Annotated in this window: 52 protein-coding genes and 1 riboswitch (2 of these 53 only partly in view); of the genes, 19 read left to right on the top strand and 33 right to left on the bottom strand. The window is 63.2% G+C overall.

What is annotated here, in order from left to right; translation table 11 throughout:
* The 7 genes in view from mltB to EA798_RS02275 are tightly spaced (at most 47 nt apart) and all read right to left on the bottom strand, a layout consistent with a single transcriptional unit that may run on beyond the window.
* A protein-coding gene (mltB, locus tag EA798_RS02305) for a lytic murein transglycosylase B (RefSeq protein ID WP_122097914.1) crosses the window boundary here: on the bottom strand, window positions 1-923 show its 5' portion. 55 nt of this gene lie to the left of the window's left edge; 923 of the gene's 978 nt are visible here — the first part of the coding sequence; its start codon is at window positions 921-923; its stop codon lies beyond the left edge, outside the window.
* A 47-nt stretch (window positions 924-970) separates the two neighbouring features.
* Window positions 971-2074 carry a rod shape-determining protein RodA gene (gene rodA, locus EA798_RS02300; protein WP_204156853.1) on the bottom strand — a complete coding sequence of 368 codons (1104 nt, stop codon included), beginning with the start codon at window positions 2072-2074 and terminating at the stop codon, window positions 971-973.
* 38 nt (window positions 2075-2112) lie between these two features.
* Complete coding sequence (mrdA, locus tag EA798_RS02295; protein WP_106157466.1) at window positions 2113-4002, bottom strand: penicillin-binding protein 2; 1890 nt, start codon at window positions 4000-4002, stop codon at window positions 2113-2115.
* Window positions 4003-4011: 9 nt separating this feature from the next.
* On the bottom strand, window positions 4012-4479 hold the full coding sequence (gene rlmH / locus EA798_RS02290; RefSeq protein WP_122097913.1) for a 23S rRNA (pseudouridine(1915)-N(3))-methyltransferase RlmH: 468 nt from the start codon (window positions 4477-4479) through the stop codon (window positions 4012-4014).
* Between the two features lie 3 nt (window positions 4480-4482).
* Window positions 4483-4842, bottom strand: a complete 360-nt coding sequence (gene rsfS / locus EA798_RS02285; protein ID WP_106157464.1) for a ribosome silencing factor — start codon at window positions 4840-4842, stop codon at window positions 4483-4485.
* A 15-nt stretch (window positions 4843-4857) separates the two neighbouring features.
* Window positions 4858-5517 carry a nicotinate-nucleotide adenylyltransferase gene (gene nadD / locus EA798_RS02280; RefSeq protein ID WP_106157463.1) on the bottom strand — a complete coding sequence of 220 codons (660 nt, stop codon included), beginning with the start codon at window positions 5515-5517 and terminating at the stop codon, window positions 4858-4860.
* Window positions 5517-6782: a glutamate-5-semialdehyde dehydrogenase gene (locus EA798_RS02275; protein WP_122097912.1), complete on the bottom strand. Its 1266-nt coding sequence runs from the start codon at window positions 6780-6782 to the stop codon at window positions 5517-5519. The genes nadD and EA798_RS02275 overlap by 1 nt, the downstream gene beginning before the upstream one ends.
* Before the next feature lie 217 nt (window positions 6783-6999).
* On the opposite strand from EA798_RS02275, the gene EA798_RS02270 reads away from it, so the two are divergent.
* On the top strand, window positions 7000-8319 hold the full coding sequence (locus EA798_RS02270) for a bifunctional DedA family/phosphatase PAP2 family protein (protein WP_122097911.1): 1320 nt from the start codon (window positions 7000-7002) through the stop codon (window positions 8317-8319).
* A 33-nt stretch (window positions 8320-8352) separates the two neighbouring features.
* Here the strand turns inward: EA798_RS02270 and EA798_RS02265 are convergent, their stop codons facing one another.
* The 3 genes from EA798_RS02265 to EA798_RS02255 are packed head-to-tail and all read right to left on the bottom strand — an operon-like array spanning window position 8353 to window position 10026.
* On the bottom strand, window positions 8353-8937 hold the full coding sequence (locus EA798_RS02265) for an LON peptidase substrate-binding domain-containing protein (protein ID WP_122097910.1): 585 nt from the start codon (window positions 8935-8937) through the stop codon (window positions 8353-8355).
* Window positions 8938-8947: 10 nt separating this feature from the next.
* Window positions 8948-9658, bottom strand: a complete 711-nt coding sequence (locus EA798_RS02260) for an LrgB family protein (protein ID WP_165362463.1) — start codon at window positions 9656-9658, stop codon at window positions 8948-8950.
* Between the two features lie 5 nt (window positions 9659-9663).
* Window positions 9664-10026 carry a CidA/LrgA family protein gene (locus tag EA798_RS02255; protein WP_106157458.1) on the bottom strand — a complete coding sequence of 121 codons (363 nt, stop codon included), beginning with the start codon at window positions 10024-10026 and terminating at the stop codon, window positions 9664-9666.
* A 225-nt stretch (window positions 10027-10251) separates the two neighbouring features.
* On the opposite strand from EA798_RS02255, the gene EA798_RS02250 reads away from it, so the two are divergent.
* The 3 genes from EA798_RS02250 to EA798_RS02240 all read left to right on the top strand — a co-directional run bounded on the left by EA798_RS02250 (window position 10252) and on the right by EA798_RS02240 (window position 13119).
* Window positions 10252-10707 carry a MaoC family dehydratase gene (locus tag EA798_RS02250; RefSeq protein ID WP_106157457.1) on the top strand — a complete coding sequence of 152 codons (456 nt, stop codon included), beginning with the start codon at window positions 10252-10254 and terminating at the stop codon, window positions 10705-10707.
* 77 nt (window positions 10708-10784) lie between these two features.
* Window positions 10785-12458: a C13 family peptidase gene (locus tag EA798_RS02245; protein ID WP_122097909.1), complete on the top strand. Its 1674-nt coding sequence runs from the start codon at window positions 10785-10787 to the stop codon at window positions 12456-12458.
* A 19-nt stretch (window positions 12459-12477) separates the two neighbouring features.
* Window positions 12478-13119, top strand: a complete 642-nt coding sequence (locus EA798_RS02240; RefSeq protein WP_106157455.1) for an oxidoreductase — start codon at window positions 12478-12480, stop codon at window positions 13117-13119.
* Window positions 13120-13249: 130 nt separating this feature from the next.
* Here EA798_RS02240 and orn read toward each other — a convergent pair whose 3' ends face one another.
* Window positions 13250-13792: an oligoribonuclease gene (gene orn / locus EA798_RS02235; RefSeq protein WP_122097908.1), complete on the bottom strand. Its 543-nt coding sequence runs from the start codon at window positions 13790-13792 to the stop codon at window positions 13250-13252.
* Window positions 13793-13820: 28 nt separating this feature from the next.
* Window positions 13821-14627, bottom strand: coding sequence for a class I SAM-dependent methyltransferase (locus EA798_RS02230; protein WP_106157453.1), 807 nt, complete (start codon window positions 14625-14627; stop codon window positions 13821-13823).
* A gap of 123 nt (window positions 14628-14750) precedes the next feature.
* Between EA798_RS02230 and rsgA the strand changes: the two genes are divergently transcribed.
* The gene (gene rsgA / locus EA798_RS02225; RefSeq protein ID WP_122097907.1) at window positions 14751-15782 is read left to right on the top strand and encodes a small ribosomal subunit biogenesis GTPase RsgA; all 1032 of its coding nucleotides are present in this window, start codon (window positions 14751-14753) and stop codon (window positions 15780-15782) included.
* An 8-nt stretch (window positions 15783-15790) separates the two neighbouring features.
* On the opposite strand, the gene motB is transcribed toward rsgA, so the two are convergent.
* Both motB and motA read right to left on the bottom strand, forming a co-directional pair.
* The gene (motB, locus tag EA798_RS02220) at window positions 15791-16771 is read right to left on the bottom strand and encodes a flagellar motor protein MotB (RefSeq protein WP_122097906.1); all 981 of its coding nucleotides are present in this window, start codon (window positions 16769-16771) and stop codon (window positions 15791-15793) included.
* A gap of 9 nt (window positions 16772-16780) precedes the next feature.
* Window positions 16781-17632 carry a flagellar motor stator protein MotA gene (motA, locus tag EA798_RS02215; RefSeq protein ID WP_106157450.1) on the bottom strand — a complete coding sequence of 284 codons (852 nt, stop codon included), beginning with the start codon at window positions 17630-17632 and terminating at the stop codon, window positions 16781-16783.
* A gap of 165 nt (window positions 17633-17797) precedes the next feature.
* On the opposite strand from motA, the gene EA798_RS02210 reads away from it, so the two are divergent.
* The 6 genes from EA798_RS02210 to EA798_RS02185 all read left to right on the top strand — a co-directional run bounded on the left by EA798_RS02210 (window position 17798) and on the right by EA798_RS02185 (window position 26430).
* Window positions 17798-19312, top strand: coding sequence for an HDOD domain-containing protein (locus EA798_RS02210; RefSeq protein WP_122097905.1), 1515 nt, complete (start codon window positions 17798-17800; stop codon window positions 19310-19312).
* Window positions 19313-19359: 47 nt separating this feature from the next.
* Window positions 19360-20175, top strand: coding sequence for a rhodanese-like domain-containing protein (locus tag EA798_RS02205; RefSeq protein WP_122097904.1), 816 nt, complete (start codon window positions 19360-19362; stop codon window positions 20173-20175).
* Between the two features lie 11 nt (window positions 20176-20186).
* The gene (gene asd, locus EA798_RS02200) at window positions 20187-21086 is read left to right on the top strand and encodes an archaetidylserine decarboxylase (protein ID WP_122097903.1); all 900 of its coding nucleotides are present in this window, start codon (window positions 20187-20189) and stop codon (window positions 21084-21086) included.
* A gap of 162 nt (window positions 21087-21248) precedes the next feature.
* Complete coding sequence (locus EA798_RS02195) at window positions 21249-23090, top strand: molecular chaperone (protein WP_122097902.1); 1842 nt, start codon at window positions 21249-21251, stop codon at window positions 23088-23090.
* 61 nt (window positions 23091-23151) lie between these two features.
* Window positions 23152-25218 (top strand): GGDEF/EAL domain-containing response regulator, encoded by a 2067-nt coding sequence (locus EA798_RS02190; protein ID WP_122097901.1) that lies wholly within the window; start codon window positions 23152-23154, stop codon window positions 25216-25218.
* A 138-nt stretch (window positions 25219-25356) separates the two neighbouring features.
* Entirely contained in the window at window positions 25357-26430 is a 1074-nt protein-coding gene (locus tag EA798_RS02185; protein WP_122097900.1) for an NAD(P)-dependent alcohol dehydrogenase, read from the top strand.
* A 97-nt stretch (window positions 26431-26527) separates the two neighbouring features.
* Here the strand turns inward: EA798_RS02185 and serB are convergent, their stop codons facing one another.
* Window positions 26528-27742 carry a phosphoserine phosphatase SerB gene (gene serB / locus EA798_RS02180; RefSeq protein ID WP_015275480.1) on the bottom strand — a complete coding sequence of 405 codons (1215 nt, stop codon included), beginning with the start codon at window positions 27740-27742 and terminating at the stop codon, window positions 26528-26530.
* 201 nt (window positions 27743-27943) lie between these two features.
* Between serB and EA798_RS02170 the strand changes: the two genes are divergently transcribed.
* Entirely contained in the window at window positions 27944-29476 is a 1533-nt protein-coding gene (locus EA798_RS02170; protein ID WP_122097899.1) for an AhpA/YtjB family protein, read from the top strand.
* A gap of 109 nt (window positions 29477-29585) precedes the next feature.
* On the opposite strand, the gene EA798_RS02165 is transcribed toward EA798_RS02170, so the two are convergent.
* From EA798_RS02165 to EA798_RS02125, 9 genes are all read right to left on the bottom strand, one after another.
* On the bottom strand, window positions 29586-30293 hold the full coding sequence (locus EA798_RS02165) for a PqiC family protein (protein WP_106157441.1): 708 nt from the start codon (window positions 30291-30293) through the stop codon (window positions 29586-29588).
* A gap of 183 nt (window positions 30294-30476) precedes the next feature.
* A complete protein-coding gene (gene parC / locus EA798_RS02160) occupies window positions 30477-32729 on the bottom strand; it encodes a DNA topoisomerase IV subunit A (protein WP_106157440.1) in 2253 nt (750 codons plus the stop codon).
* The gene (locus EA798_RS02155; RefSeq protein WP_106157439.1) at window positions 32726-33253 is read right to left on the bottom strand and encodes a retropepsin-like aspartic protease family protein; all 528 of its coding nucleotides are present in this window, start codon (window positions 33251-33253) and stop codon (window positions 32726-32728) included. Before EA798_RS02155 ends, parC begins: the two co-directional genes overlap by 4 nt.
* Window positions 33250-34233, bottom strand: a complete 984-nt coding sequence (locus tag EA798_RS02150) for an esterase-like activity of phytase family protein (RefSeq protein ID WP_106157438.1) — start codon at window positions 34231-34233, stop codon at window positions 33250-33252. Before EA798_RS02150 ends, EA798_RS02155 begins: the two co-directional genes overlap by 4 nt.
* Window positions 34230-36116, bottom strand: coding sequence for a DNA topoisomerase IV subunit B (parE, locus tag EA798_RS02145; protein WP_106157437.1), 1887 nt, complete (start codon window positions 36114-36116; stop codon window positions 34230-34232). Before parE ends, EA798_RS02150 begins: the two co-directional genes overlap by 4 nt.
* Before the next feature lie 161 nt (window positions 36117-36277).
* The gene (locus EA798_RS02140) at window positions 36278-36883 is read right to left on the bottom strand and encodes a YqiA/YcfP family alpha/beta fold hydrolase (protein ID WP_122097898.1); all 606 of its coding nucleotides are present in this window, start codon (window positions 36881-36883) and stop codon (window positions 36278-36280) included.
* 167 nt (window positions 36884-37050) lie between these two features.
* Entirely contained in the window at window positions 37051-37866 is an 816-nt protein-coding gene (cpdA, locus tag EA798_RS02135) for a 3',5'-cyclic-AMP phosphodiesterase (protein ID WP_106157435.1), read from the bottom strand.
* A 153-nt stretch (window positions 37867-38019) separates the two neighbouring features.
* Window positions 38020-38466, bottom strand: a complete 447-nt coding sequence (locus EA798_RS02130; RefSeq protein ID WP_122097897.1) for a DUF1249 domain-containing protein — start codon at window positions 38464-38466, stop codon at window positions 38020-38022.
* On the bottom strand, window positions 38463-39080 hold the full coding sequence (locus EA798_RS02125; RefSeq protein ID WP_122097896.1) for an NUDIX domain-containing protein: 618 nt from the start codon (window positions 39078-39080) through the stop codon (window positions 38463-38465). Before EA798_RS02125 ends, EA798_RS02130 begins: the two co-directional genes overlap by 4 nt.
* 215 nt (window positions 39081-39295) lie before the next feature.
* On the opposite strand from EA798_RS02125, the gene EA798_RS02120 reads away from it, so the two are divergent.
* Window positions 39296-40033 (top strand): RsiV family protein, encoded by a 738-nt coding sequence (locus EA798_RS02120; protein WP_122097895.1) that lies wholly within the window; start codon window positions 39296-39298, stop codon window positions 40031-40033.
* Between the two features lie 65 nt (window positions 40034-40098).
* Here EA798_RS02120 and thiC read toward each other — a convergent pair whose 3' ends face one another.
* Window positions 40099-41979, bottom strand: a complete 1881-nt coding sequence (thiC, locus tag EA798_RS02115) for a phosphomethylpyrimidine synthase ThiC (protein ID WP_003285206.1) — start codon at window positions 41977-41979, stop codon at window positions 40099-40101.
* 100 nt (window positions 41980-42079) lie between these two features.
* Window positions 42080-42186, bottom strand: a riboswitch (TPP riboswitch).
* 175 nt (window positions 42187-42361) lie between these two features.
* Between thiC and EA798_RS02110 the strand changes: the two genes are divergently transcribed.
* Complete coding sequence (locus tag EA798_RS02110; protein ID WP_122097894.1) at window positions 42362-43816, top strand: TolC family outer membrane protein; 1455 nt, start codon at window positions 42362-42364, stop codon at window positions 43814-43816.
* A gap of 117 nt (window positions 43817-43933) precedes the next feature.
* On the opposite strand, the gene waaA is transcribed toward EA798_RS02110, so the two are convergent.
* Window positions 43934-45202 (bottom strand): lipid IV(A) 3-deoxy-D-manno-octulosonic acid transferase, encoded by a 1269-nt coding sequence (gene waaA, locus EA798_RS02105; protein ID WP_122097893.1) that lies wholly within the window; start codon window positions 45200-45202, stop codon window positions 43934-43936.
* A gap of 111 nt (window positions 45203-45313) precedes the next feature.
* On the opposite strand from waaA, the gene EA798_RS02100 reads away from it, so the two are divergent.
* The 4 genes from EA798_RS02100 to EA798_RS02085 all read left to right on the top strand — a co-directional run bounded on the left by EA798_RS02100 (window position 45314) and on the right by EA798_RS02085 (window position 48656).
* On the top strand, window positions 45314-45646 hold the full coding sequence (locus EA798_RS02100; RefSeq protein ID WP_122097892.1) for a DMT family transporter: 333 nt from the start codon (window positions 45314-45316) through the stop codon (window positions 45644-45646).
* A 55-nt stretch (window positions 45647-45701) separates the two neighbouring features.
* Window positions 45702-46877 carry an NAD(P)/FAD-dependent oxidoreductase gene (locus tag EA798_RS02095; RefSeq protein ID WP_122097891.1) on the top strand — a complete coding sequence of 392 codons (1176 nt, stop codon included), beginning with the start codon at window positions 45702-45704 and terminating at the stop codon, window positions 46875-46877.
* A complete protein-coding gene (locus tag EA798_RS02090) occupies window positions 46874-47683 on the top strand; it encodes an aldo/keto reductase (protein ID WP_122097890.1) in 810 nt (269 codons plus the stop codon). The genes EA798_RS02095 and EA798_RS02090 overlap by 4 nt, the downstream gene beginning before the upstream one ends.
* Before the next feature lie 85 nt (window positions 47684-47768).
* On the top strand, window positions 47769-48656 hold the full coding sequence (locus EA798_RS02085) for a metal ABC transporter ATPase (RefSeq protein ID WP_122097889.1): 888 nt from the start codon (window positions 47769-47771) through the stop codon (window positions 48654-48656).
* Between the two features lie 34 nt (window positions 48657-48690).
* Here EA798_RS02085 and hldE read toward each other — a convergent pair whose 3' ends face one another.
* From hldE to msbA, 4 genes are all read right to left on the bottom strand, one after another.
* The gene (gene hldE / locus EA798_RS02080; RefSeq protein ID WP_122097888.1) at window positions 48691-50112 is read right to left on the bottom strand and encodes a bifunctional D-glycero-beta-D-manno-heptose-7-phosphate kinase/D-glycero-beta-D-manno-heptose 1-phosphate adenylyltransferase HldE; all 1422 of its coding nucleotides are present in this window, start codon (window positions 50110-50112) and stop codon (window positions 48691-48693) included.
* A gap of 79 nt (window positions 50113-50191) precedes the next feature.
* Window positions 50192-51586: a PIG-L deacetylase family protein gene (locus EA798_RS02075; protein WP_122097887.1), complete on the bottom strand. Its 1395-nt coding sequence runs from the start codon at window positions 51584-51586 to the stop codon at window positions 50192-50194.
* A 3-nt stretch (window positions 51587-51589) separates the two neighbouring features.
* Window positions 51590-52486, bottom strand: coding sequence for a GNAT family N-acetyltransferase (locus EA798_RS02070; RefSeq protein ID WP_122097886.1), 897 nt, complete (start codon window positions 52484-52486; stop codon window positions 51590-51592).
* On the bottom strand, window positions 52486-54309 hold the full coding sequence (gene msbA, locus EA798_RS02065) for a lipid A export permease/ATP-binding protein MsbA (RefSeq protein ID WP_122097885.1): 1824 nt from the start codon (window positions 54307-54309) through the stop codon (window positions 52486-52488). Before msbA ends, EA798_RS02070 begins: the two co-directional genes overlap by 1 nt.
* A gap of 171 nt (window positions 54310-54480) precedes the next feature.
* Between msbA and EA798_RS02060 the strand changes: the two genes are divergently transcribed.
* Entirely contained in the window at window positions 54481-55098 is a 618-nt protein-coding gene (locus EA798_RS02060) for a toluene tolerance protein (protein ID WP_122097884.1), read from the top strand.
* A gap of 1 nt (window position 55099) precedes the next feature.
* Here the strand turns inward: EA798_RS02060 and EA798_RS20515 are convergent, their stop codons facing one another.
* The 3 genes in view from EA798_RS20515 to EA798_RS02050 are tightly spaced (each overlapping or abutting the next) and all read right to left on the bottom strand, a layout consistent with a single transcriptional unit that may run on beyond the window.
* A complete protein-coding gene (locus EA798_RS20515) occupies window positions 55100-55966 on the bottom strand; it encodes a lipopolysaccharide core biosynthesis protein (protein ID WP_147456775.1) in 867 nt (288 codons plus the stop codon).
* Complete coding sequence (locus tag EA798_RS02055; protein WP_147456774.1) at window positions 55959-57155, bottom strand: O-antigen ligase family protein; 1197 nt, start codon at window positions 57153-57155, stop codon at window positions 55959-55961. The genes EA798_RS20515 and EA798_RS02055 overlap by 8 nt, the downstream gene beginning before the upstream one ends.
* A protein-coding gene (locus EA798_RS02050) for a DUF6625 family protein (RefSeq protein ID WP_122097882.1) crosses the window boundary here: on the bottom strand, window positions 57152-57431 show its final stretch. The gene runs 629 nt beyond the window's last position; 280 of the gene's 909 nt are visible here — the last part of the coding sequence; the start codon falls outside the window, past its right edge; the stop codon is at window positions 57152-57154. The genes EA798_RS02055 and EA798_RS02050 overlap by 4 nt, the downstream gene beginning before the upstream one ends.

Genomic DNA, 57431 nt, shown 5'->3' with positions numbered 1-57431 from the left:
GCATACATGACGCTGCGGTTATAGCGGGTGATGACGTAGAAATTCGGCAGGCCCAGCCAGTACTCGTCACCCTCTGCACCTTCCAGGCGGAACGCGGTTACTGCGGTGTCATCGGCTACGGACTTGTCGAACTGCCAACCCAGGCTGCGCATCTCGCCGGCGTTCTTCTGCGACTCCAGGCCGACGGTGAGACCTTCCTCGAAGCGCTTGCCGGACACTTTTGCACGAGCCACGACGGGCCCGCCGGCAGTCCAGCCGTGCTGCTTGAAGTAGCTTGCCGCACTACCGATGGCATCGGTGGGGTTGTTCCAGATATCAATGCGGCCGTCGGCATCGAAGTCGACGGCATAGGCGCGGAAGCTGCTCGGCATGAATTGCGGCAGTCCCATGGCCCCGGCGTAGGAGCCCTTGAGGGTCAGCGGGTCGACCTGCTCTTCACGGGTCAACAGCAGGAACTCCTTGAGCTGCTGACGGAAGAAAGGCTGCCGCGGCGGATAGTCAAAGCCCAAGGTGGACAGCGCATCGATCACTCGATGGCTACCCGTGTTGCGACCATAAAAGGTTTCGACACCGATGATCGCCACGATGATCTCGGCCGGCACCCCGTACTCGGTTTCCGCACGAGCCAGCGCCGCTTCGTTCTCGCGCCAGAAATCCACCCCTTGGGCGATGCGCGAATCGGTAAGGAAGATCGGCCGGTATTCCTTCCACGGCTTGACCCGCTCCGCCGGCCGCGAGATGGCGTCGAGAATGGCCTGCTTGCGTTCGGCCTGTTTGAACAGGTCACGCAGCTGCTCGCCGGCGAACCCGTAATCGCGGGTCATTTCCGCGATGAACTCGTCCACGTTGGGGCCGGTGTAGTCCGCGGCCTGCAGCGGAAGACTTCCCAGCACAGCGCCGGCCAAGCCCACGCCCCCCAGCATCCGTGCCACCCAGCCACGCCGTAATGAAGTCAACAAATTCACTCTCATCAAACCTGTGCGATCCACTTGCGATGGGTGTGGATCGACATCAAAACCCCGAACCCTGACAACAGGGTCACCAATGAAGTTCCACCGTAGCTTATGAAGGGCAGAGGCACCCCCACAACCGGCAGCAGCCCACTGACCATACCGATATTGACGAAAACGTAAACAAAGAAGGTCATCGTCAACGCACCGGCCAGCAGTTTTCCGAACAATGTCTGCGCCTGCACGGTGATCACCAGCCCGCGGGTGATCAGCAGGATATACACCAGCAGGAGCAGGCAGACCCCAACCAGACCGAACTCTTCGGCGAGCACGGCGATGATAAAGTCAGTGTGGCTTTCCGGCAAAAAATCCAGATGCGACTGCGTGCCAGCCAACCAGCCTTTGCCAAACACCCCACCCGAACCGATCGCCGCCTTCGACTGGATGATGTTCCAGCCGGTACCGAGCGGATCGCTCTCTGGATCGAGGAAAGTCAGCACGCGCTGTTTCTGGTAATCGCGCAACACGAAGTACCACATCGCCACGGCGATGGGCACCACGGCCGCCACCGCACTGATGATCCAGCGCCAGCGCAGCCCGCCAATGAACAGCACGAACGCGCCGGAGGCGAGAATCAACAGCGCGGTGCCAAGATCCGGCTGCTTGAGGATCAGCACGAAGGGAATCAGGATCATCGCCAGGCTGATCGCGGTGTGCTTGATGCTCGGCGGCAGGCTGCGTGAAGACAGATACCAGGCGATGGTCATCGGCATGATGATCTTCATGAACTCCGACGGCTGGAAGCGGATCACCCCGGGAATGTTGATCCATCGCGTGGCCCCCATCGCCGTGTGACCCACCACTTCCACCGCCACCAGCAACGCAACCACGCCGAGGTAACCCAGCGGCACCCAGCGCGCCATGAAACGTGGCTCGAGCTGCGCGATCACCAGCATGGCACCGAGGCCGAGGCCGAAGGAGGTGGCCTGCTTGATGACCAGGTCCCAGTTCTTGCCGCTGGCCGAATAGAGAATGAACAGGCTGCCGGCCGCCAGCACCAGCAGCAGCACCAGCAGAAGCCCATCGATATGCAGGCGCTGCAGCAGACTGGCGCGCCGGCGCAGGACGTCGTCACGCGACAGGGTGCGGTCGAAGTTGCCGCTCATGGCTTTTTCCCTTCGGCAGTCAGCGGCGGGGCGAATTCGGGCTTGAGCTTGCCCTCGTCGTCCAGCAGCCAGGCATCCATGACCTGCTTGGCCACTGGCGCAGCGACGCCGGAACCGGACTCACCGTTCTCGACCATCACCGCCACCGCAATCTTGGGGTCATGTACCGGGGCAAAGGCGACAAACAGGGCGTGGTCGCGATGGCGCTCAGCCAGCTTGGCACTGTCGTATTTCTCACCCTGGCGGATGGCGACGACCTGCGCGGTACCGCTCTTGCCGGCGATGCGATAGACCGAGGTGTCACCGACCTTGCGCGCCGTGCCGCGGGCGCCATGCAGCACCTGCTCCATGCCGTGGATGGCATGCTCCCAGTGACGCGGATCGCGCAGCTGGATGTCCGGCAGCGGATCGGGATCCACCGGCGGCTCGCCACCGATGCTGCGCGCAAGGTGCGGGCGGATCCATTTGCCGCGGGTCGCCATAAGCGCAGTGGCCTGGGCCAGCTGCAAAGGCGTGGCCTGCATGTAGCCCTGGCCGATACCGAGGATGACGGTTTCGCCGGGGTACCACGGCTGGCGGTAGCGCGCCCGCTTCCAGTCCCGCGACGGCATCAGCCCGGCGGTCTCCTCGTGCATGTCCAGCGAGACGCGCTGACCCAGGCCAAAACGGGTCATGTAGTCATGCATGCGATCGACGCCCAGCTTGTGGGCCATGTCATAGAAGTACGTGTCATTGGAACGGGCGATGGCGAGGTCCAGATCCACCCAGCCGTCGCCACTGCGGTTCCAGTTGCGATACTTGTGCTGCACGTTGGGCAGCTGGAAGAAGCCCGGATCGAAAACCCGGGTGGTCGGCGTGACTACCCCGGCGTCGAGTCCGGCGACGGCCATCATCGGCTTGATCGTCGAACCCGGCGGGTACAGTCCACGCAGCACGCGGTTGTAGAGCGGCCGATCGATGGAGTCACGCAGCTCGCCGTAGTCCTTGAAGCTGATACCGGTGACGAACAGGTTGGGGTTGAAGCTCGGCTGGCTGACCATTGCCACCACTTCACCGGTATCCGGCAGCAGCGCGACGATCGCGCCGCGGCGGCCGCCCAGCGCCTCCTCGGCGGCTTCCTGCAGATCAAGATCCAGCGACAGGGTGATGTCCTTGCCCGGGATCGGATCGGTTCGCTTGAGCACACGCAGCACGCGGCCGCGCGCGTTGGTCTCGACTTCCTCGTAGCCGACCTGGCCGTGCAGTTCATCCTCGTAGAACTTCTCGATGCCGGTCTTGCCGATGTGGTGCGTACCGGCGTAGTTGACCGGATCGAGCTGCTTGACCTCCTGCTCGTTGATTCGCCCGACGTAGCCCACCGAGTGGGCGAAGTGCGCGCCCTGCGGGTAATGCCGGACCAACTGCGCCGCCACCTCGACGCCGGGCAGGCGGAACTGGTTAACCGCGATGCGCGCGATCTGCTCTTCCGACAGCTCGTACATGATCGGCACCGGTTCGAATGGCCGGCGTCCCTGGAGCACGCGCTTCTCGAACAGGCCTCGCTCTTCCTCGCCGAGCTCGAGCACCTCGACCACCGCATCGAGCACGGTCTTCCAGTCCCCGGCACGCTCGCGGGTAACCGTCAGGCTGAAGCTAGGCCGGTTGTCGGCGATCACGCGCCCCTGCCGGTCGAAGATCAATCCGCGGTTGGGTGGAATCGGCTGCACGTGGACGCGATTGTTCTCCGATAGCGTCGAATGATGTTCGAACTGCACCACCTGCAAGTAGTACATCCGCGCCACCAGCACGCCGATCAGCAGCAGCACGACTGCAAGGCCCACGATGACGCGACGGCGCACCAGTACGGCGTCCTTCTCGTGATCCTTGAGCTGAATCGGTTGCGGCATCTTCGCGAACTACTTGTGGTAAGGATGACCGGACAGCAGCGTCCAGGCGCGGTAGATCTGTTCGCCGATCAGGATTCGCACCAGCGGATGCGGCAGGGTCAGCGGTGACAGCGACCAGCGCTGTTCGCTGCGCGCGCAGACCTCGGGCGCGAGCCCTTCCGGACCGCCAACCATGAGATTGACGTTGCGCGCATCGAGTCGCCAGCGCTCGATCTCGGCAGCCAGCTGCTCGGTGCTCCACGGCTTGCCGTGCACCTCGAGCGTGACAATGCGCTCGCCCGGCTGGACCTTGCCCAGCATGGCCTCGCCTTCCTGGCGAATCAACCGCGCCACATCCGCGTTCTTGCCGCGGGTGTTGAGCGGGATTTCGTGCAGCTCAAGCGGCAGTTCGGACGGCAGACGCTTGGCATACTCCTGCCAACCGTCCTCGACCCAACGCGGCATCTTGGAGCCGACCGCAATCAGCTTGATACGCACGGATCATTCCGAGTCGTGAGTATGCTGCGCGCGGCTCTGTTCGGCGCCCTGCCACAGACGTTCCAGGTCGTAGAACTGGCGGGTCGGCACCTGCATCACATGGACGACCACATCGTCCAGGTCGAGCAGTGCCCACTCGCCGCCCTCGAGCCCTTCGCTGCCTAGAGGGCGAACGCCCTGCTCCTTGACCTTCTCCAGCACGTTCTCGACGAGCGACTTGACGTGGCGGCTGGAGCTGCCGCTGGCGATGATCATGTAATCGGTGACGCTGGTCTTGCCGCGCACATCGATGGTGGTGATGTCCTGGCCTTTCAGATCTTCCAGGGCGGCAATCGCCAGCTGGACCAACTCTTCAGTTTGCATAACGTGAAAACAACCTCAGTTCGACGCCCGGTACAGTCCGTGCGCGTTGATATAAGCCAGTACGGCATCGGGAACCAGGAATCGGACCGACTTGCCACTGGCCAGCAATTGGCGAATCTGTGTGGCGGACACCTCCAACGGTGTCTGCCAGACGAAAGCAATCTGTCCACTACCCCCACAAAGCGCCTGGGGGTCGGACACGCTGCGCGCTGCAAGCAGATCGCGCAGTTCCTGCGGCGCCTCGCTGCCGGCATCCGGCCGCTGCAGGACAAGGATATGGCAGTAGTCGAGCAGTTCCTCCCAGCGATGCCAGGTAGGCAGCCCGCAGAAGGCATCCCAGCCCACCACCAGCAACAGCTGGTCCTGCTCGTCCAGTTCGGCGCGCAGCGATATCAGCGTGTCGATGGTGTAGGACGGTTTCTCCCGCTCCAGCTCGCGCGCGTCCACGCACAGCGGCGGCAGATCCTGCACCGCCAGGCGGACCATCGCCAGGCGATCCTGCGCCGAGCAATTGGGGGTATCACGGTGCGGCGGCCGCGCATTGGGTATCAGCCGCAGCTCGTCGAGACCGAACATCTCGGCCACTTCCAGCGCACCGCGCAAGTGACCGATGTGTACCGGATCGAAGGTGCCGCCGAGGATACCGATGCGCCGGGCGCTGCTGCCTTGGCTCATCAGGTACGAACGTGGCCGTCGCCGAAGACCACGTACTTCTCGCTGGTCAGCCCCTCGAGGCCGACCGGACCGCGAGCGTGCAGCTTGTCGGTGGAGATGCCGATCTCGGCGCCCAGGCCGTACTCGAAGCCGTCGGCGAACCGCGTCGAGGCATTGATCATCACCGACGCCGAATCTACCTCGGTGAGGAAGCGCCGGGCGTCGGTGAAGTTCTCGGTGACGATCGCATCGGTATGCTGCGAACCGTAGCGATTGATGTGCTCGATAGCCGCATCCAGCGAGTCGACGATGCGGATCGACAGGATTGGCGCGTTGTACTCGGTGGACCAGTCCTCTTCGCTGGCCTCAAGCACATCGCCACCAAGCAGGGTGCGCGTGCGCGGGCAGCCGCGCAGCTCGACGCCCTTGTCGCGGTAGATCGCGGCAAGCGGCGGCAGCACCTGCTCGGCGATGCCCGGATGCACCAGCAGCGTCTCCATGGTGTTGCACGGTGCAAAGCGCTGGGTCTTGGCGTTGTCGGCGATGCGGATGGCCTTGCCGACGTCTGCTGCCACGTCGATATAGACATGACAGATGCCGTCCAGATGCTTGATCACCGGCACCCGGGCGTCGCGGCTGATACGCTCGATCAGGCCCTTGCCGCCGCGCGGCACGATCACATCGACGAACTCCGGCATGCCGATCAGCGCGCCCACCGCCGCACGGTCGGTGGTGTCCACGACCTGCACGGCAGCAGCCGGCAAGCCGGCTTCGGCGAGGCCGAGCTGGATGCAGCGGGCGATCGCCTGGTTCGAATGGATCGCCTCGGAGCCACCACGCAGGATGGTCGCGTTGCCGGACTTCAGGCACAGGCTGGCGGCGTCGATGGTCACGTTGGGCCGCGATTCGTAGATGATTCCGACCACGCCCAGCGGCACACGCATCTTGCCGACCTGGATGCCGGAGGGCATGTAACGCATGTCGCGGATCGCGCCGATCGGATCCGGCAAGGTGGCGACCTGACGCAACCCTTCGATCATGCCGTCGATCACCTTGGGCGTCAGCGCCAGACGATCGAGCATGGCGGCGTCCAGACCATTGGCACGCCCACCCGCCAGGTCCAGCTCATTGGCGGCCACCAGCTCGTCGCGAGCCGCATCGAGTGCGGCGGCGGCAGCCTGCAGGGCGCGGTTCTTCTGCGCCGTGCTGGCGCGCGCGAGCACCCGCGAGGCCTCGCGCGCGGCGCGGCCCAGGCGGGTCATGTAATCGAGTACGGACTCGGTCATGGATCTAGCTGGCCTGACTGAAGGGAAAGCGGCTGATTATAGCTACCCCGGAGGCCTACGCACAGCAGCGCCGGGCGAAAGGCGCTCGAATGCCATACAGCCCCTGTCCGCGCGGGGCAACACTGCTCGGCCGCCAGCATGGCGCAGTATCCTCGCGGGAGGAAACCCACCGCCCTATCATCGGGTCGAAAGGCGTTCACGACGCAAGGAATTACCCATGGGCCAATGGCTCGACACCCTCACCCAATGGCTGGCGGCCAATCCGCAATGGCTGGGACTGGCACTGGTCATCGTCGCCTGCATGGAATGCCTGGCAGTGGTCGGGCTGATCATTCCAGGCACGGTCATGGTCTTCGCCATCGCCGTGCTGGCCGGCAGCGGCGTACTGACCCTGGGGCAGACGCTGCTGCTCGGATTTATCGGCGGGCTCATCGGTGACCTGCTGTCCTATGCACTCGGGCGGCGCTATCACCAGGGCATTCGCAGCTTGCGCGGTCTGCGCGATCATCCGGAATGGCTGTTGCGCGCGGAGCATTATTTTCAGCGATACGGCGTCGCCAGCCTGCTGGTGGGCCGCTTCATCGGCCCGCTGCGGCCTATGCTGCCGATGACGGCCGGCATGCTCGACATGCCATTCGGGCGCTTCCTGCTGGTCAGCCTGTGCGCTGCCGCCGGCTGGTCGATGGCATACCTGCTGCCTGGCTGGAGCGCCGGAGCAGCGATGCGCCTGCCACTGCAAGACGGTTTCTGGAGCGAGGCGGCTGTAGTCGTCGGCGCCCTGCTGATCCTGATTGGCGCGACAGCCTTCGGCAGCCTGCGGCAGTTGCGCTGGGTCAGTGCGGTGTCGGCCGGGCTGAGCGTCGCCATCCTTCTCGGGCTGTTTTTCGGCTGGCCGTACCTGAAGGAGCTCGACGAGGGCCTGCTGGCGGTAATCCAGGGTGAACGCAGCGCCACCTTCGACCGCATCATGGTGGTGATCACCCGCGCCGGAGACTTCCACACCCAGTTGTGGGCCGCGGTATTGCTCTGCGTGCTGCTGCTGACCGCACGCCAGTGGCGCGCTGCGCTGTTCGCCATTTGCACATTGCTCGGAACGGCAGTCGCCAACGGCGCACTGAAGGCCAGCTTTGCCCGGGTCCGCCCCGAAGTGCTGATGGAGCCGCTGAGCAGCTACAGCTTTCCCAGCGGACACAGCTCAGCGGCGTTCGCCTTCTTTCTGACCCTCGGAGTGCTCGCTGGCCGTGGCCAGCCACCGCGCCTGCGACTCGCCTGGCTGGTGCTGGCTAGCCTGCCCGCAACGGCGATCGCACTCTCGAGGGTCTATCTGGGCGTGCACTGGACCACGGATGTCACCGCTGGCGCGCTGCTCGCCGCGAGCATCTGCGCAGCCAGCTTGACGCTGCTGCAGTGGCGCAGCCCGCTAAGCGCGATGGCACCCAAGGTCTGGTGGCTGATCCTGCCGGCGTGCCTGGGGCTGCTCGGCGCATTCAGCGTCTGGGCGCTGCCGACGGCGATGCAGATGTACCGGTATCAGTAGAGCCCCGAACTCGCGAGTTCCGGGTGCGCCGAACTAGGCCCCATCCTGCAGCAGCTCCAGCAGACTCTGAATCTGCTCGAGCTGCTGCTCGGGCTCGTCGAGCCCGAGCAGCTCGATCTTCTGTCGAGCCTCGAACGGCAGCAGATAGGCCAGCTGACTGGCCAGGGCGGCCTGATCGCTCACCGCGCCACCCAGACCAAGGGTTTTCACCATCGGATGTTGGCCGAGCGCCGCGAGCAGCACGATCAGGTCGGCGTGGTGCTCGGCCAGCGGCTGCGGATCGGGGGCACTGCGCCAGGCCACCTCGGCAACCGTCAGCTGGTCGCGCAGCACCTCGGATGACTGGACGTCGAATCGCCTTCCACCCTCCACGCGAATGCCCAGCAGGCCGTTGGGCAGCTGCTGCCAGTCACGAATCAGCGCCTCGCAACCCACCCGGGCAAAGGATGTCGGCGCGGCGCCCACCTCGCCGCCGGCGAGGATATGCACTACACCAAAGCCATGCCCGGCCTTGAGGCACCGACTCACCATGTCGAGATAGCGCGCCTCGAAAATCTGCAGGTCGAGAACGCAACCGGGAAACAGCACGGTATCCAGCGGAAACAACGGCAATCTCATGCGGACTCCATCACAGCAACAGGGCTACCACCAGCGGCAGCAGCACCGCGGTCATCACCCCCATCAGGCTCATGGCCAGCGCCGCGAAGGCACCGCATTCGTCGCCTTCCTGCAGCGCCTGCGCGGTGCCCACGGCGTGGGCAGTCAGCCCGAGCGCAATGCCACGGGCTGCAGGATGCTGAACGCCAAAGCGGCGCAACAGTTCCGGACCGAGAATCGCACCGAGCACGCCAGTGATCATCACGAATACCGCAGCCAGCGCCACCACGCCGCCGATCTGCTCGGCCACCAGCATGGCAATCGGCGAAGTGACGGACTTGGGCGCCAGGGTCATCAGGATCATCCGATCGGCACCAAACGCCCAGGCCAGCGCCATGCCGAGCGCAGTGGCGAACACACCAGCAACCAGCAGGGTGATCACGATCGGCCCGAACAGCTCGCGAATCCGCCGCAGGTTCAGGTACAGCGGCACGGCCAGCGCAACGGTGGCCGGGCCCAGCAGCAGCGTCAGCCACTGCGCACTGATGCGGTATTCGTCATAGTCGATACCACATAGCAGGAGGATGCCGACGATCAGCGTCATCGACACTAGAACCGGCTGCAGGAATACCCAGCGGGTCTTCTCATACGCCGCATACGCCAGCTGGAAGACAGCCAGGGTAATAGCCACACCGAACAGCGGATGATGGATCAGCGCCTGCCAGGCGGCATACCAGTTCAACTCCATCATGCGGCCTCCTTGCGGCGCTGCTTGCGACGAATCAACGCCTGCATCAACCAGCCAGTGAAGACCAGCGAAACCAGCAGCGAAATCACCAGCACGCCGACGATGGCCCAGAAATCCTCGAGAATCGCCTCGGTATAAGCCATCACCCCCACCGCTGGCGGCACCAGCAAGAGCGGCAGATAGCGCAACAAGCTACTGGCCGCCAGCTGCAGCGACTCGCTCGCGCGCCCACGCGCCAGCAGACCGGCGAACAGCAATACCAGGCCGATGATCGGCCCCGGCAGCATGGGCAGGAACAGCACGTTGAGCACGGTGCCGAGCAACTGGAACGCGACCAGCCAGGTCAGACCTCTGAGCAGCATGGGAGCCTCCCGCAAAATTGCGACAGTATAAGGGCCAACGGCAACAGGTGCCCGCGCTGCGCTATGACGGGCCATTCGCAGGGCCGATGCTGGTTTGCCGGCAACCGATCGCGTGCTGATCTAGGCCGGCAATGCCGCCCGCGCCCATCGATCGCTTCGGGCGCGGCACATCCCTCTACTCAAGCTGCATTCCCTGCAGCCATACAAGAACAACCAGGAGGACACATGCCACAGGTACCCGTCGCACAGCTCAAGGATTACATCGGCAAGGAACTGGGCCACTCCGAGTGGCTGACCGTCGATCAGGAGCGCGTCAACCAGTTCGCTGACTGCACCGGCGACCACCAGTTCATCCACATCGACACCGAGAAAGCCGCGCAAACGCCGTTCGGCGGCACAATCGCCCACGGCTTCCTGTCGCTGTCGTTGCTGCCGATGCTATCTGGCGACCTTATGGTCGTGCCGGAAGGCACAAAAATGGGCGTCAACTACGGCCTGGACAGCCTGCGTTTCATCCAGCCGGTGCGCGTCGGCTCGCGGGTACGCCTGGGGCTGACACTGATCGACGCTCACGAAAAGAACCCGGGGCAGTGGCTGTTAAAGGCACGCGCCGTGATGGAGATCGAAGGCTCGGAAAAACCGGCCTATATCGCCGAAACCCTTGCCCTGTGCATCCTCTGACCATCGCGCCTGCGCAGTTGTCGCAGCCTGCCAGGTTTGCGGCATACTGCGGCCGTCTCGCCTGAGCGGATGTCCGCATGCTGCGCTTTCTCCCCTTCGTTCTGATCGCCCTACTCACCGCCTGCGGTGAAGGTGAACCTCTCACGCCGGCCAATGCGGTACTGCCGGACGGCGGCCGCTATCGCGGCGACATCGTCGACGGGCTGTTGCAAGGCGGTGGCCGCATCGACTACCCGAACGGCAGCTATTACCTCGGGCAATTCGAGGACGGTCAGTGGCACGGCCTCGGAACCTGGCACGGTGCGACCGGCGACCGCTACGAGGGCGAGTTCAAGCACGGCCTGTTCGACGGCCTCGGCCGCTTCAGCTATGCGGAGGGTGGCGTCTACGAGGGCGAATTCCAAGATGGCCGCATGCATGGCCATGGACGTTTCAGCCAGGACGGCACCGTCTACGAAGGCGAGTTCCGCGACAACCTCTACCACGGCCAGGGCAGTCTGGAATACGCCGACGGCTTCAGTCATCACGGCCAGTTCCGCAAAGGCCAGCCGGATGGCCCCGGCACACGCAGCGACGCCGATGGCCAGCTCAGCGGCCACTTCAGTGCCGGCAGCCTGAACGGCGAAGGCAGCTTCGTGACGACGCAGGGCCAGCGCTACAGTGGCCAGTTCGAAAACGACCAGTTTCACGGCCAGGGGCACTACGAAGACACCGCAGGTAACGTCTGGAGCGGCACCTTCGTGCAGGGCGAACTGACTGGCACCGGCACGCATGTCACTGACGACGGCAGCCGCTACAGCGGCCAGTTCCGCGGCTGGCGCTACCACGGTCAGGGTCGCCTCGATCGCCCCGGCGGCAGTTTCTATACCGGCAGCTTCCGTCTCGGCCACTTCCACGGCGATGGCGTGCTGACCGAGGCCGATGGCACTGAGCTTCGCGGCATTTGGCGCAACGACAGGCGTATTCGCGACGAAAAGGGGCGTGCGCTGCCAGACCCGCTCGAACTTGCCTTGCTGAATCAGGGCACGCTGCTGGAACAGGCCATCGAAGCGCTACCGCCGTCCAGCCCGGCGCAGGAGCTTTACACGCTCACCGTTGCCGGCGACGGTCGCCAGAGCGTATTCATGCGCGAAGCCGACTACGTGCAGCAGCTACTCGCCGAGCGCTTCGCCGCTCACGGCCAGCTCAGCCTGGTCAACCATCGTGACCATCTGGCCGACCGCCCGCTGGCGACCCGGGAAAACCTGGCCCGGGCCATCCGCGCACTGGTCGAGCGCAGCGGCGAGGAAGACCTGATCTTCCTCTACCTCACCAGCCATGGCTCGGCCGATCACGAACTGGTGCTGAACCAGCCGCGCCTTTCCCTGGACGACCTGCCCGCAGCCGACCTGGCGCAGACGCTCGCGCCGCTCGCCGGACGGAACACCGTGCTGGTGATCTCGGCCTGCTACTCCGGTGGTTTCATCGAGCCACTGAAGAACGAGCACATGCTGATCATGACTGCCGCACGCGCCGACCGGGTGTCCTTCGGCTGCTCCGAGCAGAGCGACTTCACCTACTTCGGTCGCGCGCTGTTCGCCGAAGCGCTGCAGGAAACCGACGATATCGTGCAAGCCTTCACGCTGGCGGCGGCAAAGGTTGCCGAACGCGAGCAGGCCGACGACTATCAGGCATCGGAACCGCAAATCTGGGCGCCGGAAACGGTCGTCCAACGCTGGCAGGAACTGCGGCAGCGGCATGCCACCCAATGATCGCCACAGGAGCAAGACCATGTATTTGACGCCCCAGCGCATTTTGCTTGCCGGCGCCACCGGACTCACTGGCGAGCATCTGCTCGATCGACTGCTCAACGAACCCACCGTCGAACGCGTGCTGGCGCCCACACGCAGACCGCTGGCGGCCCATCAGCGCCTGGACAACCCGGTTGGTGAGCTGCTGGCGCTGCTGCCAACGCTGAGCGGCGAGATCGACACGGCCTTCTGCTGCCTGGGTAGCACACTCAAGCAGGCAGGCACACAGGAAGCGTTCCGCGCCATCGATCACGACCTGGTATTGGCATTCGCCCGCCGGGCGAAGGAGATGGGCGCGCGTCACCTGCTGGTGATCAGCTCGCTGGGGGCCAATCCGGACAGCTCGATCTTCTACCTGAAGGTCAAAGGCGAAATGGAAGCGGCGCTGCAACAGCAGGACTGGCCACAGCTGACCATCGCCCGCCCCTCCCAGCTGATCGGACCGCGCCTGGAGCCGCGGCTGAGCGAACGCATCGCGGCGCCCCTGTCGCAGCTGCTACCGGGCAAGTACCACGGTATCGAGACCTGCACCCTGGCCCGTGCGCTGTGGCGGCTGGCGCTGGAAGAAGGCGACGGGCTGCGCATCGTCGAATCGGACGAGTTGCGCAAGCTGGGGAAATGACTGTCGGCGCCTCGCCAAGAGACGCCCTGTTGATCGCGGTACCACAGGGTGGGAGTCGCTTCCCACCAGGCGCCCGCCCGGTGGATCCGCACTCCGATCCCCGAGCCCTCAGGCGCCCATGCCGCCTTTTTCAGACCTTGATGAAATGCTCGCGGTAATGGCGCAGCTCGGCGATGGAGTCACGGATGTCGTCGAGCGCCAGGTGTGTGCCGCTTTTCTTGAAGCCTTCCATGATCTGCGGGGCCCAGCGCGCGGCCAGCTCCTTGAGCGTCGAGACGTCCAGGTTACGGTAGTGGAAATAGGCTTCCAGCGTCGGCATCTGCCGATAGAGGAAGCGCCGGTCCTGGCAGATGCTGTTGCCGCAGATCGGCGACTTGCCCTTGGGCACCCACTGCTCGAGGAAGGCAAGCGTCAACTGCTCGGCCTCCGCCGTGGAAATCTTGCTCTCGCGCACGCGCTGGGTCAGGCCCGAACCGCCATGCTGGCGGGTGTTCCACTCATCCATGCGCGCCAGCGTTTCATCGCTCTGGTGCACCGCGATCACCGGCCCTTCGGCCAGCACGTTGAGCTGACTGTCGGTGACGATGGTCGCCATCTCGATGATGACGTCGTTATCCGGATCCAGACCGGTCATTTCCAGGTCGATCCAGATCAGGTTCTGCGGGTTCTGCATGGCGGGCTCCTTGGCTGTGCGGCGCAGTTTAGCCGCTCGTATCGGCGCCGTCAGGTGTCGCGCTGCCTGGGTACCAGATCAGCAAGCGCGAACCGCGCCAGTCGTTCAGCTCGTGCACCTCGACCGGCTCGACCCCCGGCACCGCGAAGCTGTTGCTGATCAGCAATGCACCGGGACGCATCTCGGCGCGTGCCTTTTTCCACAAGGCAGGCATGGGCGCCGGCGAGAGGAAGCAATAGACCACGTCGTACTCGGCGAGATCGACCCGCCACAGGCTGAGCAGGCGGATATGGCAATTGCGTCGCGGCAGGCAGCGCAGCCAGGACAGCGCAAAGGTCAGCGGCGCGGTTTCCACGCCAACGAACTGCGCAGCCGGAAAGTCCTGCGCAAGACGCGACAAGCTGCCGGCCAGGCCGCTGCCCAAATCGATATAGCGAAAGTCCGCCGGCAGCTCGGTCAGCCGGTTGCGCAACTGGCGCTCGGCTTCGCGGCCAGTCAGATAGAGCGGTACGCGCTCGGTGAAGGCATTCCAGTTCAACAGCAGCAACAACGTAAACGCCCCCAGCGGCAACCAGCCCGGCACGTCGAAATCCCGCAGCAACACCAGACCCGGAACGAACATCAGGTTGATCGCCAGCCACCAGGCCGACAACCCGAGCCGGGCCCCGATCAGCGCCGCCAGACAACCCTGCGCCAGCGCGACGACGACGAGATTCGGGCGTATGCCGAGCACGCCGGCCAGCCCGAGCAACAGCAGCCAGACCGCCACCAGCGCCAGCAGTTGGGCCAGCAACGCACGCAGGACAGGCAGGCGAGTAACGACAGAAGCAGGCATGACCGACAATCGAACGGGTAATGGAACGCCAGTCTAACCCCCCGGCTTCGACGCCATACAGGCCGAAGTGGGCGCGTTGCAGCATGCTAGACTCGCTCACCAACCTCAGAGACAACCGAATTCATGGCCAAACGCCAACTCAACCGCCGACAGAACTGGCGCATCGAGAAGATTCAGGAAGAGCGCGCCGCCCGTGCTGCCCGCCGTGAAAGCCGCGCGCTCGAAGAGCTCGAAGGCGGCGATCTCGGCCCGGAACAGACCGGGCTCGTCATTGCGCATTTCGGCGTGCAGGTCGAGGTCGAGGCGCTGGAAGGTGAGCAGAGCGGCCAGGTGTTCCGCTGCCACCTGCGCGCCAACCTGCCGGCCCTGGTCACTGGCGATCGCGTGGTCTGGCGCCCCGGCAACCAGGGCATCGGCGTCATCGTCGCGCAGCTGCCGCGCCATTCGGAACTCTGCCGCCCGGACACCCGCGGCCAGCTCAAGCCGGTCGCGGCGAACGTCGACCTGATCGTCATCGTCTTCGCGCCGCTGCCCGAGCCCCACGCCAACCTGATCGATCGCTATCTGGTTGCCGCGGAGCACGCCGGCATCACACCCTTGCTGCTGCTGAACAAGGTCGACCTGATCGACGATCAGAACGAGGCCGCGCTGAATCGCCTGCTGGAGGTCTATCGGCAGCTGAACTATCCGCTGCTGGAGGTCTCGGCCCACGGCGGTGGCGGCATGGATGCGCTCAAGGAGCGACTCGACGGGCATGTCAGCGTTTTCGTTGGACAATCCGGTGTCGGCAAGTCCTCGCTGGTCAACAGCCTGTTGCCGGGGGTCGACACCCGAGTGGGAGCGCTGTCGGAAATGACCGGCAAAGGCACCCATACCACGACCACGGCACGGCTGTTCCATTTTCCCGGTGGCGGCGAGCTGATCGACTCCCCCGGCATCCGCGAATTCGGTCTGGGCCATGTCAGCCGGGCCGACGTCGAAGCGGGCTTCATCGAATTCCAGGAGCTGCTCGGGCACTGCCGCTTCCGCGACTGCAAGCATGACCGCGAACCCGGTTGCGCGCTGCTCCAGGCGCTGGAAGACGGCCGCATCCAGCCGCAACGCATGGCCAGCTACCGACACATTCTCAGCAGCCTGCCCGAGCCAGATTACTGAGGCGCCGCTTAGCGTCCGCCGGGCTGGCTGAACTGCAACACGCCGTCTTCGAAGATGTTCAGCCGCTCGCGCAGCTGGGGCGCCTGTAGCGGTTCCTGCACCACCGGTGCGGCGCCTTCCGCCGGCACCGCACCTTCGACCGCGTCAGATTGCTCACCCTCGATCGAACGCTGCGCCTTCTTGGTCAGCACCAGGATGTCGATACGGCGGTTGACCGGATTGAAGGGATCCTTGCGATCGAACAACGCCGACGACGCATAGCCCACCACCCTTGCGATCTGTTCTTCGGGATAGCCGCCGATTACCAGCGTGCGGCGCGCGGCATTGGCGCGGCCCGATGAAAGCTCCCAGTTGCCGAAATCACCGCGCCCAGAATACGGCTTGGCATCGGTATGGCCGCTGATACTGATCTTGTTCGGCACAGCCGCAATGGTGTCGACCAGCGCCAGCAGAATGTCTTCGAAATACGGCTGCAGCTGCGCACTGCCAAGGGCGAACATCGGCCGGTTCTCGGCATCCATGATCTGAATGCGCAGGCCGTCCTGGGTGATTTCGAAGAGGATCTGGTCCTTGAACTTCTGCAGCTCGGGATTCTCATCAACCTTGTTCTGCAGCTCCTGGAGCAGCAGCTCGAGGCGTTCGCGCTCGATCTGCTCGGCGAAGGTCTCGGCCTGCTGGGCGTCGATCTGCGCCTCGCTCTGGGCTGGTTCCAGCTCCGGGTTGAGGGTGCGATCCGGCGATGGCGTCGGCGTGCCGCCCAGATCGATCACATGCGGGCTGGCGCTCTCGGTGAAGCCAATCGGATCCTGAAAGTAGCCTGAGATAAGTTTCTTCTGCTCCGGCGTGGCCGAGCTCATCAGCCACATCACCAGAAAGAACGCCATCATCGCCGTTGCGAAGTCGGCAAACGCGATCTTCCAGGCGCCGCCGTGATGACCGCCAGCGACCTTCTTGACCCGCTTGACGATGATCGGTTGGGTGTTGTCCATGGTGAACCTTTAGGCGCCACGCATGGCTTGTTCGAGCTCGGCGAAGCTCGGGCGGTGGGCGGGATAAAGAACCTTGCGCCCGAACTCGACGGCCAGCGTCGGCGGCATGCCGGAGGCCGAGGCAACCAGCGTCGCCTTGATCGCCTCGTAAACGTTCAGCTCTTCCTTGGCATCGTGTTCCAACGCCGCGGCCAGCGGGCCGAAGAAGCCGTAGGAAGCGAGGATTCCGAGAAAAGTCCCTACCAGCGCCGAGCCCACCTTGTAACCGATCATCGCGTTATCGGCTTCGGCCAGGATGGACATGGTGATCACGATACCCAGCACCGCCGCGACGATACCCATCGCGGGCAGGCCGTCCGCGACCTTGCTGACGGCATGGGAGGGATGATCGAGCTCTTCCTTCAGGCTGTTCAGCTCCATGTCGAACAGGCCTTCGAGCTCATGGGGCGCCATGTTGCCCGACGACATGATGCGCAGGTAATCACAGGTGAAGGCGGTCATCCGCTCGTCCTGCAGGAAACCAGGGTACTTACTGAACAGCGGGCTCGCGGCCGGATCTTCCAGGTCGGCCTCGATCGCCATCATGCCTTCACGGCGACTCTTGTTGAGAATCGAGTAGAGCAGGCTGAGCACTTCCAGGTAGTACGCATGGGTGAAGCGTGTGCTGAACATCTTCAGCGACTTCTTGAACACCAGCATGGTGGTGCTGGCGGGATTGGCCTGCAGAAAGCCACCCAGCGCCGCACCGCCGATGATCATCACTTCGAATGGATGGATGAGCGCGCCGATCTTGCCGCCGGATAGAACAAACCCGCCCAGCACGCTGGCGAACACGACGATGATGCCGATGATTTTGACCATAGAGGTACGTCTGAAACCTGGTTACGAGCTGTCCGGGACCGCAGGCAGAAACCGCCCTGAATTGCCGCCAGACGGCCTTGCAGAAGGAATGTTGGAAGAATTGTTCTGGTTATCGGAACTTTTGCGCCAGACTAAAGGCCATCCCGATGAAAAGCCAGTTCGGTCATGACCACCACACCACCGTTGCCCCGCACCATACCCGCCTGGATCAAGCTGCTCGATGATGCTCCGCTGCCAGCATTCGCCGATGTTCATGCCCGCGTGCGTCTGGCGTTGCGCGATAGCAGCAAGTCGATGCGGCAGATCGCCGAGCTGATCCAGAGCAGCCCGGTGCTGGCACTGCGCTTCATACAGGAAGCCAACCGCGGCATTGGTGACGGGCAGCCTGCCGAAAGCCTGGAGGTGGCGCTCAGCCGCATCGGCCTGCAACGCGCGGAAGTCCTGCTGACGCGCATTCCCGCGATGGAAGCCGATGCGATGCCGCTGCCTCTGCGCCAACTGGTGCTGATCAGCCGCCACGCCAGCCAGCAGGCCAACGGTCTGTTTGCCGCGCGACTGGCAAGGCTGTGGCAGGACATCCACTGGGGTAGCCTGCTGTTCCTCGCGCCCGCCTGGGCGCTGGTCGGGGCCTTTCCGCAGCTGCTGGATAGCTGGGAGCAGCGGGTACTGGTCAAGGGTGAGCCGGCCAGCCGTGTCGAGCGCGAACTGCTCGGAGTGCCGCTGCTGGAGTTGTGCCTCAAGCTCGCCGAACACTGGCGCCTGCCGGATTGGGTCATCCAGGGCTACCGCCTGCTCGGTGGTGACCGACGCATGCTGATCAAGGCGCTGCATATCGCCCGCGACAATGAACACCCGTTGCATCAGCAGCAGATGCTCGATGCCGACCCGGATCTGCGCCGCTGGGTGACCCTGCCGAGCAACACCATCGTCCTGGCCAATGGCCTGGCGCTGTCTTCGCACCACAGCTGGGGAGGCGTGCACAGCTTGCGCTGGCAGCGTCTGGCCGGATTGTATCTGCAGGTCCCGCTGGGCGAATTGCAACAGATGGTGCATCAGCAGGCCGTGATCAGCGCACGTGAGTTTGGCCGAACCGATCTCTGGCATCCGGCCCAGGGGCTGCTGTGGCCTACCGGAAGCCGTTTCCAGACGCTGCGAGCGGCTCCGGCGTCCAACGAAGCCGAACTCGCCGAATGGCGTGAGCAGTGCCGTCGCCTGCTCAGCGAGCCAACGCCATTCAGCAACGTGCTGCAACTGACGGCCTGTGCCAGTCAGGCGATGACCTGCGCCGGCCTGCAGCGCTCGCTGATCATGCTGGTCGATCGCAAGCAGAACCGTCTCGTCGCCCAGCAATGCGTCGGCCTGCCGGGCGATGCCGCGCGCCTGACCCTGACGGCGGAACAGAGCCAGATCCTGCGCCGATTGCTGGAAAAGCCTGCGCAACTGCGCCTGCAACCGACCAATATGGCGCAGTTTTCCGCATTGCTGCCGGGCACGCTGAAGGCCCTGTTTGCCGGAGAACACCTGCTGTTGCGCTCGCTGGGTATCGATGGCCGCGTGCTGATGCTGATCGTTGCCGACCAGAACGGCGCGGCCATTTCCGATGCAACGCTGCAAACATTCACTAAAACATCCCAGTGCATCGAGCGCGCATTGAGTCTTTTCAGCAGGCGCGGGGCCTGAGCTTTTTCGCTAGACTTCGCCACTTCTACGACTAGTCGAGGCCTGCCGTGTCCGCCTTTTCCAACCTGCCGCTGGTGATCGAGCCCGCCGACCTGGCCCCGCGTCTTGATGCGCCCGAGCTGATCCTGGTCGACCTGACCAGTGCTTCGCGTTACGCCGAAGGCCATCTGCCTGGCGCTCGCTTCGTCGATCCCAAACAGACGCAACTCGGCCAGCCACCGGCGCCCGGTCTGCTTCCGCCACAGGCTCAGCTGGAGCGGCTGTTCGGCGAACTGGGCCATCGGGCCGATGCCGTCTATGTGGTCTACGACGACGAAGGCGGCGGCTGGGCCGGACGCTTCATCTGGCTACTCGACGTGATTGGCCATCACCGCTATCACTACCTCAACGGCGGGCTGCGCGCCTGGCTGGAGGAAGCGCGTCCGCTGACGCAGGAAGTGCCCGCAGCGGCATCCGGCTCACCAAGCCTGACGCTGGACGACGCCCCCACCGCAACCCGCGCCTACATCGAAAGCCGTCTCGGTGCCGAGGACCTGCTGATCTGGGATGCGCGCTCGCCGGCTGAATACCGCGGCGAGAAGCTCTTCGCCGCCCGGGGAGGTCATATTCCCGGCGCAATCAACTTCGAGTGGACGGCCGCCATGGACCCCGCCCGCGCGTTGCGCATCCGCGAGGACATCGCCGAGCGCCTGCTGGCACTGGGCATCGCTCCGGAGAAGGAAATCGTCACCCACTGCCAGACTCACCACCGCTCAGGCTTCACCTACCTGCTGGCCAAGGCCCTGGGCTATCCCCGCGTCAAGGGCTATGCCGGTTCCTGGGCCGAATGGGGCAACCTGCCCGACACCCCGGTGCAGCAATGAAAAGGACACACATGAAAGACCGCCTGTTCGTCATCAGCCAATACGTGCTGCCGCATCACCTCATCTCGCGCCTGGCCGGTTGCCTGGCCGAATGCCGCTTGCCCTGGGTGAAGAACACGTTCATCAAGTGGTTCGTCCGTCATTTCCAGGTCGACATGCGCGAAGCGCAAACCGAAGAGCCCACTGCATACGAACACTTCAACGCCTTCTTCACCCGCGCCCTGAAGGATGGCGCGCGCCCGCTGGACACCACCCCCGGTGCGATTCTCAACCCCTGTGACGGCGCCATCAGTCAGCTCGGCCGGATCGAGCAGGGCCGCATCTTCCAGGCCAAGGGTCACAGCTTCAGCGCCATGGAGCTGCTCGGCGGTGATCACGAGCGCGCCGCGCCTTTCATGGGCGGAGCTTTCGCCACCGTCTATCTATCGCCCAAGGATTACCACCGCGTCCATATGCCGGTCAGCGGAACGCTGCGCGAAATGGTCTACGTGCCAGGACGGATCTTCTCGGTCAACACCGTCACCGCCCAGGGCGTACCGGAACTCTTCGCCCGCAACGAACGGGTGGTCTGCCTGTTCGACACCGAGCACGGCCCCATGGCCATGGTGCTGGTCGGCGCCATGATCGTCGCCAGCATTGAAACCGTCTGGGCAGGGCTGGTCACACCACCCAAGCGCACCTTGAAGACCTTCCGCTACGACGAAGCGGCGCGCGCGCCCATTCACCTGGAGAAGGGTGCGGAGATGGGCCGCTTCAAGCTGGGGTCTACCGTCATTCTGCTTTTCGGACCGGACCAGGTGCGCTGGGCCGAACAACTGGGTCCGCTGAGCCCGGTTTGCATGGGCGAAGCGCTGGGACAGGCCGCGGCCACCTCGACCATCGAGTTGATCGAGCCGACGGAGCTGAGCTAACCAAGCCAATCGAGCCAACGGGCTGGCGCGACAATTCGGTAGTCAACGGGTGCCGAATGTCGGGTAATATCACCGAGCCATCATTTAGTCCTGCCCTGCGCGGCAGATATTGATAGAGTTCACATTTACCTATGCCCTGAGCCGCCGCGGAGCCCTCCCGTTTTGGATAGACAGAGCCACCATCTGCTGTTGCGCGCACCCGCACCGACTCGGCAGAGCCTGTCCTTCTGCGACGCCAGCGTTCGCGGGGTAACAGGCTGGCTTGCCGGGTTGCCCAAGGCCAACATCGGCGAAACCGCGCGACAGCTCTATCAGGCGCTGATCGAGCTCAACCAGCTGCGCATCGCCTCGGAAACGCGCCTGCAGTTGCTCGAGCTGCTGCGACCGGACGTTCAGTTCGTCTGCACACAGCTGGAAAAGCACTACGTCAACCAGCCTATCGTCCTCAGTGAGCGCCCCCGCAAGGTTGCGGGGCTCTGCCAGGCGCTGCAGAACCACCTTGCGGTCGGTTACAAGCTGATCGTCGTGCGCGTGGTCGCGCAGCCCGAGCGGGACCGCCAGCAGCTGCTCTCGGTCGCCCTGCAACGCGCCATACACAGCCTGGGCGCTCTACTGATCCGCTCCACTCAACTCTATGGTCCGGCCGCTCCCGGCCTGTGGCTTGAACTGCATCAGCTCTACCAACTGGCAGTCGAGCAGGGGACCGAGCGCCTCCTCATCCGCGACCCGCTGGCGCGCCATGCCCAGGGACTGAGCGCGGAACAGAGCTACCTGGCGTCTCTGTTGCTCGGCTGTGCCCGCTGCAACCAGATGCGCCAGCAGAGCATCGTCAGGCTTGCTGCTGCGCTAGAGGCTTGGAGCGCGATGGCCAGCGTCCAGGCTGCCAACGTGCCGAGCAGCCTGTTCCTGTTCTCGCCGGTGGTCGACGGGCCGCCGCGCTACCGATCGCTGTTTCCGGGCCGCGAGCAGCAGAACCTGCTCGGCATCGACACCTCGACGCTGGTCGAGGTCATCGACGAACATCTGCGACTGGCTGCCGACAACCGTCAGCTGACGCGCCTTCCCGCAGCAATGGGGCTGGATGATGACCTGCTGCGCCATCTGAGCTCGGCCTGGGGTGCCATTTCCGAGCGCACTTTCCAGCGCATTCCGGCCCAAGGCACGATGACCCTGTGTATCGGCATGACTGCACTGCATTACGAGCTTGCCGGCCAACGGCCGTTCAACGAGGTGCTCGAGTTGCCGCGCAGCTCCAATTGCGCTGTGTTCAAGTTGCACAATGGCGCGGCGGACGTCTGGGCCAACGCTTTCGATGCGCAAAGCAGCAGCGCCGAGCTGCTGCCGATGCACGACCACATCGAATTCGTCAGGCCCGACCTTCCCCGCCCAGCGCCTGCAGCCCGCGCGCAAACTGCCGCCAGCGCATCGCCTCAGCGCTCGGCCACAACGGAAAGCTATCCCATCTACCAGATCCAGCTCGTGGACCACAGCCCCGGCGGCTACTGCCTGGCATGGGAGGGGGAAGTGCCGAGCCAGCTACAGACCGGTGAGCTACTGGGGCTGCGCGAAGGCGCCGCGCAGAGCTGGAGCATTGCCGTAGTGCGCTGGATTCGCCAGGTCCGTGGCGGAAGCACCCAGATGGGGGTCGAGCTGATCGCTCCGCAGGCGCTTCCATGTGGGCTGCGCCTGCTGCGCAAGGTGGATCAGGGTAGCGAATATCTCAGGGCGCTACTGCTGCCAGAAATCACGGCAATTTCTCAGCCGGCGATGCTGATCGCTCCACGCCTGCCCTTCCAGGAAGGCCACAAGGTGCAGATCAACCGTAACGGTGAGGAACAGCGCGCCGTACTTGACCGCCGCCGGGCTAGCATGGGCAACTACAACCAGTTCGAGTACCGCACCATCGGACAGGTTTCAACGGGGCGAGAGACCCCCGTCACAGGCTGGAAAGGCCACACGACAAGCGGGGATGAAGATTTTGACTCACTCTGGAAGTCGCTGTAGATTGCCGACTCTCGCATTCTTGCCTGCCCGCGCCCTCTCGGCGCGCACTTAAGCTGTTGCCATGGCCCTGCAAAAGAAAACCATCCGCCTGCTGATCCTCGAAGACTCGCAGAATGAAGCCGAGCGTCTGGTCAGTCTCTTCCGTAATGCCGGACAGGCGACCCGAGTGCATCGCCTCACCTCCAGCGACGATCTGGCTGAAGCCCTGAAACAGACCTGGGATCTGCTGATCAACGCACCGCAGAGCGAAAATCTCGACCCCAGCGAAGCGATAGCCGCCATTCGCCGACAGGCCAAAGACATTCCGATCATCCAGCTGACTGCTGGCAACGATGCCGAAGCGATCACCGAAGCACTCATGCTCGGCGCACAGGATGCGCTGCCGCAGGGTGAGGATGAATGGCTGCTGCTGGTGGCCAATCGCGAGCTGGCCAATCTCGAGGAGCGCCGCGCGCGCCGCTCGGCCGAGGTCGCCCTGCGCGAAGCGGAAAAACGCTGCCAGTTGCTGCTCGACAGCTCTGTGGATGCCATCGCCTACGTTCACGACGGCATGCATATCTACGCCAACCGCGCCTATCTGGAGCTGTTCGGCTACGCGGATGTGGAAGACCTCGAAGGCATGCCGATGATCGACCTGATCAGTGGCAGCGATCAGAGCGCCTTCAAGGTATTCCTGAAGAATTACCAGACCCTTGAAGGCAGTGCCGAACTTGCCTGTGGCGGCGTTCGTGCCGATGGTGAAACGCTCAAGACGCGCATGCATTTCTCGCCAGCGGCATATGACGGCGAACCCTGCATTCAGGTGGTCATCCGCGCCGAGAACGACAGCGCCGAACTGCAGAAACTGCGCGAGATCAGCAGCCAGGACCCGGTCACCGGCCTGCTCAACCGCAACAGTTTCCTCGAGGTGATGGATGCCGCCGTCGAGCGCGCCGTCAATGCCGGCCAGACAGCCAGCCTCGCCTATATCCGCGTCGATCGCTTCGCTGCGTTGCAGGCCGAGATAGGCCTGACCGATTCCGACCAGCTGCTCAACCAACTGGCCATCCTGCTGCGCGGCCACTTCCCCGCCGAAACCCAGCTGGCTCGCTTCGCCGACGACGTCTTCACCGTGCTGCAGCCGGGCATCATTCCCCAGCAGGCCGAGCCGGAGCTGCGCAAGTTGCTGAGCAAGGTCGAAGGCCATCTGCTCGACGTCGGCGGCCGCACAGTGCAGACCACCCTGAGCATCGGCGTCGCCGGCCTCGACGAAAAGACTGCCAAGGCGCAGGACGCCATCGAGCGCGCGCACCGCTGCGCCGATGAACTGAGCGACGGCAACGCACTGAAGATCTACGATCCGGCCGACGAGCTGGCCGCTGCAGCCAACCGCGGCGACATCGCGGCGATGCTCAAGCAGGCCCTGGAAAACAACAGTTTCCGTTTGCTGTTCCAGCCGATCATCAGCCTGCGTGGCGACAGCTTCGAGCACTACGAGGTGCTCCTGCGCCTGCTCGACCCGCAGGGGGCAGAGGTTCCACCGAACGAGTTTCTCAGCACCGCTGCCGATGTCGGGCTGTCCGCCAAGATCGATCGCTGGGTGATCCTCAATTCCATCAAGCTGCTGGCCGAGCATCGCGCCAAAGGGCATCGCACGCGGCTGTTCCTGCACCTTTGCGCCGCCAGCCTGCAGGACCCCAGCCTGCTGCCATGGCTTGGCGTGGTATTGAAAGCATCGCGTCTCCCAGGCGACTCACTGGTATTCGAGTTCGGCGAAGCCGACGCCGTGGCTTATCTGAAGCCTGCCAAGGCGCTGGCCCAGGGGCTGGCAGGTCTCGGCTGCCATATCGGTCTGGCCCAGTTTGGCTGCGTGCTCAACCCGTTCAACACGCTCAAGCACCTCGATGCCGGTTTCATCAAGGTCGACGGTTCCTACACCCAGGACCTAACCCGCCAGGAAAACCAGGAAGCGCTGAAGACGCTGCTCGCCGACCTGCACGAGCAGCAGAAGCAAAGCATCGTACCCTTCGTCGAAAGCGCCACCGTGCTCGCCACGCTTTGGCAAGCAGGCGTCAGCTACATCCAGGGCCACTACCTGCAAGGCCCCAGCCAGTCGATGGACTACGACTTCTCCTCCGACGAGGAGTAAGCCTGATGCCGGGCTGACATGGTTCAGCCTCGGCCTGTGCATCCTGCTCCAATCGAACGCGGCTTGACCGCGGTCATCCGCCGGTCGTGCCGCTGGGCTAGAGTGGTTGGACGCCTTGAATCCAAAAGGAGTCCCACCATGGCCATGATGAAAGCCGCCGTGTTCGTAGAACCGGGCCGTATCGAGTTGCAGGACAAGCCCATCCCCGAAATCGGCCCCAACGACGCCCTGCTGCGCATCACCACGACCACCATCTGTGGCACCGATGTGCATATCCTCAAAGGGGAATATCCAGTCGCCGCCGGGCTGACCATCGGCCATGAACCGGTGGGTGTCATCGAAAAACTGGGCAGCAACGTCAAGGGCTACCAGGAAGGCCAGCGGGTGATCGCCGGCGCCATCTGTCCGAGCTTCACCTCCTACGCCTGTCAGGACGGCCTGCCCTCGCAGGATGGTGGCTGCTCATGCCACGGCTACAAGCCCATGGGCGGCTGGCGCTTCGGCAACACCATCGATGGTACTCAGGCCGAGTACGTGCTGGTACCCGATGCGCAGGCCAACCTGGCGCCAGTGCCGGACGGCCTGACCGACGAACAGGTCCTGATGTGCCCTGACATCATGTCCACCGGTTTCGCCGGTGCGGAGGCTGCCAACATCAAGATCGGCGACATCGTGGTGATCTTCGCCCAAGGGCCCATCGGTCTGTGCGCCACCGCCGGGGCCAAGCTGCGCGGCGCCAGTACCATCATTGCCGTCGACGGTGTCGATGCACGCCTGGATATCGCGCGCAAGATGGGCGCCGATGTGACGCTCAACTTCCGCAACGTCGATGTAGTGGAAGAGGTGCTCAAGCTGACCGGCGGGCGTGGTGCCGACGCCTCGATCGAAGCGCTGGGCCTGCAATCCACCTTCGAAAGCGCCCTGCGCGTCCTCAAGCCAGGCGGTACCCTGTCCAGCCTGGGCGTCTACTCCAGCGACCTGACCATTCCGCTAGGCGCCTTCCATGCAGGCCTGGGTGACAACAAGATCGTCACCTCGCTGTGTCCGGGCGGCAAGGAGCGCATGCGACGGCTGCTCAATGTGGTCGCTTCCGGACGCGTCGATCTCGGCCTGCTGGTGACTCACCAATATGCGCTGGACAACATCACCGACGCCTACGACCTGTTTGCCAATCAGCGCGATGGCGTGCTGAAAGTGGCGATCAAACCCTGATACCAGGAAATCCAACACACGCCACCCGGCCAATGAAAAGCCCTGAGTCGGCATCGACCCAGGGCTTCGTTGTTCTTGACGCGTTGCCTGCGTGTTCTTACTCCGAGCCTTCGCGATCCCGAAAGCCCAGCAGATAGAGGATGCCATCCAGGCCCAAGGTGGAAATCGCCTGTTTGGCCGACTGTTTGACCAGCGGCTTGGCGCGGAAGGCGACGCCCAGCCCGGCCAGGCCGAGCATCGGCAGATCGTTAGCACCATCCCCTACGGCAATGGTCTGCTCCAGGCACAGACCTTCCTGCTCGGCCAGCTGGCGCAGCAGGTCAGCCTTGCGCTGCGCATCCACGATTGGCTCCACCGCCACGCCGGTGACCTTGCCGTTCTCGATCTGCAGCTCGTTGGCGAATACGTAGTCGATGCCGAGCTTGGCCTGCAGCTGCTTGGCGAAATAGCTGAAGCCGCCGGACAGAATCGCCGTCTTGTAACCCAGGCGCTTGAGCTCGGCGAACAGCACTTCGGCACCCTCGGTCAGGCGCAGGCTGGCACCGATATCGGCGAGCACGTCTTCCGACAGGCCCTCCAAGAGCGCGAGGCGCTCCTTGAAGCTGGCACGGAAATCCAGTTCGCCGCGCATCGCACGCTCGGTGATCTCGGAAACCTGCTCGCCAACCCCGGCCGCCTTGGCCAGCTCGTCGATGACCTCGGCCTCGATCAGGGTCGAGTCCATGTCGAATACCGCCAGACGACGGTTGCGCCGGTAGACCGAATCGCGCTGGAAGGCGATATCGACGTTGAGCTCCTGCGCCACACTGAGGAACTCGGCGCGCAGCGCCGCGGTATCGGCCGGCTCGCCGCGCACCGAGAATTCGATGCAGCCCTTGCCCAGCTCTTCCGGCATGTCCAGTGGCATGCGCCCGGACAGCCGATCGATATGGTCGATATTGAGGCCGTACTTGGCGGTGATCGAGCTGACCCGCTGCAACTGCTCGGCAGTGACCTTGCGCGTCAGCAGCGTGACGATGTGCCGAGGCTTGCCCTGCCCGGCCACCCAGTGCTGGTAGTCAGCCTCTGCGACAGGGGTGAAACGCACCTGCTGATCGTGCTTGTAGCCCATGAACAGCACGTCCTTGAGCACCGACGAGGCGCGCTCGTTATCCGGAATCTCGATGAGGATGCCGAACGACAGGGTGTCATGGATCACTGCCTGGCCGATGTCGAGGATGTTCACGCCACCCTGGGCGAGCACGCCGGTAATGGCCGCGGTCAGGCCCGGGCGGTCTTCACCGGTGATATTGATCAGGACGATTTCGCGCAAGGCGCAGCTCCCATGACAGGCAATGAAGGCCGGCATTCTACATCAGCTGACCCGAACACTGGGCAGGCGGCGCGCCAGCGCAGTCAGGCTGATTGGTGCCGGTTTCAACGCAATTCGTCAGCTTGCAGCCGCAGACCTTCAGCGCCTCCTGCGCTTTACGTATACTGCTCGGCAATTTCCCGACGAGAAGAGCCGCGCTCTGTGAACCGGCCCGCATCCGTAAAGCCAGACAACTTCTTTCTCATGCTCTATCGCGCCGTGCGCCTGCACCGTGTGCCGCTGGTGTTGCGCATCGCCGCCCATACGCTGCTGCTCGTGGCGCTGGCGCTGATCATCTACGCGTGGGTGATCGGCATGCAGTTCAAGCATGCCATGGAGCAACAGGCCGACGCCCTCGGCCAGAGCCTGACCACCCAGACGGCCGCCTCAGCCACCGACCTGCTGGTGGCCAACGACATTCTCAGCCTCAACGTACTGCTCAGTAATCTGGTAAAGAACCCGCTGGTCGCCCATGCGGCGATCTACAGCGTCGATAACCGTGTGCTTGCCGAATCCGGCACGCGTCCTCAACAGGGCCTGCTCGGCGACGACAACGGCCTGTATTCGACTCCGATCAGCTTCCAGGAGGTGATCGCCGGACACCTGCGCGTCAGCCTCGACATGCAGCAGTTCCAGCAACCGATGACCATCAGCCTGCAAAGCATGGGGCTGCTCAGCCTGATTCTGCTGGCCCTGACGCTGATCCTCAGCCTGCGACTGGGCCGGCAACTGGCGACGCCGCTGATGCAGTTGCGGCTGTGGCTCCGCGACCCGGACGACCCTGCCCCGGGTGCCGGTCGCCAGGACGAGATTGGTGATCTTGCGCGTCAACTGCAGGCTCGCCTGGTGCCGGAGAAGCCTGAACCAGAGCTGGATATGAGTGACGCACTCGAAGACGACTATTTCGAGCAGGATGACGATCGCGGCAGCAGCGAGCCGTCCTTCGCGAAACAGCCGGATCGCTTCGCTATCGAACTGGACGAGCAGCCGCAGCGCCCGCCCCGCTTTTCGGCGAATCTGGATGATGACGATCTGGAGATGCTCGACGACGAGACTCCATTCGACGCCTCGCCACTATCGGCCAGTGCTGCACCGCCCGCACCAAAACCGCAACCGACTCGCAGCGCGGTGCTGGCCATCCAGCTCGGCGGTCAGGAGCAACTGCGTCGCCTGCCGCGGCCGCGCCTGACCGAACTGCTGCAGCGCTATCGCGACTGCCTGCAGCAGGCCGCCACGCTTTACCAGGCCGAACTGCACACCCTCAATGACGGCAGCAGCCTGATGCTGTTCCACAGCCAGGATGACGAGCAGAACTACCTGACCCACGCGATCTGCTGCGGCGAGTTGATGCGCGCCCTCGGCCATGCTCTGCAAATTGACGTCGCCGACATAGGCATTGCCTTGCAACTGCAACTTGGCCTGACCCAAGGCGACAACCTGTTCGACCTGAGCCAGGGTGATCTGCTGCTCAGCGAGCCAGCACAGGCTGCCCTGGAAATGTCGATGCACAGCCGCAACCTGCTGCTGGTCGAGCGCAGCATCAGCGACGACCGGCTGATCCAACAGCGCGCTCGCATTCGCCCGATTGCCAGCCCCGAAGGTGCCTGCTGCGTCGAGCGCCTGCTCGATCCCTATCCCTCCCTGCTCGAGCGCCAGCTCGCACGCATGCACGAGCTACGCAGTCGCGCGCTCTGACAGGCGCCACGCGGCTGGAGAGCACGACCCGCAGGGGGTCAGCAGAAAGCGAAAAGCCCGATCAGACTGACTGATCGGGCTTTTCGTTGAAGGCGCGTCGCTGTCCAGCTTAGAAGCGGAACACTTCCATATCGGTCCGGATTGGCTCGGCAGCGGGAATGCGTGGCGCAGGAGCCTCGGCCGATCGGTTTACCTGTGGCTTGACCGGCGCCGGCTTGGGTGGGTTCTTGGCGACCAACGCAGGTTCGACGGCACCAGCGACCATTTCGCTCAAGCGCTGCAGCAGTAAGCTCTGCGCCCGCACCTGATCGGACACACTACCCTGGTGCTCTTCCTGCAGACGCACCAGACGGCTGCCCAGATGCTTGCCCGCCTTGTCTCGCAGACGCCACTGCGCCTCGAGCACCGCCGGGTATTCGGGACCCGAATCGAGCCGCGTAATCGACAGTTCGATCTGCACGTCCGGTGCAAATCCATCATCCACCGGTCCTAGCACCAGGCTTTGCGTATCCAGGCGCCAGGCCAGTTGGCGTAGCAGCAGCTGCTCGATATCGGCCTTCAGGCTGCCCGCCCAGCGCGCCTGCTGATCGTTGCCAGCCAAGCTGCCATCGGCCAGCCGCTGGAGCAGCGCGTCGCGCTGCAGATAGTCGGCAAGCGTAACCGGCGCCAGCAATACGGCGGCACCGTCGGTGCGCTCCGGCATCTCGGTCGTACCACTGTCCAGCCGATACATCGGAGCCGGCTGCAGGCCAACACAGCCGGTCAGGCCGATGCTGGCGAGCAACAAAACAGTCGGAACACGCAGCAAGTTCTTCATTACCGTCATAACACCAAAGTTCAGGCCGCTCTTGACTCGTAAGCCAACGAAGCCTTGCGCTCGAAGCGCGCCAAACAATCGACTCCGCCGACGCGAAAGAAAGCACCGGGCCATATGCCACAGGCTGGAAAGGCCGCTATCTTCCGTGAAAGCGGCCTTCGATTCCAGCGCCAATGCACATTGTCACACTTCGACCAGCAGGCCCTCGACGCGCTGGAAGCCCCGCGGCAACTTGTTACCGCGCCTGCCACGCTCGCCTTTGTAATGCTCCAGGTCCTCGGCCTTGAGCGACAGCGTGCGCTTGCCCGCCTGCAGCACCAGCGTCGCACCGGCCGGCAGCACAGCGAGATCGATCAGGTATTCCTCACGGCTGGCCACGCGCTCGCCGGGGATGCCGATGATCTTGTTGCCCTTGCCCTTGCCCAGCTGCGGCAGGTCACGAATCGGGAACACCAACAGGCGACCCTCGGTCGTCACCGCTGCCAACCAATCATCCTCACGACTGGCCAGCGGCCGCGGCTCGACCACTTTGGCGCCGGCAGGCAGCGAGAGCAGCGCCTTGCCGGCCTTGTTCTTGGCCTGCAGATCCTCGCCCTTGACCACGAACCCGTAGCCGGCATCCGAAGCGATGACGTAGAGCGCATCATCTTCGGGCAGCAACACGCATTCGAAGCTTGCCCCCGGCGGCGGAGCCAATCGACCGGTGAGCGGCTCGCCCTGGCCGCGCGCAGACGGCAGCGAGTGCGCCGCCAGCGAGTAACTGCGCCCGGTGGAGTCGATGAACACCGCGTACTGATTCGAGCGCCCCGCCGCTGCGGCCTTGAAACCGTCGCCGGCCTTGTAGGATAGCCCTGTGGCGTCGATGTCGTGGCCCTTGGCACAACGCGCCCAGCCCTTCTCGGAAATCACCACGGTCACCGGCTCGGACGGCAGCAGCTCGTTCTCCGACAGCGCCCGCGCCTCGGCCCGCTCGACAATCGGCGAGCGACGCGCGTCGCCATAGGTTTCCGCATCCTCCAGCAGCTCCTTGCGCACCAGCTTTTTCAGCTTGGCTTCGCTGCCCAGCAACGCCAGCAGCTTCTCGCGCTCCTTGGCCAGTTCGTCCTGCTCGCCGCGGATCTTCATCTCTTCCAGGCGCGCCAGCTGACGCAGGCGGGTGTCGAGGATGTAGTCGGCCTGCAACTCGGACAATTCGAAGCGCGCCATCAGCACTGGCTTGGGCTGATCCTCGGTACGGATGATGTGGATCACCTCGTCGAGATTGAGGAAGGCCACCAGGAGACCTTCCAACAGGTGCAGGCGCTTCTCGACCTTGTCCAGGCGGAACTGCAAACGACGGCGCACGGTGCCGATGCGGTAGGTCAGCCACTCGCTGAGCAGGGTACGCAGGTTCTTCACCTGCGGACGTCCGTCGAGACCGATGACGTTGGCGTTGACCCGGTAGCTGGACTCCAGATCGGTGGTGGCAAACAGGTGCTGCATCAGCCCTTCCACATCGACCCGGTTGGAGCGCGGGATGATGACGATGCGGCACGGGTTCTCGTGATCCGATTCATCCCGCAGATCGGCCACCATCGGCAGCTTCTTGGCCTGCATCTGCCCGGCGATCTGCTCGAGCACCTTCGAACCGGACACCTGATGCGGCAGCGCGGTGACGACGATGTCGCCGTCCTCGACCCGGTAGACCGCTCGCATGCGCACCGAGCCTCGGCCGGTTTCGTAGATCTTCAGCAGGTCGGCGCGCGGAGTGATGATCTCCGCCTCGGTGGGGAAGTCCGGCCCCTGCACATGCTCGCAAAGCTGCTCCACGCTCGCACCTGGCTCGTCGAGCAGGCGCACGCAGGCTGCCGCTACTTCGCGCAGGTTGTGCGGCGGTACGTCGGTGGCCATGCCCACGGCGATACCGGTGGTGCCATTGAGCAACAGATTGGGCAGCCGCGCCGGCAGCGTCGCCGGCTCGTCGAGGGTGCCGTCGAAGTTCGGCACCCACTCCACCGTACCCTGCCCCAGCTCGGACAACAGCACCTCGGAATAGCGCGACAGCCGCGCCTCGGTGTAGCGCATCGCGGCGAAGGACTTGGGATCGTCCGGTGCACCCCAGTTGCCCTGACCATCGACCAGCGTGTAGCGATAGCTGAACGGCTGCGCCATCAGCACCATGGCTTCGTAGCAGGCACTGTCGCCATGGGGGTGAAACTTGCCGAGCACGTCACCCACGGTACGCGCGGACTTCTTGTGCTTGGCGTCGGCGTTCAGGCCGAGCTCGCTCATGGCGTAGATGATCCGTCGCTGCACGGGCTTCAGGCCGTCGCCGATATGCGGCAATGCGCGATCCATGATCACGTACATGGAGTAGTTGAGGTACGCCTGCTCGGTGAAATCGGCGAGGGAGCGACGCTCCACGCCGTCCAGGCTCAGGTCGAGGGATTCGCTCATGGTCGATCCGTTACATGCTGGCGCAGCACCAGGGTGCCGGCGCGCTGGGTGAATTCAAGTTGTTTCAGGGCACTCATGCCGAGCAGCACCTGTTCGCTGCGAAAGCCGGGGGCGACGAGGGCGCGCACGTCGTGCAGGCGGATGTCACCCAGATCAAGGCTCGACAGCACGGTTCGATAGCCCGTGGTCTGGCCATTGGCGGTGTGCAGCATTACCGGTGCGCCACGCTGCAAGCCCAGACGCTCAGCCAGCTCCGCGGGGATGGCGACATCGGTGGCGCCGGTGTCTAGCAGAAAGGTCACCGACTCACCATTGATACGTCCGCTGGCGACGAAATGCCCTTGGGCATTGCCGGCCAGCTGTACTTCTACCTGCTCGCCCTGCACCAGCGAGACTGGTTCGCGGTTGGGGTTGATTCGGCCTTCTTCCCAAGCCGCGAAGAAGCGAATGGCCAGGAACAGCCCGGCACCCCAGGCCAGCACCAGCATCACGCGCCCGGCACGACGCCCGGCTGTCTGGCTCACGGCCGGGCCATCCAGCCGCCCTCCGGCGCAGCGAAGCGCCAGACGATCGGACGCTTCTCGCCGTCGCCACGTGCCTTGCCGTTGTTGTCGACGCCGATCCATGCCCCTTCGGCATCGACCCACAGAGCCTCAGCGTTACCATAGGGTTCACCGTAGCGGCGCTCGTCGGTCAAGGCTTCGCCAGCGAACGACCAGCAGCGCTCGACCGCCCCGTTCGCCGGACTGCGGCGACACACGCGATAGGCCGAAGGCTCCAGCACGAACAGCTTGTCGCCGAAGAACGCCAGTGCCGAGAAACTGCGCGGCAACGGCGTATCGCCCAGCGCGGCGGGCGGCTGCTGATTGCCGCCCTGGGCCATGAGCACACAGCCACCGGTGCATTGCCAGCTGCTCTGCTTGCGATGCAGCACCAGCAGGCCGCGGCGCTCACGTTCGGCCGCCAGCCACAGGCGTTCGGCCTTTGGGTCGACGGCGATGCCTTCGAACAGCGCATTGAAATGCCAGAGCATGCCACTGGCCCGCGCCTGACGGACCAGCGAATCGGGCAACCGCAACCATTCCGCCGTGCCTGCCGGGCTAACCCGCAGCACCGCGGCATGAGCCTCGCTGACCACGTAACGATTGCCCGAGCTGTCACAGCTCAAACCCTCGAAGTCCAGATGACCGCCACGCACATGACCACTGACCCAGGCGCGCATGCGCATGCCCCACGGCAAGCCACTGTCCGGTGGCGGGCCAACCTCGAAGCGCTCGGGCTCTGCCTGCCAGGGCGAAGCACTGGTATCCAGGCGAAACAAGGCGTCGTCCACGCGATCGGAAACGGCCCACAGGGCGTCGCCGCACCAGGCCATCCCGGAAAGGTTGCCGCCAGCCATTCCCTCTACCGGGTGCTCGCTGAGCAACTTCAGTTCTGCTGCCGGCTCATTGGCCCAGAGCGGAGCCGAAACCAGACTCAGCAATGTCAGCCAGCGGCGGATCAAACCAGCACCTCCGCGAGGTTACCCTTGGACTCGAGCCAGTTCTTGCGATCGCCGGCCCGCTTCTTGGCCAGCAACATATCCATGATCTCGCGCGTTCCTTCGAAGTCGTCCAGGGTCAACTGCACCAGACGGCGGGTATTGGGGTCCATGGTGGTCTCGCGCAATTGCGGCGGGTTCATCTCACCGAGGCCCTTGAATCGCGTGACCTGGGGTTTGCCGCGGCGCTTCTCGGCGACCAGACGTTCGAGGATGCCGTCGCGCTCGGCTTCATCCAGGGCATAGAAGATGTCCTTGCCCAGGTCGATTCGATACAGCGGTGGCATGGCGACATAGACGTGCCCGGCTTCCACCAGCGGGCGAAAATGCTGAACGAACAGGGCGCACAGCAGCGTCGCGATATGCAGGCCATCGGAGTCGGCGTCCGCGAGGATGCAGATCTTGCCGTAACGCAGCTGGCCCAAGTCGGCAGCGCCGGGGTCGACGCCAATCGCCACGGCGATGTCGTGGACCTCCTGACTGGCAAGCACTTCACCGCCGTCGACCTCCCAGGTATTCAGGATCTTGCCGCGCAACGGCATGATCGCCTGGAATTCCTTGTCGCGCGCCTGCTTGGCGGAACCACCGGCCGAGTCACCTTCGACCAGGAACAGCTCGGCACGCATCGGGTCCTGTCCGGCGCAGTCGGCCAGCTTGCCCGGCAGCGCCGGACCTTGGGTGATCTTCTTGCGCTCGACCTTCTTGCCCGCCTTGAGCCGGCGTCCGGCATTGCTGATCGCCAGCTCGGCCAGCTGCATGCCGAGGTCCGGATGCGCATTCAGCCACAGGCTGAAGGCATCCTTGACCACACCGGAGACAAACGCGGCGGCTTCGCGCGACGACAGGCGCTCCTTGGTCTGCCCGGAGAACTGCGGCTCCTGCATTTTCATCGAGAGGACGAAGGCGATGCGCTCCCAGATGTCTTCCGGTGCCAGCTTCAGCCCACGCGGCAGCAGGTTGCGGAACTCGCAGAACTCGCGCATGGCGTCCAGCAGCCCCTGGCGCAAGCCGTTGACGTGGGTGCCGCCCTGGGCCGTCGGGATCAGGTTGACGTAGCTTTCCTGAACGCTTTCGCCGCCCTCTGGCAGCCACAGCAGCGCCCAGTCCACTGCTTCAGTGTTGCCGGCGAGTGTACCGACGAAGGGTTCATCGGGCAGGCGCAGGTAATCGCTGACCGAATCGACCAGGTACGAGCGCAAGCCATCCTCGTAGTGCCATTCGACCTTCTCACCGCTGCCCTTGTCTTCGAAGCTGACACTCAGCCCCGGACAGAGCACGGCCTTGGCCTTGAGCACATGCTTGAGCCGGCTGATGGAAAACTTGGGGGAGTCGAAGTATTTCGGGTCTGCCCAGAAACGCACGCTGGTGCCCGTATTGCGTTTGCCGACGCTGCCGATGACTTCCAGATCGGTTGCTTTGAAACCGTCAGCGAAGCTCATGCGGTACTCGCTGCCATCACGCTTGACGGTCACTTCGACCCGCGTGGACAAGGCATTGACCACCGAAATACCGACGCCATGCAGGCCGCCGGAGAACTGGTAGTTCTTGTTGGAGAACTTGCCACCCGCGTGAAGCTTGGTGAGGATCAGTTCGACCCCCGGCACGCCCTCTTCCGGATGGATGTCCACCGGCATGCCGCGGCCATCGTCGATCACTTCCAGCGAGTTGTCTTGATGCAGGATCACCTGGACGGAGCGGGCATGCCCGGCGAGGGCCTCGTCGACGCTGTTGTCGATGACTTCCTGGGCCAGGTGATTGGGCCGCGAGGTGTCGGTGTACATGCCCGGGCGCTTGCGCACCGGATCGAGGCCGGAAAGAACCTCGATGGCTTCTGCGGTATAAGACATCTGTCTGGCACTGTCCTTATATTCTGAACAATCAGCCCTCACGGACTGTTAAAAAATCAGCGCACCGGCCGGCATGAAACGACGGGGCCGCATGGGTGAAGCCGAACAGGGCGGCCAACCGCGTGATCTGGGCATCCGTTGCTCCGAACCACATCCGCCTGTCAGAGCCGTTCCAACCATATTTGCGGGGCGACGCCAGCAAAGGCCAGCAGCGCCGGCAAGCGCTCGCCGAAGCCTTGAAAACCATGATCTCCACCGGCCTGAATACGCAGCGCACAGCCACGATAGAACTGCGCAGCGTCACGGTAATCCAGCGTTTCGTCGCCGGTCTGCAACCAGACCTGATAACGCTCGGCATCCTGTGGTGGTGCGGTCTCCAGTTCAGCCAACGCGGCGACGTGATCCTCGGTCAGCTCCCAGACTTCCCCGCTGTACAGATTCGTCTGCGGTCCGAGGTAACCGTCGAAGCGGCGATGCGGGGTTACCGCCGGGTTGATCAACAAGGCCCTCAGGCCATGCCGCTCGGCGAGGTGCGTCGCATAGTAGCCGCCAAGCGAGCTGCCGACCAGCAGCGGCCGCCCGAGCTCGATGATGCATGCCTCAAGCTGGGCGATGGCCTGTCGAGGGTGATGGTGCAGCGCAGGAACCCGCAGCCGCTCGGCCAAACCCAGTTTTTCCAACGCAGCGGACAGTTGACTGGCCTTCTGTGAAAGCGGTGAGCTGTTGAGGCCGTGTATATAAAGGATCGAAGGCGAATCACTGGACATCGATACAGCCCATGGAAAAACCGCAAGCCTACAAGGCACACGCAGCCATCTGCAAGCAGACCGGCGACGAGCGCGCGCCAGGCAGTCGATTGATGGGAAACAAGCAGAAACGGTTCACTGCGTCCCGACGCCATGCCCCGCCACGCGGGCTCACGGGCTGCAGGTCTTCAATAGCCCTTCACGCTGTAATCGATTTCGAACTCGATACCACTGACGCGGGAAACGCCGGTGTTCAATCGCCCGTCAGCGTACAGCCGCAGCCAACGATAGCCTGGCGCTACGCTGTCGACCTGGAAATCCTCGCTCCGGGGTGTGAACTGCACGCCGGTGGAAGGCGACGCCAGCAAACGCAAGTCGTTGCGCCAGTGATCGAACTCCTGATGGATGTGCCCCCAGAGCAATGCCCGCACGTTGCTATGACGGTCCAGCACCTCGAACAGCGCATCCGGGTTGCGCAGCCCGATGCTATCCATCCAGCGACTGCCGATGGACACTGGATGATGATGCAGACAGATCAGGTGATGGTGGGCCGGGGCCTCGGTCAGCGCCTGATCGAGCAGATCCAGTTGGTCGCTGCGCAGCATGCCGTACACCGAGCCCGCCACCAGCGTGTCGAGCATCACCACGCGCCAGCCGCCAATCTCCAGCACAGGCTCCAGCAACGCGCTGCCGCGACTGGCTTCGCGCATCGACGCCAGCTCGTCGTGATTGCCCGGGCACCAGCGCGCCGGCGCTTCGATGCGCTCGGCAAGCCGACGAAACCGCTGGTATGACGCCACCGAGCCATCCTGCGACAGATCGCCGGTAGCCAGGACCAGATCGATGCGCGGCTGCTCGTCGATGGCAAGCTCGATTACACGCTCCAGGCTGTCGCAGGTATTCATGCCCAGCAACTTGCCGTCCGCTTCGGCAAACAGATGGCTATCGGTCAGCTGCACCAGCAGAACCGAATCTTCAACAGCAGTCAGGGTCGCACCAGGCAAGGCCCTTCTCCTTGAGCTAAATCGCAACGGAATTATGGTAGGAGCCCGCTAGGAGGGTAAACCTCGGAAGTGGGCCTAGGTCACATAACCGTGCGGCATACCTACCAGGAGATCGGATGCGGATCGCCGTCCACTGTCGATGGCGACGGAAAATCAGAGTACCGGTTCGAGTTCGTGACCGCAGGCCAGGCAGTGACCCAACCACTCGCCGAGGAAGAGGTTGAGCTGGTTCTTCTCGTCCGGCTGGTGCATCTGTGCATTGGGATAATGGTAGATCCCGCGAAAACGCCGGGCATTCTCGGCGCGAATGACCTCGGCCATGCGTGCATCGTGATAGACGCGCACTTCCATTTTCGGCACGGGCAACCAGGTCAGGCAATGCTCCTGACTGACTTGCAGCGTCGTGGTGTAGGGACAACTCTCCAGCACCTCGAGCACCAGCACACCGAGCAACATGTTGCCCTGGCTGATCGCGATACGACGTGCGTCGCAAGCACCGCGCATGCCTGGCAGCAGCCGCATCAATCGTAGGTAATTGGCCTCGCAGGCCGACTGCAATTCGAGCAGGTCGACTCGGTAACGCTCGCGCGTCTTTCTCATGTCCACGCCCCCCGCACCTGCTCGCGATTCAAGGCCAGCCACTGCAGCGCAATGATGCTGGCAGCATTGTCGATACGACCATCATTCACGGCGCGGAGTGCCTCCGGTAGCGACCAGACGTGCACACGGATGTCTTCGCCCTCTTCGGCCAGTCCGAACACCCCATCGGCACCCTCGCTGTCGCAGCGACCGACATACAGGTACACCCGCTCATCGCTGCCACCAGGGGATGGAAAGTACTGGCTGACGGGCCACAGTTCGCCCAGTTCCAACCCTGCCTCTTCGATCGCTTCGCGCCGTGCAACCTCTTCGGGTGCTTCATCCTTGTCGATCAGACCTGCCACCAATTCGATCAGCCAGGGGTTGTCGACCTTGCCCAGCGCACCGACGCGGAACTGTTCGATCAGCACCACGCGATCGAGTAGCGGATCGTAGGGCAGCACGCACACCGCATCGTGGCGGACGAACAGCTCCCTACTCAACTCCGCGCCCATGTCACCGTTGAACTGGCGATGGCGCAGGTGCAGACGATCCAGTCGGTAGAAACCGCTGAAGCATTGCTCTCGTCGGAGGATCTGGACATCATCCGGGCCGGGTTTGAAGGTCTCGCTCATGGGCACCACTCATATCGGTTTGATCCGCGCCGGACACGGCAGCGAACGACTGCAACCGTCACATCGTGAGCGGCTTCGTCGTCATCCTAGCGCGGCAGTGTCTCCGGTGCAGCCCTTTGCAGACCACCGTAACCGAAGAAGGCTCAACCAGCCGGAACTCACGAACTTCGGGTGTGACCGGCAATCGAAAGCGCACTGCCATGTCTGGACGAACCATGATACCAACCGCATACATTCGCAATTTCATCGTGCTGAGCAGCCTTGCAATGCTGCTTGGCGGCTGTCAGCACTTTGCTTCGGAACATCCGGTGGAGGTCCGCCAGACCGTCACCGAACAACGGCCAGACGGCTGTAAGGGGGAGAACTGCCCGCTGGTAAACATCGATAGCCTGACATTTGCCGACGAGCCGGAACTGAATCGCCTGATCGACGCGCGCCTGCGCCGGATGACGCTCAACGGCCCGGATGATCGGCTGCCCGAATCCTTGCAGAGCTATCAACAACGTTTTCTGAGTACGGCTGAGCCAGGCTGGAGCAGCTATCTGCAGGCCAAGCTGCGCGACCAGCACCGCAACATTCTGGTCGTCGAGCTTTCCAGCTATCTGTATGTCGGCGGGGCCCACGGCATGCCCGGTCGCGGCTTCATCAATTACGACAGCAAGAGGGACAGCGAGCTGCGCCTGGAAGATCTGCTGATCCCCGGTCAGGAAGGCAACTTCTGGCGTACGGCGCGCCAGGCGCATCAGCGCTGGCTGGTGGAGAACGAACACGACCAGGATGCCGCATTCCTCGAGTTCTGGCCGTTCCAGCAGACCGCGAACGTCGCGCTGCTGAAGGACAGCGTACTGCTCAAATATGACGTGTACAGCATTGCACCGTACTCGAGCGGCCACCCCGAGCTGTTCATTCCCCATGAGCAGCTCAAAGGCATTCTGAAGCCGGAATATCTCTGAGGATATGAAGCGGGCCGGCATCGGCCGGCCCGCTTTGGCTCAGGCAGTCGATCACACCTCGCCGGTCACACCTGCTTGTAGATCACCGAACCCTCGTCCTTGAAGCGCGAGGACTGCTCGGCGAAGCCGGCCTCGATGGCCTTCTGCTCGTCGGTCAGGCCGTGCTCGGCAGCGTACTCGCGCACTTCCTGGGTGATCTTCATCGAGCAGAACTTCGGCCCGCACATGGAGCAGAAGTGCGCCACCTTCGCCGACTCCTTCGGCAGCGTCTCGTCGTGGAAGGCACGCGCGGTGTCCGGGTCGAGGCCGAGGTTGAACTGGTCTTCCCAACGAAACTCGAAGCGCGCCTTGGACAGGGCGTTGTCGCGGATCTGCGCGCCCGGATGCCCCTTGGCCAGATCGGCAGCGTGCGCGGCAATCTTGTAGGTGATGATGCCGGTCTTCACGTCATCCTTGTTCGGCAGCCCGAGGTGCTCCTTCGGCGTGACGTAGCAAAGCATGGCGCAGCCGAACCAGCCGATCATCGCCGCACCGATGCCGGAGGTGATGTGGTCGTAGCCCGGGGCGATGTCGGTCGTCAGCGGGCCGAGGGTGTAGAACGGCGCCTCGTCGCAGCACTCCAGTTGCTTGTCCATGTTCTCCTTGATCATGTGCATCGGCACGTGACCCGGGCCTTCGATCATGCACTGCACGTCGTGCTTCCAGGCGATCTTGGTCAGCTCGCCGAGGGTTTCCAGCTCACCGAACTGCGCGGCGTCGTTGGCATCAGCAATTGAGCCCGGACGCAGGCCGTCGCCCAGCGAGAAGCTGACGTCGTAGGCCTTCATGATTTCGCAGATTTCCTCAAAGTTCGTGTAGAGGAAATTCTCCTTGTGATGCGCCAGGCACCACTTGGCCATGATCGAGCCGCCGCGCGAGACGATGCCGGTGACGCGCTTGGCGGTCAGCGGCACGTAGCGCAGCAAGACACCCGCGTGGATGGTGAAGTAGTCGACGCCCTGCTCGGCCTGCTCGATCAGGGTGTCGCGGAACAGCTCCCAAGTCAGGTCTTCGGCAACGCCGTTGACCTTTTCCAGCGCCTGGTAGATCGGCACGGTGCCAATCGGCACCGGCGAGTTGCGGATGATCCACTCGCGGGTTTCGTGGATGTGCTTGCCGGTGGACAGGTCCATCACCGTATCCGAGCCCCAGCGGATGCCCCAGGTCAGCTTGGCCACTTCCTCTTCGATCGAGGAACCCAGCGCCGAGTTGCCGATATTGCCGTTGATCTTCACCAGGAAGTTGCGGCCGATGATCATCGGCTCGAGCTCGGTGTGGTTGATGTTGGCCGGGATGATGGCGCGACCGCGGGCCACTTCGTCACGCACGAATTCCGGCGTGATCTCCTTGGGGATCGAGGCGCCGAAGCTATGCCCGGCGTGCTGATCCTTCAGCAGCCCAGCCTCGCGAGCTTCGGTCAGCTTCATGTTCTCGCGGATGGCAACGTATTCCATCTCGGGCGTGATGATGCCCTTGCGCGCATAGTGCATCTGGCTGACGTTGTGCCCGGCCTTGGCCCGCCGCGGATGGCGTACATGGGCAAAACGCATGGCAGTCAGCTCGGCATCGTTGAGGCGACGCTGGCCGAACTCGGAGGTCAACCCCGGCAGCTTCTCGGTATCGCCGCGCTCCTCGATCCAGGCACTGCGCACGTCGGCCAGGCCCTTGCGCACGTCGATCTGCACGTTCGGATCGGTATAGGGGCCAGAAGTGTCGTAGACGGTGACCGGGGCGTTGATCTCGCCGCCGAAGTCCGTGGGCGTCACGTCCAGGCTGATCTCGCGCATCGGCACGCGGATATCCGGGCGCGAACCCTGCACATAGATTTTTTGCGAACGCGGGAAGGGTTGGATCGACTGCTGGTCGACCTGGGCGGACTCACTCAGGTTCTGTTGTTCTACACGCATCAGGCTGGCTCCTAGAGAATTGTCGGAGCGAACCTGAAAACACGGATGGCAAGGGCATCGGGTGCGCCGGAACTGGCGCCGAGAGAGCTGGCCGAACGACTGGCGAGCACATCTTGTTCCCTACGCAGGCCTTAACCTGATCAGGTTCAACGGGATCCGGAACTTTCCGATCTCAGCCTTCGCTTCAAGGCACCCCGACAAGAACGCCATCGAGTCTAATCAAGAGCCGGTACGAACGCCATGCCGAGGGCGAAACTAGTCGACCGTTCGGTCATTCCGACCAGCCACATCCGGCATCCGACATTGCCTCGCACACACGCCTTGACCCCCCGTCAGCTGCCGCTTAGCCTTGCCCATCAGCTCTATTCAGGATGGACCCAACATGCTGCGCAGACTCCCCCTGGCTCTCGCCGTGGCCTCCCTCACCGCCGGAGCAGCCTGGGCACAGGAAACCGTCCCGCTCGCCAGCAAGACCGACCTGGTCAGCGTCTATCAGCAAGCCGTCAACAACAACGCCGACCTGGCTGCAGCTCGCGCACAGTTCCGCGCCCGCCAGGAAATCGTGCCGCAGGCACGCGCCGGCCTGCTGCCCAACCTCAGCGCCGGCGCCGAGCTGAGCGACACCGAGACGGACGTCGACACCAGCATGGGCTCAACCTCGCTGTCGCGCAGTGGCACCGCCTATCAGGCGACGCTGAGCCAGCCGATCTTCCGCGCCGACCGCTGGTTCCAGCTCAAGGCCGCGGAAGCCGTGAGCGAGCAGGCCGCAATCGAATACTCCATTGCCGAGCAGGACCTGATCCTGCAGAGCGCCCAGGCCTACTTCGCCGTGCTGCGCGCGCAGGACAATCTGGCCGCGGTAAAAGCCGAAGAAGCCGCATTCAAGCGCCAGCTCGATCAGGCCAACGAGCGCTTCGAGGTCGGCCTTTCCGACAAGACGGACGTGCTCGAGGCCCAGGCCGGATTCGATACCGCGCGGGCCAACCGCTCCATCGCGCAGCGCCAGGTTGACGACGCCTTCCAGGCACTGTTTACCCTGACCAACCGCGAATACATCGCGCTGGAAGGCATCCGCCACACCCTGCCGGTGCTGGCCCCGGTACCAAACGAGGCCAAGGCCTGGGTCGATACCGCGACGCGGCAGAACCTCAACCTGCTGGCGGTGAATTACGCGGTGACTGCGGCGGAAGAAACCCTGCGCCAGCGCCGCTCAGGCCATGCACCGACGCTCGACGCAGTGGCGTCCTATCGCAAGGGCGACAACGACTCGCTGGGCTTCAGCAACACCCAGGGCATCCCGGGCTTCGACATGCCGCGCTACACCGGCGACGTCGAGCAGCGCAGCATCGGCCTGCAGCTGAACATCCCGCTCTACAGCGGCGGGCTGACCACCTCGCAGAGCCGCGAGGCGTATTACCAGCTCAGTCAGAGCGAGCAGCAGCGCGAAAGCCTGCGCCGCCAGGTGGTCGAATCCACACGCAATCTGCATCGGGCGGTGAATACCGATATCGAGCAGGTCGAAGCCCGCCGGCAGTCGATCATCTCCAACCAGAGCGCGCTCGAGGCCACCGAGATCGGCTATCAGGTCGGCACCCGCAACATCGTCGACGTGCTCGACACCCAGCGCCGCCTCTACGGCGCCGTGCGCGACTACAACAACGCCCGCTACGACTACATCCTCGACAATCTGCGCCTGAAACAGGCCGCCGGCACGCTGAACCCGGACGACCTGCAGCAGCTCGCGGCCTACCTGAAACCCGACTACAACCCGGACACCGACTTCCTGCCGCCGGATCTGCCGCAGACCATCGGTCAGCCGGTGCGGGTGGATTATTGAGCAGGAGGCTCGCTTGAACCTTGGCCTGGTGGGCTAAGCCCACCAGGCGCTCGCACCCCAGACGGCGCAATGACGCCGGCAGCTGATCCGGCTTTCCTCGCAGACCAGACACACCGGCTAGCCGAGCAGCCTCGCCAGTCCCGTCAGCAGACGCTGCAACGCCCCCTGATTGGCCCTGAGCACGCCCAGCCCGGCGTCACGCATCCGTTGCGTGGCAGCCGGATCGCGCCAGAGTTCACCGACAGCATCAGCCAGCTGATCGGCATCCTGTACTTCGCGCAGGGCGCCGGCATCGCGCAGTTGCGCGGAGATTTCGAGAAAGTTGAACAGATGCGGGCCACTGAGCACCGGCTTGCCCAAGGCCGCAGGCTCCAGCAGATTGTGCCCGCCGTTGGGCACCAGGCTGCCACCGACGAAGGCGACGTCGGCCAGGGCATAGAGAAACAGCAGCTCGCCCATGGTGTCGCCGACCAGCAGCTGAGTGCCGGCGCCAACCGCCTCGCCCGTCGAGCGGCGCACCGCAGCAAAGCCTTCCTTGCACGCCAGTTCATACACCGAGACGAAGCGCTCCGGATGCCGTGGCACCAGGAGCAGCAGGGCCTGCGGAAATCGCTCCAGCAAGCGTCGGTGCGCGGCCAGGATGATTGCGTCCTCGCCGGCATGGGTGCTGGCGGCGATCCACAGCGGCCGATCCTGCGCCGCCCATTGATCGCGCAAATCGGTCGCCCGCGCCAGCAGTGCCGGGTCGATGGTCAGGTCGAACTTGATCGAGCCAGTCACTTCGACGCATTCGTGGCGTGCGCCGAGCCGGCGAAAACGCTCGGCTTCAGCCTCTGTCTGCACGGCAATCAGGCTCAGCTCGGCCAGCATTGGCGCGGTCAGCCGGGCGAAGCGCGCGTAGCCGCGGGCCGAACGTTCGGACAGCCGCGCGTTGGCCAGCGCCACGGGTATGCCGCGCCGGGCGCACTGATGGATATGGTTGGGCCAGAGCTCGGTCTCCATCACCACCGCCAGCTTCGGCTGCAGGCAATTCAGAAAACGCGCCGCGGTCCAAGGCAGGTCATAGGGTAGGTAGCAATGCTGCACGCTGTCGCCGAACAGCGCCTGGATGCGCTCGGAGCCGGTCGGGGTCATGCAGGTGACGGTGATCGGCAGGTGCGGGTAGCGCGCCATCAGCTCGCGGACCATCGGCGCCGCGGCGATGCTTTCGCCCACCGAGACCGCATGCACCCAGATGCCACCCGGACGCAGCGGCGGCAAATCGAAGGCGAAACGCTCGCCGATACGACGGGAGTAGGCCGGGGCGCGCCAGGCGCGCCACAGCAGGCGCAGGAACACCAGCGGCAGGCCGAGGTGAAACAACAGGGTATAGAGGGTGCGATTCATGGGCGCGGAGCTTAGCAAGCCGCCTGCTCGCGAGCCATAACCGCCCTGCCGGCGAACTTGTTGGCGAGGTCGGAACCGAACGAACTTGCCGCCCATAATCAGGATCTCGCCATGTCCGGCTATGTTTACCTGGCCATCGCCATCTGCGCCGAGGTGGTCGCCACCACCTCGATGAAGGCACTGGCCGGCTTCAGTCGCCCGCTGCCACTGCTGCTGGTGGTCACGGGCTACAGCCTGTCGTTCTGGATGCTCGCGCTGGTGGTACGGACCATCCCGGTCGGCATCGCCTATGCCATCTGGGCCGGGCTCGGCATCGTGCTGGTCAGCGTCGCCGCGGCGGTGCTCTATCGTCAGTACCTGGATCTGCCGGCAGTACTGGGCATGGGGCTGATCATCGCCGGTGTGGTGGTCATCCAGTTGTTTTCCCGCAGCGCCGGCCACTAAGCTGCCGGCGGACTGCAGTTATACTGCGCGACCGTTTACCCAATGAGGTCTGCACATGCCCGAATCCCTCAGCACCGACGTCCTGATCGTTGGCGGCGGCGTCGCCGGCCTTTGGCTGAACGCGCGCCTGCGCCGACTGGGTTTTGCCACCCTACTGGTCGACAAGGGAGCACTGGGCGGCGGGCAGAGCGTGAAGTCCCAGGGCATCATCCATGGCGGTACCAAGTACGCGCTGAGCGGTGCGCTCACCGGTGCCTCCGAGGCGATTGCGGACATGCCGCGGCGCTGGCGCGAAGCGCTCGAAGGCAAGGGCGAGCTGGACCTCAGCGGCGTGCGTCTGTTGTCCGATGCGCATTATCTTTGGTCGCCAGGCACGCTGGCCGGCAACCTCACCAGCTTCTTCGCCAGCAAGGCGGTGCGCTCGCGGGTCGGCCAGGTCAAGGGCGATGAGCTGCCGCCTGCGCTGCAGCATCCACGGTTCAAGGGCAAGGTCTATCGGCTCAGCGAGCTGGTGCTGGACGTGCCCAGCCTGATCGCCCGCCTGGCCGAGCTGGCTGGCGACAGCCTGCTGGCCTGCCAGCGGATCGAACCGCTGCTCGACGACAACGAGCTGGTCGGGTTGCGCGTCGATGGTCGCGAGATCCGCGCCCAGCGCATCGTGTTCAGCGCCGGTGGCGGGACTGCCGAGCTGCTCGCGTCGCTCGGCCTGCAGCAACCGGCCATGCAGCGCCGTCCGCTGCACATGGTTATCGTCAAGGCGCCCACGCTCAAGCCGCTCTATGCCCATTGCCTGGGCGGCGGCACCAAACCGCGGATCACGGTCACCAGCCATCCGACAGCGGACGGCGAGTGGCTCTGGTATCTCGGCGGCGACCTGGCCGAAGTCGATGGCGTGGCGCGCGACGAAGCCAGTCAGATCGCCGCCGCGAAAAAGGAGCTGGCCGAACTGGTGCCCTGGATCGACCTGTCCTCCGCGCAATGGGCCACGCTGCGTATCGACCGCGCCGAGCCTGCACAATCGGCACTCGCCCGTCCGGACAACGCCTTCCTTGCCGAGCAGGGCCGACTGCTGGTCGGTTGGCCGACCAAGCTGGCGCTGTCCCCCGACTTCTCCGACCGCGTCGAAGCCGCCCTCGCCCGTGACGGCATCCGTCCAGGCCAGCATCCGGCGCTGCCTGAACTGCCACGTCCGCCGCTGACCGGGCCGTTCTGGGAAGGGCTGCTGCCATGAACGCGACGCTGCATGACCTGCACCGCCTACTGGGCAGCACCGGCCTGCGCATTTCGCCGTTGGGTCTAGGCACGGTGAAGCTGGGCCGCGATCAAGGGGTGAAATATCCCAACGGTTTTTCCATCCCAGACGACGCCCAGGCTCGCCAACTGCTGACCCTGGCCCGCGAACTGGGCATCAACCTGATCGACACCGCGCCGGCCTACGGCGTCAGCGAGGAACGGCTGGGCCCGTTGCTGGCCGGACAGCGCGAGGATTGGGTGATCGTCAGCAAGGTTGGCGAGGAGTTCGCGAACGGCCAGTCGCGCTTCGACTTTTCTGCCACCCACACGCGCTTCTCGGTGGAGCGCAGCCTCAAGCGCCTACGTACCGACCGCATCGAACTGGTGCTGGTGCACTCGGACGGCAACGACCTCGATATCCTGCAGCACACCGAGGTCTATCAGACCCTGGCCGAACTCAAGCGCGAGGGCAAGATCCTCGGCTTCGGCCTGTCCGGCAAGACGGTCGATGGTGGGCTGCTGGCGCTGCAGCAGGGCGACTGCGCGATGGTGACCTACAACCTCAACGAGCAGGCCGAACGACCGGTCCTCGACTACGCTGCAGCCCACGGCAAGGGCATCCTGATCAAGAAGGCCCTGGCCAGCGGACATGCCTGCCTCAAGCCAGGCGACGACCCGGTCCGTCGCAGTTTCGAGCTGCTGTTCGGTCATCCCGGGGTCAGCGGCGCGATCATCGGCACTATCAATCCGCAGCATTTGACGTCTAACGTAGCCACTGCTGCCGCCGTCCTGACGGGCAACTGACCTCGGAGGCTCAGCGTTCCATTCGCTGCGCGGCAGCAGCCACCGGCGCCGCGCGGCGGCCCCGTTCGCCGTAAGGAGAGCCCGGATGCCTCGCGTTCTGGTACGCAAGAGCCCTGCCGCATTCAAGACCCTGCCTCTCTACGTCGAGGCCGGCCACGACAGCCTGAGCTACCAGAGCCTGGGTCGGCCGCTGAATTTCGCCGAAGTCATCGCGCGCCGCCGCCCGGTGGAGGTGGCCGATCCGGGCCGCTTTGCCATCGAGCTGGCCAATCTGGGCGTCTCGGTCCGCCTGACCCTCTGCTGGCAGGGCCGGGAATACTGGGTGCTGGTCCGCCAGCAGCGCCTGGACCGCGGCGACGTGGTGCTCAAGCTGATTTCCGGCTACATCCCGGCACATGAGCTGAACCTGCCATTGCTCACCGCCATCCAGGAAATCGCCGAAGAATGCCTGCTGGAGACGCCCGAAGGCTGGCTTGCCGGGCGCTTCGGCGACACCTGGTTGCCCACGCCCTATCAGGCCAGCCTGCACTACCGCGAGGCGGTGCATTTCAAGCTCGCCTCGCAGTCTGGCGCCACACGGCCGGTGCAGTGCGGCAACATGGTGCTCATGGAACGGCCACGCGCCTATGTGCACCTGCCGACGGCATCGTTGCAGCTGGTCTACGACATGCGCATGGAACTGCCGAAGGAGGTTCGCCAGCTCAGCCTGTACCATGTCGACGAACGCCTGGAGGCCGACAAGCTGGTGGCGCGCCTGAACCGCAACAGGCCCGACCTCTACCTTGTTCCGCTGCACCAGGGACAACCGCAGGAGCAGCTGCTGCAGTTGCGTGATGGCCAGTTCAGCCCCGTTAATACACGGGGGCTGTGGCTGTCAGAGAGTTTTGCACCACAGGAGGGCTGGGTGGTGCGCGACGAGCGGGTTCGCTGGAAGGACTGGTGGGCAGCCCGGCCAGCCGCCGCGGCGCGCTGAGAAGCCCGATCGCGCGGCACTTGGCTGCCGTGGTTCAGCGGGCGCGGATCTTCTCGACTATGGCGGTGGTCGAGCTGTTTTCCACCAGCCCCAGCACCTTCACCACACCGCCGTAGGCCTTGACCAGATCGGCCCCGACGACCTGATCGACGCCATAGTCGCCGCCCTTGACCAGTACATCGGGTCGCACCTGGGCCAGCAGGTTCTCCGGTGTGTCCTCGGAAAAGCACACCACCCAATCCACCGCTTCCAGACCGGCCAGCACCGCCATGCGTCGATCCACCGAGTTGATCGGCCGGCCCGGGCCCTTGAGGCGGCTCACCGAGCCATCATCGTTCACAGCCACCACCAGCCGGTCGCCCTGGGCCCGGGCCTGCTCGAGGTAGGTCACATGGCCGGCGTGCAGGATGTCGAAACAGCCATTGGTGAAGACGATCTTCTCACCCTCGGCGCGGGCATCCTCGACCGCGGTGAGCAGCTGTTCGACGGTCATCACGCCACGCTCGGAGCCTTCCTCGCGCTGCACCGCGCGGCGCAGCTCCGGCGCGCTGATGCAGGCGGTGCCCAGCTTGCCGACCACGATACCGGCGGCCAGGTTGGCCAGTGCCACGGCCTGTGGCAGTTCCTCGCCAGCCGCAATCGCAGCGGCCAGGGTTGAAATGACGGTATCGCCGGCACCGGTGACATCGAACACCTCGCGGGCACGGGCCGGCAGGTGCAGCGGCGCGTGATCGGGACGCAGCAGGGTCATGCCGTGCTCGCCACGGGTGACCAGCAGCGCATCCAGCTCGAGCCGGCTCATCAGCTCGGCCCCCTTGCTGACCAACTCGGCCTCGTCGGCACAATGCCCGACGATCGCCTCGAATTCGCCCAGGTTCGGCGTGATCAGCGTAGCGCCGCGATAGATGTCGAAATCCTTGCCCTTGGGGTCGGCCAGCACCGGAATGCCACGGCGCCGCGCCGCCTGGATCAGCGCCTGATGGTTCTTCAGCGCGCCCTTGCCGTAGTCCGACAGCACCAGCACCTTGACCCCGGCCAGCAGCCCTTCCACCTCGGCCAGCAACGCGGCCGGATCGGTGTTGAACAGCTCCTCGAAATCCATGCGCAGCAGTTGCTGATGGCGACTCATCACCCGCAGCTTGACGATGGTGGGCTGGTCATCGATGCACTGGAAATGCGCCTGCACACCGGCAGCCGCGAGGCTGTCAGCCAGGCTCTGACGCGCCTCGTCCTCGCCGGTCACACCCACCAGCGCCGCGGCAGCCCCCAACGCCGCGATGTTCAGCGCGACGTTGGCCGCACCACCTGGGCGATCTTCGATCTGCTCGACCTTCACCACCGGCACCGGTGCCTCGGGCGAGATCCGCGACGTGCCGCCATGCCAGTAACGATCGAGCATGACGTCACCGACCACCAGAACGGCGGCTTGGTCGAAACGGGGCATGGACAGCTTCATTGGGGCTCCGATGACTGACAGAAAACGGCGGCGATCATAACATGCGGGCCGCGCTGGCCCGGCCAGCGTGTCAACGCTGCTAGAGCTTGCGCACCCAGAATAGCTCGTGTCTGCGCACGGCCTTGCGGAAAAACTCGTCATCGCCAGTGGACGGCCAGCGGCGACCGGCGAGGGCGGCCTGGATCAGGCGGCGCAGACGCTTCTTGAGCGGCAAAGGACCCTGCAAATCGTGTTGCATCGCCAGCGCCATGGCCTTGTTCAGCCGAGCCTCGGAATCCAGCGTCGGGCTCCATAGGCGATCAGCCGGGAGTGGCTCGATGGCGGGCGGCAAAGCCACGCCGCCATCAGCCGGCCCCATCGGCCAGCGATCATTGTCGTGCAGGTGGTTGGCATACAACAGCAGTGTTTCCGGCAGCCAGTCGCCCTCCTCCATGGCCTGATACAAGGCCCGGGTGGCAGCCACATGGTCAGCGTGAGGATCCAGTTCAGGGTGCGGTGTGACCACCACCTCAGGGCGAAAATGAGCGAGCAGAACCCGCAGATCGGCCTGCAGATTGTCCCAACTGGGCACACCGTCCACATCCGCGGGCAACAGCAGCGGATTGTGCCGGCGCACGCTGCGCAAGTCCTGTTCACCGGATTCGCGCGAGCCGAACGGCGTCTGCGGATCGGCCGCCATGGCGGGCAGCTGCAGGCAGTAATAGCCCAGCTGGACGCACCGCGACTGCGGTACGCCGCCCCACAATGGCACCGCCAGGCTATCCCAGGTGCGCAACCGCCCCTTGAGCCTGGCGGCAGACGCATCGTCCAGACCCAGCCGACGGTATCTGTCGGCCTCGATCTCGCCCTGGGTCAGGGTCACGATGGCCACATCGTGTGCCCGACTGTACAGGCCGAAAGCGGCCAGCTCGGCATCGTCGGCATGCGGGGCGACGATCAGCACACGGCGCTCGGAATAATCCGGGTTGCGCATCGCGAAGAGCGTCGCCTCGCCGGACAGGCGACAGAAGCGCCCGCTGACACGCAGCACACCCCCACTCAGCGGCTCATGCTGGCCGGACAGGTTGAGATAGCGCCGGCCGGCAACGCCCCGCTCGAAATCCTGACGGTCGTCACCGACCCACACCTGCGGATCAAGCCATCGCCCCAGCCAGCTGGCCTTGAGCTCGATCTCGAGAATAAGCGTATCCGCGGCTTCGAAGCGCTCCGGCGGAGCGAGTCGGCCGCCGTCGATCCGCACCGAATAACGCTGGGCATCGTCCGGGAATACGTAGTCGTAATCGTCCTGAGGGCTGTAGAACAGGTGGTCGGCAAACCAGGCCTCATGAGCGATCCAGCCCAACACCAGCAAGAGCGGAACCAACCACCAAGCAACCAGCGCGCCGAGCAGCAGCAGCGCGACAAGCGCGACCAGCAAGGCGATGCGTTTGTGCTTGCGGTGGCGTTTAAGCAATTGCTGCTTGCGTGCACTCATGGCTCACACCTGATAGACCGGAACGCGGTTGCACCAGCGATCCTTGTACTCGCGATCCGCCCGGCCAAAGGAATAACGCAGCGGTTTGTCCAGCGCCCGCGCCTCGGCCCAGGCCGTCTGGGTGTTGACGAAACTGAGCACGCTGCCTGGGCTGAAGTCCCGCTGCACCGGATCGACACCGCCATTGATGTACTCGACGGACATCCATTTCGGCGACTCGACCCGATAGAGAACCTGAATGGCGATCGGCTGCTCGTCGAGAAACACCACCGAGCCGGTCATGAACTCGCGCAGTAGTGCAAAGACCTCTTGCAGATGGCTCTTACCGGGCGCCTCGAAACCCCAGCGGCGCTGGAACAGATCGGCATACATTGCAGCCTGCTCGGTCGGCGAGAAATCCAGCATCGACCGCAGCACACCGCCCGCCTCTTCCAGCAGGCGCTGCTCGCGGCGCTGGTTGTAACGAAACTTCTTCGAGTACGCCTCCGGTTCGCGCGCCAGCGCCAGACCCTCCGGTTGCTCGCGCAAGGTGCTGATCGCGCCAGCATTGAGCTCTGACACGTAGCGCATGCGCTGGCGGACCGGAATCGCCGCCTGCTCGGCGACGGGCAGGATGATCTCGGCATTACCCAGATCGAACAGCCCGCGCTTGCCGGTCTTTTTCAATACGTCCTTGGACAGCGCCAGATGGCGCCCCCAGCAGGGAACCGCAGCGATCAATTCGCCGTGCCGCTCCCAGGCCAGATAGCGCACCGGAATACCGGCAAGACCGGCCAGCCGCTCGACGACGGCTGGGTGAGTGGCGACGCTGCCGCCGTAGCGCTGCCAGATCTGCGCATAGGTGTCGGCATCGATCTCGCACCAGCCGCGTTCACGCCAGCTTTTCAGAAACTGCAGCATCAGGCGCCCTGCTCGTCCGATTCGTCGTCCTGGAACTGCGTCGCATGAAGCCGCGCGTAGGCACCGTTCACCGCCAGCAGCTCGGCATGGGTGCCACGCTCGACGATGCGGCCCTGCTCCATTACCAGGATCAGATCGGCCTTCTCGATTGTGCTCAGGCGGTGAGCGATGACCAGCGTGGTGCGGCCCTGCATCACATGGTCCAGAGCCCCCTGGATATGCCGCTCGGACTCGGTATCCAGCGCCGAAGTCGCTTCGTCAAGAATCAGCACGGGGGCATTCTTGAGCAGTGCACGCGCAATTGCCAGGCGCTGCCGCTGTCCACCTGAGAGCAGCACGCCGTTTTCCCCGACCAGGGTCTGATAGCCCTCGGGCATTTGCTCGATGAACTCGTCGGCGTAGGCATCGCGAGCGGCACGGCGGATGTCGTCCAGCGGCGCGCCGGCCAGATCGCCGTAGGCGATGTTGTTCGCCACGGTATCGTTAAACAGAGTCACCTGCTGCGTCACCAGGGCAATATGCCGGCGCAGGTTGCGCAACGTGTAGGACTCGACATCCGCACCGTCCAGCAGGATATGGCCGGTCTCATGATGGTAGAAACGCGGGATCAGATTGGCCAGTGTCGACTTGCCGCTGCCGGACCGACCGACCAGCGCCACCATCTGGCCGGGCTCCACGGTGAAGCTGATGTCGTGCAGCACCGGCTTGTCGCTGCCCGGGTAGACGAAATTGAGGTTGCGCACTTCCAGACGTCCGCTGACCGAATCGCGCTCCAGCGTGCCAGTGTCGATCTCGGGTCGCTCGTCGAGCTGCTCGAAGATGCTCTCAGCGCCAGCGACACCTTTCTGAATGGTCGAACTGACTTCCGACAGCTGGCGAATCGGTTTGGGCAGCAAACCGGCCAGCGTGATGTAAGCGACCAGATCGCCAGCCGACGCATCGCCTCGCAGCAGCAGCACAAGGAACATCAGCACCGCCATGGCGCTGTAGATCACCAGCTGCAGGCTCGGGGTGTAGACCGCGTTGGTCTTCACCATTTTCAATTGCTTGAATTTGTTCTGCTCACTGGCATTGAGGAAACGCTGCTTCTCATAGGCCTCACCACCAAAGCTGCGCACTACCCGATAACCCTGAATACTCTCGGAAGTAATGTGGGTCACATCACCCATGCTGGCCTGGATCTTCTTGCTTTGCTTACGAAACTTCTTGCTTGTGCTGGTTACCATGACGCCGATGACCGGTAGGATGGCCACCATAACCAGAGTGAGTTTCCAGTTCATCCACAGCAGGGTGGCAAACAGGAAAAGCACCGTCATGCCTTCACGCACCACCACCTTGATGGCATCAGTAGCGGCGCCGGTGACCATGGTCACGTTGTAGGTGATCCTTGAAATCAAGTGACCGGAGTTGTGGTTATCGAAATAGCGGTTGGGCAAGGTCAGCAGATTGTTGAACAGCGCGACGCGCAGATCCTGTACGAGCCCCATCGAAACCTTGGCGAGGTAGTAATTGCCCAGAAAAGAGCCAATGCCCTGCCACAATGCGATCGCCACGATCAATAACGGCACAGCCTGCAACAGCTTCAGGCGTGCGAGCCAGGGTGCATGCTCCAGCAGCCCCGGCACACCTTCGAGCAGGCTCGCATCGGGATTGGACAGGCCGTCGACGAAGTACTTGAGAATGTAGCCAAGCATCGGCTGGGTGGAAGCAAAGATCAGAAAACCGAGCATGCTGATCAAAAATAGACCGAAATAGGGTCTCACATACCCCAGCAAGCGGAAGTAAATCCCTAGGCTCGAAATTTTTTTTTCAGGATGGCTCATGACAGACCAATTGAGGATGAGAGCTGCGAATTTTAGCATACCCCTAGACCTAAGCTGGGTAAGACAATCGCCAAGCAGTACGTGTAAAATTCTTGCACTCCGCTGGGTACCAAACTAAATAGGTCCGGTCAAAACCTAGCCTAAACGTTTACAGATGACCGGAAAGCACTAATGCAAAAACTTCAAATAGAATCTTACGTGCGCATGCGTGAGGGAGCCCGAGTGCTCGAAAAAGACAGCTGTGGAGAGAAGGTGCTATTGCTAAATGATGGCACAATCTTGAAGCTTTTTAGGCTGAAACATTTCTTTAGCTCCGCGGTGCTCTACCCATATGCCAAGAGGTTCGCTGATAACATCAAAAATCTACAACGGCTGGACGTCGCCTGCCCGTCATTAATAAATACTTATAAAATCCCTTCAATCAAGCGAGACGCTGTGCACTACCACCCACTACCCGGCGTAACCCTGCGACAGCTACGCCGGCAAGCTGACGAAAGCCCCGCAAACCTATTTGACCAGCTCGGTCGATTCCTAGCGCACCTTCATGAAAAAGGTATCTTTTTTCGATCGATACATTTAGGAAACATTGTCCTTACGCCCGAAGGCAGACTTGGCTTAATAGACATCGCCGACTTGAAGTGCCAAACCAAACCGCTCGGCCCTTATAAAAGTCAGCGAAATTTTAAACACATGTTGCGCGACGAGGATGATCGCACATGGATTGAAAGCAGAGTGCACGGGGATTTTTTCAGCGCGTACTACCAAGAAAGGGCACGCCAGCGAACTTAGTTTAATGCTCCGAATTTTCTAGCATACGCTCCAACTCATTATTAGTAAGCCTTGGAAAGAGCTTTTCGGGCAGGCGACTTATAGGTGACAAATTGTAGACCTGAAAACCGGCGGACACAACGCGGCGCTTCATCCAGAGAAAACTTGGGAAAATATACTTATCGTAATCCTCATCCAAAGACGTGGGCAGCACGTCCGTGCCAGCTTCGTAAAAGCGACCGCCACCTCCGGAAAGATCAACGCCAATAAGAAAAATGCGCCGGCACCCAAGCTGGTAGCAAAGCTGCAAAGCCACGTAAGGAATTGTTCGCGCGACAAAATACCCCTTGTCTAAGTTTAGACTAAAGCCAACCCGATTAGGCGACTTCCGTATAAGTGAAAATTGGGAAATCAGATCCTGATCATTTCTTATAGACCAAGCATAGGATCGATCCGACAAGCGCTTACGACTTATGAATCGGTTTACCCGCTCCAATAAAAAGACAGATCGACCAGCCAGACAGCCAGGTTGCGCCGTGTGGAGCAAAGATAGAACCTCAAGACTCATAGCCACGTTCTGCGCGCGCTCAAGGCCGAGCAACGCCAGAGCAAAACGATCACGAGCAAAACTTTCGTCGTCACATAAATAAAACCTGGGAACGATATTGTTTTCAACGCACGCGACGACCGATCCGTTCATTGCGATGAAAGGATAACCATTGTATTTAGACCATGGAAAATCTCTAGCTGAAGATCCAGATGCCGCTATAAAAGCATTATCACCCCGCAAGCTCCCAGCCAACTCGCAGAATGAACGAATCGGGGTAATTAACGAACCTGCAGCATCAACAAGCCAGCGCCGCCCGTCAATGAAATCAACCTTAAGCATTTGCGCGCCTGTAACTACTCAGCGCTACTCCCAAGGGCAACCAAAACCAAAGCCATACCAAGTTCGGCGCACCAACGAACGTATTCAACTCAAAAAACATCACTACAGATGCGGCGGACAGCAACGCAAAAGCAAACACCGAAATTTCTCCACCGATCTTCTCTTTTGATAACTTGAAAAGCCGCAGCAAGGCAAAAAACAAAATGATAATCGCCAGCAAAAACCCAAGCAATCCAAACTGGTAAAATATCTCTAAGTACAAGCTATGGGCATTACGCACTGTTTGGGCGCCCATATTGACGACTACAGGCGCAATATCAGCTCCCGCCCCCTTGCCCCAAAACCAGTTTGGAAGAGCCTGCGCTAGCACGGACCGCCATATTTCATCACGATGGGTAAGACCGCGCACACCGAATTCATAGGCAGAGTATTTAAACAAAAAAAGTGTTGCTCCTCCCGCCATGAAAGAGGCGAACAATACATAGCGCCGCCAGCGCTGACGATCGATCATCAGTAACCAAAGAACACAGGAAACGATTAACGCTGCAATCCAACCACTACGCGCGTAGGTCAAGAATAGATAAACACTAATAACCAGCACGCAGCTCCCCCAAGCCAATAGAGCACTTCGCGTGCGAGACGAAAAAAACATCCATAGCGCTGCACAATAGCAAACAGCATAGTGCAGAGCGGCGACGATAGTATTTCCGAAATAGGCTATTTCCGGCACTCCAGAAGAAAAAACCTTCCCGGATCGGTACTCAAAACTAAGCATACCCAACCGATACAAGTTGGCCAGAGAGAACAAGGCGAACCCTGCTCCCAACAACCCCACACCTGCTATTATCCACCTCCAGTGAACCGAGGTCAGTCCTACCCGAGATACCATTAGAACGAAACACAAAATAAAGACGAGGCGCCTGAGCGGCTGCGCGCTTTCACTCAATACCATAGAGTTCAGCGCCAGGTAGACCCAAAACAAAAGAAACACTATTTGAAAACTATCCGGCTTATGTAGCGGCCAATCGCGCCACACTAATAAGCCTAGTGCTAGTACCGTACCTATTCTGATGAAATTCGCCCACCCTGCATTGCTACCAAACCAGTAAAATGGCCCTAGAAAGAAAGCAACCAATACCAACGAAGCAAAAAGCGCCACTGAAAATGAAGTCTTCTGGCCAAAACTCAAACGATTTCTCCCGCAGGCTGTTCAGCTTTTACAGATACAGGAAGTGACGAGAACCCCTCAGCGTTAATCATCCAGCCTTTTTCACGAGACAAACTGAGCATTTTATCTTCAGAAGGGACAGAGACCGAGGGCCAGGCGTCCCGCTTCCATCCAAAGAAGTGCAGATATGGAAACTCACGCTCCCCATTCAGATCGTTAGTTAGTCTACCCTCCAGCCAGTACCAGCGCTGTGGAAAACGATAACTTCCATCTACCCAAGGTTGCCCTGCATTCGGC

The sequence above is a fragment of the Pseudomonas songnenensis genome (assembly GCF_003696315.1).
Lineage (GTDB): Bacteria > Pseudomonadota > Gammaproteobacteria > Pseudomonadales > Pseudomonadaceae > Stutzerimonas > Stutzerimonas songnenensis.
Note: the sequence above shows the minus strand (reverse complement) of the source record. Positions and strands in the feature narration are given on the sequence as shown.

Excerpts from the sequence above, each read along its gene's own strand:
- mrdA (WP_106157466.1), bottom strand. The coding sequence starts at position 4,002 with ATGCCGCAACCGATTCAGCTCAAGGATCACGAGAAGGACGCCGTACTG.
- rsfS (WP_106157464.1), bottom strand. The coding sequence starts at position 4,842 with ATGCAAACTGAAGAGTTGGTCCAGCTGGCGATTGCCGCCCTGGAAGAT.
- nadD (WP_106157463.1), bottom strand. The coding sequence starts at position 5,517 with ATGAGCCAAGGCAGCAGCGCCCGGCGCATCGGTATCCTCGGCGGCACC.
- EA798_RS02275 (WP_122097912.1), bottom strand. The coding sequence starts at position 6,782 with ATGACCGAGTCCGTACTCGATTACATGACCCGCCTGGGCCGCGCCGCG.
- EA798_RS02270 (WP_122097911.1), top strand. The coding sequence starts at position 7,000 with ATGGGCCAATGGCTCGACACCCTCACCCAATGGCTGGCGGCCAATCCG.
- EA798_RS02265 (WP_122097910.1), bottom strand. The coding sequence starts at position 8,937 with ATGAGATTGCCGTTGTTTCCGCTGGATACCGTGCTGTTTCCCGGTTGC.
- EA798_RS02255 (WP_106157458.1), bottom strand. The coding sequence starts at position 10,026 with ATGCTGCTCAGAGGTCTGACCTGGCTGGTCGCGTTCCAGTTGCTCGGC.
- EA798_RS02250 (WP_106157457.1), top strand. The coding sequence starts at position 10,252 with ATGCCACAGGTACCCGTCGCACAGCTCAAGGATTACATCGGCAAGGAA.
- EA798_RS02245 (WP_122097909.1), top strand. The coding sequence starts at position 10,785 with ATGCTGCGCTTTCTCCCCTTCGTTCTGATCGCCCTACTCACCGCCTGC.
- EA798_RS02240 (WP_106157455.1), top strand. The coding sequence starts at position 12,478 with ATGTATTTGACGCCCCAGCGCATTTTGCTTGCCGGCGCCACCGGACTC.
- orn (WP_122097908.1), bottom strand. The coding sequence starts at position 13,792 with ATGCAGAACCCGCAGAACCTGATCTGGATCGACCTGGAAATGACCGGT.
- EA798_RS02230 (WP_106157453.1), bottom strand. The coding sequence starts at position 14,627 with ATGCCTGCTTCTGTCGTTACTCGCCTGCCTGTCCTGCGTGCGTTGCTG.
- rsgA (WP_122097907.1), top strand. The coding sequence starts at position 14,751 with ATGGCCAAACGCCAACTCAACCGCCGACAGAACTGGCGCATCGAGAAG.
- motB (WP_122097906.1), bottom strand. The coding sequence starts at position 16,771 with ATGGACAACACCCAACCGATCATCGTCAAGCGGGTCAAGAAGGTCGCT.
- motA (WP_106157450.1), bottom strand. The coding sequence starts at position 17,632 with ATGGTCAAAATCATCGGCATCATCGTCGTGTTCGCCAGCGTGCTGGGC.
- EA798_RS02210 (WP_122097905.1), top strand. The coding sequence starts at position 17,798 with ATGACCACCACACCACCGTTGCCCCGCACCATACCCGCCTGGATCAAG.
- asd (WP_122097903.1), top strand. The coding sequence starts at position 20,187 with ATGAAAGACCGCCTGTTCGTCATCAGCCAATACGTGCTGCCGCATCAC.
- EA798_RS02190 (WP_122097901.1), top strand. The coding sequence starts at position 23,152 with ATGGCCCTGCAAAAGAAAACCATCCGCCTGCTGATCCTCGAAGACTCG.
- EA798_RS02185 (WP_122097900.1), top strand. The coding sequence starts at position 25,357 with ATGGCCATGATGAAAGCCGCCGTGTTCGTAGAACCGGGCCGTATCGAG.
- EA798_RS02165 (WP_106157441.1), bottom strand. The coding sequence starts at position 30,293 with ATGAAGAACTTGCTGCGTGTTCCGACTGTTTTGTTGCTCGCCAGCATC.
- parC (WP_106157440.1), bottom strand. The coding sequence starts at position 32,729 with ATGAGCGAATCCCTCGACCTGAGCCTGGACGGCGTGGAGCGTCGCTCC.
- parE (WP_106157437.1), bottom strand. The coding sequence starts at position 36,116 with ATGTCTTATACCGCAGAAGCCATCGAGGTTCTTTCCGGCCTCGATCCG.
- EA798_RS02140 (WP_122097898.1), bottom strand. The coding sequence starts at position 36,883 with ATGTCCAGTGATTCGCCTTCGATCCTTTATATACACGGCCTCAACAGC.
- EA798_RS02130 (WP_122097897.1), bottom strand. The coding sequence starts at position 38,466 with ATGAGAAAGACGCGCGAGCGTTACCGAGTCGACCTGCTCGAATTGCAG.
- EA798_RS02125 (WP_122097896.1), bottom strand. The coding sequence starts at position 39,080 with ATGAGCGAGACCTTCAAACCCGGCCCGGATGATGTCCAGATCCTCCGA.
- EA798_RS02120 (WP_122097895.1), top strand. The coding sequence starts at position 39,296 with ATGATACCAACCGCATACATTCGCAATTTCATCGTGCTGAGCAGCCTT.
- thiC (WP_003285206.1), bottom strand. The coding sequence starts at position 41,979 with ATGCGTGTAGAACAACAGAACCTGAGTGAGTCCGCCCAGGTCGACCAG.
- EA798_RS02110 (WP_122097894.1), top strand. The coding sequence starts at position 42,362 with ATGCTGCGCAGACTCCCCCTGGCTCTCGCCGTGGCCTCCCTCACCGCC.
- waaA (WP_122097893.1), bottom strand. The coding sequence starts at position 45,202 with ATGAATCGCACCCTCTATACCCTGTTGTTTCACCTCGGCCTGCCGCTG.
- EA798_RS02100 (WP_122097892.1), top strand. The coding sequence starts at position 45,314 with ATGTCCGGCTATGTTTACCTGGCCATCGCCATCTGCGCCGAGGTGGTC.
- EA798_RS02095 (WP_122097891.1), top strand. The coding sequence starts at position 45,702 with ATGCCCGAATCCCTCAGCACCGACGTCCTGATCGTTGGCGGCGGCGTC.
- EA798_RS02090 (WP_122097890.1), top strand. The coding sequence starts at position 46,874 with ATGAACGCGACGCTGCATGACCTGCACCGCCTACTGGGCAGCACCGGC.
- EA798_RS02085 (WP_122097889.1), top strand. The coding sequence starts at position 47,769 with ATGCCTCGCGTTCTGGTACGCAAGAGCCCTGCCGCATTCAAGACCCTG.
- hldE (WP_122097888.1), bottom strand. The coding sequence starts at position 50,112 with ATGAAGCTGTCCATGCCCCGTTTCGACCAAGCCGCCGTTCTGGTGGTC.
- EA798_RS02075 (WP_122097887.1), bottom strand. The coding sequence starts at position 51,586 with ATGAGTGCACGCAAGCAGCAATTGCTTAAACGCCACCGCAAGCACAAA.
- EA798_RS02070 (WP_122097886.1), bottom strand. The coding sequence starts at position 52,486 with ATGCTGCAGTTTCTGAAAAGCTGGCGTGAACGCGGCTGGTGCGAGATC.
- msbA (WP_122097885.1), bottom strand. The coding sequence starts at position 54,309 with ATGAGCCATCCTGAAAAAAAAATTTCGAGCCTAGGGATTTACTTCCGC.
- EA798_RS02060 (WP_122097884.1), top strand. The coding sequence starts at position 54,481 with ATGCAAAAACTTCAAATAGAATCTTACGTGCGCATGCGTGAGGGAGCC.
- EA798_RS20515 (WP_147456775.1), bottom strand. The coding sequence starts at position 55,966 with ATGCTTAAGGTTGATTTCATTGACGGGCGGCGCTGGCTTGTTGATGCT.